We start from the raw sequence: 41,997 nt of genomic DNA, 5'->3' as shown, positions 1-41,997 counted from the left end.
GATCCGAGAACCGATCAACCCCCGACGACTTCAACTGACCCGGCCTTGGCATACCCCACCCAACGACCAGAACCCACCAAAGTCACCGGTATTGGCCCTAGATCATGTCCTCGGCCCGGATGCTCCCCTCCGCGATCGCCATCGCGCCCAGCTGGAAGCGGCTGTGGGCGCCGAAGCGGTCGGTGAGGCGATCGGAGAGCCGGCGGACGGTGCGCAGCGAGACGTCCATCTGGCGGGCGGCGGAGGCGTCGGTGAGGCCCTGGGCCCAGAGCCGAAGGATGTGCTGCTCCTGGAGGGAGAGGTGGCCGCCGGTGCGGGGGCGGGCCTCGGTGAGCGCGATGGCCTCGCGCCAGTGGGTGGCGAACAGGGCGGCGAAGGCGTTGACCATCGACTCGGCGGTGCAGACCAGACCGCCCAGCACGGAGCGGAAGGTGCTGACCGGCACCACCAGGTGCTGCCGGTCGATCAGGATCATCCAGACCGGCAGCGAGGGCAGCGTGCGCACACCACCGAGCGTGTCCGTCTTCCACCGCAGGTAGGGCATCGCGGAGTTGTCGTTGCGGGTGCTCTCCAGCAGGACGGCGCGGGAGCGCACGCCGCGCCGCAGCACGGTCTCGTCCAGCGCCCGGGCGGCCTCCAGGACGGAGTCGGTCAGTCGCTCGGTGGGGCCCAGGGTGAGCACCTCCTGCCGGCAGTCCTCGGCCAGTTCGGCCACCCGCCGCCACAGCGCCGCCTCGCCGGACACCCACTCCACGCCGGGCACCTGGCCCTGGGTGCGGCGGCCATGGGTGGCCAGCAGTTGCGCGACCGCCAATCGGCTGTCCTCGAACTGCTGCTGACGCTGCGCCAGTTCGGCCTGCTGGCGGGCCAGCATGGCGGGCAGCCCGACCTCGGGTTCGACCGGCAGCCAGCCGGTGGCCCCGTCGCCGGGGGCGATCAGGTCGAGCCCGGCGAGCTGGCCCAGCGCCTCTTCCACGGACTCGGGACGCCGGTCCAACCGCTCGGCCAGTTTGTGCACATCGGCGCGCGGCTCGGCCACCATGGCCAGGTAGACCTGCTGTGCCACTGAATCGATCCCCAGTGAGGTCCGCATTTCCTACGCTCCTCGATCGTGACCTGTGCGCCGTCGCCAGTTGACGGGCGACCGGCCTCCATGCACTTCAGTTAACGGGGCGTCGGATCGGCGCGGATGCGTAGCGACTACCCATGTTCGTCGGTCCAGCACGACCGAATGCCGCGACGAATGCCGCACGAGAGCCGGGCGGATCCGGGCGGATCCGGGCGCGGCGGCACGGCCCGGGACCTGCCGCAGTACCGCTGGAGAGCCGGCGCAGTCCGCGAATATGGGGTGCTTTCACCCATGCCAGCGGGCGGCGGAAGCGGCAGGTTGGCAAGCATGCACACCACCGCTTTCGCCGACATGCCCTGGGAGCGGGTCGACCTCTCGGCAGCCGAGCTGGATCTGCCCATCGCGGTCGGCGGCTCCACCGCGCCGCACCGTCTGCTGGAGGCGTACCGCCACGGCGCCTTCCCCTTCGCCCGCCATCAGCCGCACCCATCCTGTCCGTACCCGTCCTGTCCGCAACCGTCCTGTCCGCATCCGTCCTGTCCGCGTCCGTCCTGCCCGCGACCGCACTCCGCCGACGCACAGCGGGAGTTGTACGCCCGTCATGTCGCGGACGGCCGGATCACCGCGTTCCCGGGCGTCGAGGACCCCGACGCCTACGCGCTGACCTGGTGGAGCCCGGCCCGCCGCCCGGTGCTCAGGGTCGGCACCGGACAGCTGTCCCGGCGGCTGCGACGCTGGCCGCAGAGCGGGGGACGCTGGATCGCCACCTGCGACCACGCGTTCGCCGGCGTGGTCGACGGGTGCCGGACCGGGGCGGACGCGGGCTGGATCACCGAGCCGTTCCGGGCCTCGCTGCTCAGCCTGCACGCGGCGGGCTGGGCGCACAGCATCGAGGTCTGGCAGGGCGAGGAGTTGATCGCGGGCCTCTTCGGGATCGGGATCGGCCAGGTGTTCAGCGTGGACTCGGCGTTCGGCCGGCTGCCGCAGGCGACCTTGGTGGCCTTCGCCGATCTGAGCCGGCGGCTGCGCGGTCGGGCGACGTTCATCGACACGCAGGTGCCGCACCAGTACACGGCGGCGCTCGACACCCGCTCGATCAGCCGGGCCGAGTACCTGGACACGCTGCTGGCCGTGGACCTGCCGGTGGAACCGCGGCCGGGGGTGCTGGCGGTCGAGCCGTGGCCGACCGAGGCCGACTGACCGATGCCGCGCCCCACCCGGCGAGGAGCCCACTCCCCTACCCATCCCCCATGGGTGCCCGCTCGAAGATATGGGTGAGTCACACCCATGTGGCCGTTCACCTGCGCTGACAGGCTTCTTCTCGAAGCCGGATACGACAGAGAGCAGGCGATGACGATGAAGAAGTTCCAGCTGAAGTCCGCGATCTCCGCCGCCACCCTGAGCGCCCTGGTGCTCCTCGGCGCACTGGGCGCGACCGCCGCAAGCGCCGGTACCGCCTACGCGGACTCCACCTCCACCTGCGTCGTCACCACGACCACCAACTGCCCGGCCGACGGCGGCACCGCCAACGGCTGACGCAACCTCGCGACCGGAACTGAATGTTCGATATTCAAACGGATTCTCGCTGAAATAACCTCAGGACGTGCATACCCCAAGAGGTTTGGGGTAGGTTGCGCGGGTGCAGGTGTCGTCACCGATAGTGATCGGGCGGGAAGCGGAGCTCAGCCTCCTCGACAGCGCGCTCAGCGGAGCACGAGCCGGCCGCGGCGGGGCGGTCTTCATGGTCGCCGACGCGGGCCTCGGCAAGTCGCGGCTCGTTCAGGAGTGCCTCACGATGGCCGCCGACGGCGGGATGGCCGTACTGCGCGGCCGGGCCACCCAGGCCGGCGCGACGGTCCCCTACCGGCCGCTCACCGAGGCGCTGTTCTCGATCGTCCGCTCGGGCGCCGTACCGGACGATCCCGAGTTGGCCCCCTACCGACCGGCGCTGGGACGCCTGATCCCCGAGTGGCGCGACACCCTCCCGTACGAGAGCGACGATTCGCCGGTGGTGTTGGCAGAATCGGTTCTGCGCCTGCTCAACGTGGTCGGCCGCGGGCGCGGTGCGCTGATCTGCCTGAGCGATCTGCAGGACTGCGACGCCGAGACGATGAGCATCGTCGAGTACCTGGTGGACAACCTGGCCGACCTCCCGGTGCTGCTGCTGGCCACGGTCCGTTCCACCCCCTCGCCCGCGCTGAGCCTGGCCCGGTCGAGCGCCCGCCACCGGGTGGCCCGGCTGCTGGAGCTGGCGGCGCTGACGGATGATCAGGTGGCCGAACTCGCCGCCGCCTGCCTGGGCGTCGAGCCGGCCGAGCTGCCGTCGGGCCTGCTCGGCTGGCTCACCCAGAGTGCCGACGGCAACCCGTTCATCGTGGAGGAACTGCTCCGCGGCGGCATCGACTCGGGCGCCCTGGCCCGCACCCGTGAGGGCTGGCGGATGGTCGAGGGCGTGCCGCGCGACATGCCGTCCACGGTGGCCTCCAGCGTGAACGACCGCGCCCGGCGGCTGGGCACCGAGTGGCACACCGCGCTGCAGGCCGCCGCGATCATCGGACGCCGATTCCCGCTGGACGCGCTGCGCCAGGTCTGCGGCCTCGCCGAGGACGAGTTGCACGCGCTGGTGCGGGCCGGGACCAAGGCGCAGTTGCTCGCGCCCTCGTCCAGCGCGCCCGACTGGTGCGCCTTCCGCCACTCGTGGACCGCCGAGGCGCTGGCCAGCGCGGTGCTGCCGGCCCAGCGCCGGGCGCTGGCCGCCGCGGCGGCGAACGCGGTGGAGTCGCTCGACCCCGATCTGCCGGGCGAGCTGTGCCAGTTGGCCGCTCGGCTGCGGCTGGCCACCGGCGACCGGGCGGCCGCCGGGCTGCTCTACGCCCGGGCCGGGCGCCGGGCGCTCGGCGAGGGCGCGGCGGCCTCGGCGGAGCGGCTGCTGGACCAGGCGCTGGAGCTGGTGCCGGCCGACTCGCACCCCGATCGGCGGGCCGAGGTGCTGGAGTCGCTGCTCTACGCGCTGACCGAGGCGGGCGACGTCGAGCGGGCGCTGCGCCGGGGCGCTGACCTGTACGGCTCGGTGCTGCTCTCGCCGCAGCAGCGGGCCGAGTTGCTGACCCGGCTGGCCTGGGTCTGCGTGGTGGGCGGTCACTGGGAGAAGGCCGCGGAGCAGGTGGCGCTGGCCCGCCGGCTGCTCACCGACTCGGCCGTCCCCGGCCAGCTGGCGGCGCTGGACGTGGTCGAGGCGCATCTGCTCACGCTGGCCGGCAGCCAGGGCGACGACCGGGCGACGCGGGCCGAGGAGCTGGCGCTGCGCGCGGTGCGGACCGCCGAGCAGGTCCCGCTGCCGGCCACCGCCTGCCAGGGCCGCCAGGTGCTGGCGCTGCTGGCCCGGCGGCACAGCTTCGACGAGGCGGACGTGCACCTGCGCCACATGTTCGGCACGGCGGACGCGCACGGGTTGCCGATCTGGCGGCTGCGGGCCCAGATCCGGTTGGCCACCAACGAGTTGATGCGCACCGGGGAGGCTGAGCAGATCCAGCTGGCCCGCCAGGCGGCGCTCACCCTGGGCGCGGTCACCGCCGCGGCGCAGGCCGACGCCACGATCGCGATGCAGCAGGTGCTGTACTGCGAGTTCGACCAGGCCGAGGCACTGGCCGATCGGCTGCTGGAGTCGACGGTCCGCATGCACCAGGACGGCGAGTCGCAGTTCTGCCTGGTGATCAAGATCGCGGCGCAGGCGCACCAGGGCCGCCGCGAGGGGATGCGGGCGACGCTGGCCGAGTTCCGCAGGCGCGGCGGCGAGCAGTCCTTCCACGCGCCGGTGGTCTTCGGGCACCGGGCGATCTGCGCGTTGCTGGGCGAGGACCGGCCGGGTGCGGAGGCGGAGATGGCGCGGGTGCGCGAGTGGGAGCGCACGCACCCGACGATCTACTACCAGTCAGGCCGCTACGGGCTGGGCGTGCTGCTCGAGGTGCTGGCCGACCGGGCCGGCGAGGAGCTGCTGGCCGAGACTTCGGCCGCCCACGCCGCACAGCTGAGATGGAACCTGCAGTTCGTGCTGGCAGCTGAGGCCGTCCTGCTGGGCCGCACCGGACAGGCGGCCGCGGCCGCGGCGAAGCTGGCCGAGGCGCGCACCGCTGCCGCACCCTTCCCGATGGCCCGTCATCTGGTGCTGCGGCTGGTCGCCGAGGCGGCGCTGGCCGACGGCTGGGGCGCGCCGGTGGACTGGCTGCGGGCCGCCGAGGAGTACTTCCACGGCAGCGACGTGGCCGCGCTGGCCGGTGCCTGCCGCGCCCTGCTGCGCAAGGCGGGGGTGCGGGTGATGCAGCGCCGCACCGGCAACGAGGCCGTGCCGCCGCAGCTGGCGGGCAAGGGCGTCACCGCCCGTGAGTTCGAGGTGCTGATGCTGCTCGGCGAGCGGCGGGCGAACCCGGAGATCGCCAAGCTGCTCTTCATCTCGCCGCGCACGGTGGAGAAGCATGTGGCCAGCCTGATGGTCAAGTTGGACAGCGCGGACCGCCGGGCGCTGTCCGTCCTGGTGACCGGTCTCGAACTGTCCTGACCCGACTGCCGTTCGAGGTCAGTCGGCCACCGAGCGGACCAGCAGCAGCGCCACGTCGTCGGTGCGGTGCTCGGCCTGCCCCGACTGGTCGATCAGCGTGTCGGCCAGCTGGTCCAGGGGTTCGCCGCCGTGCCGGGCCAGCGTGCTGGTGAGCCTGGCCAGCGCCTGGTCCAGGTCGCCGCCCGGGGTCTCGACCAGGCCGTCGGTGTAGAGCAGCAGGGTGGTGCCGACCGGCAGCCGGATCAGCGTCTGCGGGTACTCGGCGGCCGGGTCGACGTTCAGCACCACGCCGCTGCGCGGGGCGAGCAGCCGGGCCCGGCCGTCGGGGCTGCGCAGCACCGGCACCGGGTGCCCGGCGTCGGCCAGCCAGGCCTGCCGGCGCGGCAGGTCCACCCGCAGGTAGGCGCAGCTGGCGAGCAGGTTGGTGCCCAGGTCGAGGACCAGCCGGTTGGTGCGGGCCATGACGGTGCTGGGGTCGGAGTCGGCGGTGGCGAAGGCGCGCACGGCGGTGCGGATCTGGCCCATCAGCGCGGCCGCGTTGACGTTGTGGCCCTGGACGTCCCCGATCACCACCGCCACCGCGTCGCGGTCGACCCGGATCAGGTCGTAGAAGTCGCCGCCGATGTCCATCCCCTCGGTGGCCGGCAGGTAGCGGGCGGCGGTCCGCAGGCCCGGGATGGTGGGCAGCACGCTCGGCAGCAGGCGGTCCTGCAGGCCGCGGGCCAGCCCCGATTTGGTGTCGTAGAGCCGGGCCCGGTCCAGCGCCTGGGCGATCAGGCCGCCGAGCGCGGTCAACACGGCCCGCTCCTCCAGGGCGAAGCGGTGCGGCTCGGCGAAGGCCAGCACGCAGGTCCCGATCAGCCGCCCGGAGGTGACCAGCGGCAGGTAGGCCCAGGCCGCCATGCCGTCCTGCGTCTCGGGGCGTCCCGCGTAGAGCCGCTCCAGCTCGCCCCGGGTCTCGAAGAAGGCCGGTGCGGGGACGGTCGCGGCCTGCACCCCGGGGGTGGACTCGGTCAGCGGGGTGCCGTCGAACTGATCGACCAGCCCGGGCGGGTAGCCGCGGTGGCCGACCAGCCGCAGCTTGCCGCTCTCGGCCAGCAGCACCGCGACGGCCTGGCCGCCGAAGCCCGGCACGATCTGGTCGGAGACCATGCTCACCACGTCCTGCACGCTGGCCGCCTCGGTCAGCGCGGTGGCCAGGTGCAGGATGTGGTAGAGCGCGCCCGGGCGGGTGTGCGGCATCGGGTCGGCCAGCGGGTCGGACATCGGCGGAGCGTCCGGCAGCGCGCGGTCGGTGACCGCGGCGGCCGCGACCCGCACGGTGACCCCGTATGGGTCGGGGAAGAGCCGGAAGGAGAGCCAGTGGTCCGGCGGGCGCAGCGCGACGAAGGAGGAGGGCTCGCCGCTGATCATGGCGGCCCGGTAGTGGTACTCGTAGATCGGGTCGCGCAGCCACGGCAGCGCCGTCCACGGTTTGACCCCCAGCAGCTGCTCGACCGGCCGCCCGAGCAGGCGCGCGGCCTGCGTGGTGACCAGGGCCAGCCGCCCGTCCAGCCCCAGCGAGCAGACGCCGTCCGGCAGCCGCGCCACCGTCGCGAGGAGCGGGTCGGCGGCGCCGCCGGGCGGGCTGACCGGCACCGGGCGCGGGGCGGGCCGGATCGGCGGATCGGCGCGGGCCAGCAGCTCGGTCAGCCGCCGGGCGATCTCGGCCAGTCCGTGCCGCTCGCGCTGCGACAGCTCGGCGGGGTGCGCGGCCGGCCAGATGAAGAACACCGCCCCGTAGGCGCGCTCGGCCGCGACCAGCGGCGCGGCCGCCAGGCAGAACGCGTACGGCATGCCGACCGCCACTCGCGGGTACCGCCGCGCCATCTCCTCCCCGCCGCCCACCCAGATCCGCGCCCCGGTGCGCACCGCGTCCGTCACCGGGATCGCCGAGGCCAGCGCCACGTGCTGCCAGCCCCGGGTGAACTGGCGGATCGCCCCGAAGCTCAGCGTCAGCTCCAGCACGTCCTCGTCCGGGGAGAGCAGGTAGACCCCGCCCTGGTAGGCGCCGATCAGCTCGGGCGCCGACCGCAGCGGCTCGGCCAGCGCGGCGAGCCGGGCATCGGTCGACGGCTCGACGGCCCCTGCTTCGAGCCGGGCACCGGTCGACGGCTCGACGGCCCCTGCACCGAGCCGGGCATCGGTCGACGGCTCGACGGCCCCTGCACCGAGCCGGGCACCGGTCGACGGCTCGACGGCCCCTGCTTCGAGCCGCGAGGACGTCGGCTGTGACCCGCTCACCGCAACCACCTCGCTCGCGCCGCCGGGCTGCACCCGCGCGACTCCTACCATCTTGGCCCGTCCGGGTGGCAGATGTCCCGGCGCGGCCGCCACGGATCACGCGGACTCGCCGATCGGCCCGGCGAGCGACCCGCTGACCTGCGGGTCGCCGAGCGCGGCACGCAGGCCGGCGGGCCCGCCGCAGACCGGGCGCTGCATGCTCATCGCACAGTCATACCAGCTGACAACAGGTCCGCCGGGCGAGGGAATTCTGGCCTGCGGCGTGTCACCCACCGCCGCCAGGGGCCGCCCGGCGCGAAGGTGGTGTCCCGCAGCCCGTTCGCCCCTGGAGGCCCAGTGCCCAGCATTCCGGCCCGGCGGCTGGCCGCGCCGCTCGCCGCCGTCCTCGTCGCGCTGCTGCTGACCGGCTCCGCACGGAGCGAGGTGCCCGCCACCGCGCCCGGCTCGCTCCGCGCGGACCTGGACCAGCTGCTCACCGACGCCCGGCTCACCGGGGCCGAGACCTCCGTCCTGGTCACCGACGCCGCCACCGGCGAGGTGCTCTACCAGCACGAGCCCGGCGCGCTGATGATGCCCGCCTCCACGCTGAAGACCGTCACCGCGGCCGCCGCGCTCGACCTGCTCGGCCAGGAGCACCGCTTCACCACCCAGGTCCTGGCGGCCGGCCAGCGCACGGCGGGGCAGCTCGGCGGCGACCTGGTGCTGCGCGGCGGCGGTGACCCCAGCCTGTTGCCCGCCGACCTGGACGCGCTGGCCGGCCGGGTGGCCGCCGCCGGGGTCACCGAGGTGACCGGCTCGGTGCTGGCCGACGCCTCCCGCTACGACGACGTCCCGCTCGGCGCCGCCTGGGCCTGGGACGACCAGGCCGCCTACTACAGCCCGCAGATCTCCGCCCTCACGCTGACCACCGACGGCGACGACGACGTGGACAGCGTGCGCCTGACCCTCACCCCCGACGCCTCACCCGGGCACCCGGCGGCGGTGCGGATCACCCCGCCCGAAGCACCGGTGCGGCTCAGCGGGCAGGCCGCCACCGGGCCGGCCGGCAGCGCGGACACCGTCGCGGTGGACCGCCACCCCGGCGGCAACGACCTGGTGCTCTCCGGCAGCCTGCCGGCCGACGCCGGCCCCACCGAGGAGTGGGTGGCGGTGGACGACCCGGCGCGCCTGGCAGCCACCGTCTTCACGGCGGCGCTGGCCCGGCACGGCGTGACGGTGCGCGGCGGGGTGCACACCGGCCAGGCACCGGCGGCTGCCACCGTGCTGGCCGCGCACGACTCGGCGCCGCTCGGCGCGCTGCTGGTGCCCTTCCTCAAGCTCAGCAACAACGGCATCGCCGAGCACCTGGTGAAGGAGATCGGCGTGGTCAGGTCCGGCGACGGCAGTTGGGCGGCCGGGCTGGACCAGGTGCGCGGCTTCCTGCGGCGCAACGGCCTGGAGACCACGGCGGCCCGCCAGGTGGACGGCTCGGGGCTGTCGCGGCAGAACCTGACGACCGGTCAGCGGCTGGTGTCGCTGCTGCGCTTCGCCCGCAGCCAGCCGTGGTTCACCGCCTGGTACGACGCGCTGCCGGTGGCCGGGGACCCGCGCCGGATGGTCGGCGGCACCCTCACCAACCGGCTGCGCGGCACCGCCGCCGAGGGCCGGGTGCACGCGAAGACCGGATCGATGACCGGCGTGGACGCGCTGGCTGGCTACCTGGACCGGGCCGACGGGCGCACGCTCGCCTTCAGCGTGCTGATCAACAACTTCGCCGCCGACAGCCCGCGCCCGGTGATCGACGCGCTGCTGGTGCGGCTCGCCTCCGACGCGGCGGCGGCGCCGCAGCGGGCGGTCCCCGCCGCCCCGCACGACTGGGAGTCCGCCTGCGCGGCGGCCGCCCGGTGCTGACCGGACGCAGGCCCGAGCGACGGTCCGAACGTGGCCCCGGGCGGCGGCTGCTGCCCCGCGCGCTGCTGGCCTTCGCACTGGTGGCCTTCGCGGGCGCCGGCTGCGCGCGCACCGCCGCCGAGGACGACCGGCCCGTCCCGGCCGTCCCCGGCGGCACGTACTCGGTCGCGCTCACCGAGCCCGACCACCTCACCCCCGGCCGCACCACCAGCAGCTACGCCTTGCAGGTGTTGCAGGGCGTCTTCGACACCCCGCTCGCCCTGGACCCGCAGGACGGCCACCCCGTCCCGCTCGCCGCCAGCTCGCTGACCAGCACCGACCAGCAGGTCTGGACCATGACGCTCCGTCAGGGCGCCGTCTTCCAGAACGGCGAGCCGGTCACCGCCGCCGGCTTCGCCGCCGCCTGGGACGCCGCCGCCTACGGACCGAGCGGCTGGGACGCCAACTCCTACTTCACCCAGATCGCCGGCTACGACGACCTCAACCCGCCCGACGGCCGGCTGCCGACCACCCGCCATCTGAGCGGCCTCCAGGTGCTGGACGACCACACGCTTAGGGTCACCCTGAAGGCCCCGTTCAGCCAGTTCCCGATGCTGCTCAGCTTCCCCGCCTTCGCCCCGCTCCCGCAGGCCGCCTTCACCGACCCGGACGGATTCGACCTGCACCCGGTGGGCAACGGCCCGTTCCAACTGGACGGCCCCTGGCGGCACAACCAGCGGATCGACCTCAAGCGGGCCGCCTCCTACACCGGCCCGCGCCCCCCGATGGCCGATGCCGTGCACTTCAGGATCTTCACCAGCAAGGACACCGCCTTCACCGAACTGCGGGCCGGCCACGTCGACTTCGTCACCAGCGTGCCCGCCGCCCGGGCCTACGAGGCCAAGCGCACCTTCGGCCGGCACTACGCGGTGCGGCCCAGCGGCACGATGGACTACCTCGGGCTGCCGATCTGGGATCCGCGCTACGCGAACCCGCAGCTGCGCCGGGCGATCTCCATGGCGATCGACCGCCCGGGCATCACCCGGGCCATCTACAACGAGGTCTTCACCCCGGCCGACTCGCTGGTGGGCGCCACCATCCCCGGCCACCGCGCGGGCGCCTGCGGCGAGACCTGCGAGTACCGCCCCACCGAGGCCAGGCAGCTGTTCCAGCAAGCCGGCGGGTTCACCGGCACCTTGGCGCTGTACTTCGCCAACTCCGATCCCACGTACCTGCAGTGGATGACGGCCGTGGCCAACGAGCTACGGCAGAACCTGGGCATCCGGGACGTCGCGCTGCGCACCATGGCCGCCGCCGACCTCGGCCCGATCCTCAACCACCATCAGGCCACCGGGCCCTACCGGCAGAACTGGGTCGCCGACTACCCCAGCGAGCAGAACTACCTGGCCGGGCTGCTCGGCCCCGGCACCCGCTCGGGCTGGTCCGACCCCGCCTTCAACGCCCTGCTCGCCCAGGGCGACGCCGCCGCCACAGCCGAGCAGAGCATCGCCCACTACCACCAGGCCGAGGACCTCGCGCTCCAGCAACTGCCGCTGATCCCGCTGTGGAACTGGCAGGACCAGACCGCCTGGAGCGGCCGGGTGGGCAACGTCCAGCTCGACCCGTACGCGGCCGGGTTGCGCCTGGAGCAGATCACGGTCCGTCATTGACCGTCGTCAGAAAGAGATCAGAAAGAGAACTGATGGGTCGCTATCTGCTACGCCGACTGCTGTACACCGTCCCCGTGCTGTTGGCCACCACCTTCCTGATCTACACCCTGGTCTTCGTGCTGCCCGGCGACCCGATCCAGGGCCTGGCCGGCGACCGGCCGGTGCCGGCCTCGGTGCTCGCCGAGCTGCGCCACCGCTACCACCTGGACCAGCCGCTCTTCGTGCAGTACGCCGCGTACCTGCGCGGGCTGCTGCGCGGCGATCTGGGCCGCACCTTCACCGGCGAGCCGGTGGCCCAGGCGCTGGCCGGGCGCTGGCAGGTGACGCTGCGCCTGGGCCTGACCGCCTGGTTGCTGGAGGCCGGCCTCGGCACCGTGCTCGGGGTCTGGGCCGGGCTGCACCGGGGCCGCTGGGCGGACCGCCTGGTGCTGGGCGGCACCACCCTGGTGATCGCCGTGCCCGTCTACATCCTCGGCTACCTGGCCCAACTGGTGCTCGGCGTGCGGCTCGGCTGGTTCCCGGTCTCCGGCACCGACGCCGGCTGGCCGACCGCCTACCTGCTGCCCGGCCTGGTGCTGGCCTCCTTCGGGGCCGGCTACGTCGCCCGGCTCACCCGCACCTCGCTGCTGGAGCACCTGCGCGCCGACTACGTGCGCACCGCGACCGCCAAGGGGCTGCCCCGGCGGCGGGTGGTGGTGCGGCACGCGCTGCGCAACTCGCTGCTCCCGGTGGTCACCTTCCTCGGCGTGGAGCTGGGCTCGCTGCTGGCGGGGGCGGTGGTCACCGAGTACATCTTCAACCTGCCGGGGATCGGCCAGCAGGTCTTCCAGGCGATCCAACTGCGCGAGGGGCCGACGGTGGTGGGCGTCACCACGGTGCTGGTCCTGGTCTTCTGCCTGGCCAACCTGACGGTCGACGTGCTGTACGGGCTGCTCGACCCGCGGATCCGGCATGACTAGTCCGGCCGAGGTGCCCGCCGCGCCCGGCTCACCCGAACTCGGCTCACCCGAACTCGGCGCGCCACCGCCGCCCGACCTGCTGCTGCCACCGGCCCGGCCCACCCTGCGCCGGCCACGCCGGCTGACCGCCCGGCCCGGCCTGCTGGCCTGCGCCGCCTTCCTGCTGCTGGTCGCGCTGATGGCGCTCTTCCCGGACCCGTTCATCGCCCTGCTCACCCATGACAGCGGGCGCTGCGAGCTGATCGACGCCCGGGTCGGGCCGAGCCCGGACCACCCGTTCGGCTTCGACACCCAGGGCTGCGACTACCTGGCGCAGATCGTCCGGGGCAGCCGCCCGCCGCTGCTGATCGGCCTCGCGGTGACCGCCGGGGCACTGGCCCTGTCGGTGCTGCTCGGCCTGCTGGCCGGGTTCTACGGCGGCTGGGTGGACGGCCTGCTCTCGCGGACCACCGACGTCTTCTTCGGCCTGCCGTTCCTGCTCGGCGCCACGGTGATCCTGGTCGCCTTCCCCGGTCACGGGCTCGGCGCCATGACGCTGGTACTGGTGGTGCTCGGCTGGACCACCATGACCAGAGTGATGCGGGCCCAGGTGCTCGAGGTGAAGGACGCCGAGTACGTCCGGGCCGCGCGCGCCACCGGGGCGGGCCCGTTGCGACTGATGCTCCGTCACATCCTGCCGAACGCCGTGACACCGGTGGTGGTGGTCGCCATGCTGAACGTCGGGAACGTCATCTCGGGCGAGGCCACCCTGGACTTCCTGGGCGTCGGGCTGCAGTATCCGGCCCTCTCCTGGGGGCTCCAGCTGAACGCCGCGCAGGCCTACCTGCTCGACTTTCCGCATCTGCTGCTGTTCCCGGCGCTGTTCCTGTCGGGCACCGTGCTGAGCCTGCTGCTGCTCGGCGACGCCGTCCGGGACGCCTACGACCCGACCCTGCGGTGACCGTCGACCGCCGGCGGCGCAGCATTGCCCTGTGGTGCCACCGTCAGGGAGAGTGGTGACATGGCGACGGACCCGCGGACGATGCTCTCGGTGGCACTGGCGGAAGCCCGGCTCGGCCTGGCCGAGGGCGGCATCCCGATCGGCGCGGCGCTCTTCGGCGCCGACGGCGAGTTGCTCGGGCGCGGCCACAACCGCCGCGTGCAGGACGGCGATCCGTCCATGCACGCCGAGACGGCGGCCTTCCGCGCGGCCGGCCGACTGCGCGGCTACCGGCGCACCACGATGGTCACCACGCTGTCGCCCTGCTGGTACTGCAGCGGACTGGTGCGGCAGTTCGGCATCGGGCGGCTGGTGGTGGGCGAGGCCGAGACCTTCCACGGCGGGCACGACTGGCTGGCCGAGCACGGGGTGCGGGTGACCGTCCTCGACGACGCCGAATGCGTCACGCTGATGCGGGAGTTCATCGCCGCCCGACCCGAACTCTGGTCCGAGGACATCGGAAGGTGACAGGTGCCCGCTGAACTCCCCCACTACGACGCGGTGATCGTCGGCGGCGGCCACAACGGACTGGTCGCCGCCGCCTACTTGGCCGGGGCCGGGCGCAACGTGCTGCTGCTGGAGCGGCTGGCGCACACCGGCGGGGCTGCCGTGTCCAGCCAGGCCTTCGCCGGCCTGCCCGCCCGGCTCTCCCGGTACTCCTACCTGGTCAGCCTGCTGCCACGCAAGATCGTCGACGAGCTGGGCCTGCGCTTCGCGGTGCGGCGGCGGCGCATCTCCTCGTACACGCCGGCCGTGCGCGAGGGCCAGGCCACCGGCCTGCTGGTGGACCACGCGGACCAGGCCCGCACGGCCGCCTCGTTTCACGAACTGACTGGCTCGGAGCGCGAGTTCAAGGCCTGGCAGGAGTTCTACGGGATGACCGGGCAGGTGGCCGAGCGAGTCTTCCCCTCGCTCACCGAGCCGCTGCCGACCCGCGCGGAGCTGCGCCGGCGGGTGGGCGACGAGGCGGCCTGGACGACGCTCTTCGAGCGGCCGCTCGGCGAGAGCGTGGAGCGGCATTTCGCCGACGACCTGGTCCGGGGCGTGGTCCTCACCGACGCGCTGATCGGCACCCAGACCTGGGCGCACGACCCGTCGCTGCGACAGAACCGCTGCTTCCTCTACCACGTGATCGGCGGCGGCACCGGCGACTGGGCGGTGCCGGTCGGCGGCATGGGCGCGCTCACCGACGCGCTGGCCGACGCGGCCCGGGCGGCCGGCGCCGAGCTGCGCACCGGCTGCGAGGTGACCGCGGTGGCCGCCGACGGCGCCGCCGCCGAGGTCACCTACCGTGACGAGGCGGGCGACCACCGGGTCGACGCCCGCTGGGTGCTCTGCAACGCCGCGCCGCACACCCTGGCCCGGCTGCTCGGCGAGCCGCCGGCCGAGCCGGTCCCTGAGGGCGCGCAGCTCAAGGTCAACATGCTGCTGCGGCGGCTGCCCCGGCTGCGGGACCGCTCGGTGGACCCGCGCGACGCGTTCGCCGGCACGCTGCACCTCGCCGAGTCCTACCGCGAGCTGGCCGCCGCCCACCGGCAGGCCGAGGCCGGACGGCTACCCGATCCGGCCCCCTCCGAGCTGTACTGCCACTCGCTCACCGACCCCTCGATCCTCGGCCCCGAGCTCGCCGCCCAGGGCTACCAGACCCTCACCCTCTTCGGCCTGCACCAGCCGGCCCGGCTCTTCACCGCGGGGACGACGGCCGAAGCCGCCCTCCAGGCCGTGCTGGCGCCGCTGGACGCCGTCCTCGACGAACCGCTCGCCGACTGCCTGGCCCTGGACGAGCACGGGCGCCCCTGCCTCGAGGTGAAGACCCCGCTGGACCTGGAACGCGAACTCGGCCTGCCCGGCGGCAACATCTTCCACCGCGACCTGGCGTTCCCGTACAGCGACGGTGACGGCGCCGCCGACCGCTGGGGCGTGGCCACCGCGCACCCGAACGTACTGCTCTGCGGCGCGGGCGCGGTGCGCGGCGGCGGCGTCAGCGGCATCCCGGGGCACAACGCGGCGATGGCGGTGCTGGAGCGCTGACGCGCTTCAGGGTGCCGGGTCTCGTGCCTCGGAAGGCTGCTCGATGCGGTAGTGCCGTGAGACCAGCGGGCCGGTCGCGGACCTCCCCGCTGCCGACCCGGCCCACCGGGCCAGCAAGCCGCGCAGCTCGTCCACTCCACCGGGGTGGGCCTCCAGCCGGTGCTGGATGCGAATGCTCCACTCGGCAATGGCCACCTCAGCACGCGCGCCGACCCGTGGGCGGGCTGCGAGAGTCTGCATACGCAGCAGGTCAAGCTCCTCCGCTGCCGACGCCTGGAGGCGACCGGCCCCGCGCCAGAGCTGAAGCAGCCCGTCCCGACATTCCGGCCACTCGTCCGAATCCGCCAGGCGGACGAGCGAGACCGCTGCGGCGCGGGCGAGAGCGGCCGCTTCCGCCGTAATCCCACGGCCTGAGCGGCGGACCAGGTCTGCGACGCTCCAGCGTGGTCGCGCCGTGAGCAGCTCACCGGCGGTGCGAACCCGGTGCGGCAGGAGACCGCAGTCGGTGACCACCTGGAAGGCTGCCTCCGGCTCCGCCGCCACCCGCTGCGGTCCGACGATCGCCGAGAAGAGCGCCAGCGCCTCCCGAGGCGTCAGCACCGGGACTTCCACCAATCGCGCTTCATGGATGCCAGTGAGACTCGAAGGGCTGGTGGCCAGCACGATGCTGCCGACGCCCCTGGGGAGGAGCGGCATGAGCTGGTCCCGATCCTTCGCGTCGTTCAGCAGGATGAGCATCTGCCGGTCGGCGAGCAGTGAGCGGTAGAGCGTGACGCGCTGGTCAAGCCGGCCGGGAGGAGTCGCCACGCCCAAGGCCTCGAGGAACCCGCCGAGGACGGCCGCCGGGTCGGCCGGCCCAGCACCGCTGCCACCGAGATCGGCATACAGCTGTCCGTCAGGAAACGACGATCGCAGGCGGTGCGCCAGGCGGACGGCAATGGCCTTCTTGCCCACCCCTTCGACTCCGACCAGCAAGGTCACCGCTGGAACTGCCCCGGATCGGCCGGTGAGGTCATCCTCAAGGCGACCCAGCAGTTCCGCCCGCCCGGTGAAATCGGCCATGTCGGGCGGAAGTTGGGCAGGCTTGGAGCGGCTTCGCGGTTCGCCGACGGGTGGCGGCGCACTCGGGGCCACGGCCATGAGATCAGGGTCTCCGGCCAGGATCCGCCTGTGCAAGGCTGCCAGGGCCGGGACCGGCTCGACTCCCAACTCCGCGACCAGCAACCTGCGGGTCTCCGCATAGACGGCGAGCGAGTCCGCCTGCCGCCCGCACCGGTAGAGTGCGAGCATCAGCAGCTCGCGCAGCCGCTCGTGCAGCGGATGCTCGCTGGAGAGCGCGACGAGTTCGACCGTGATCTCGTCGTGCAGGCCGAGTTCCAACGCCACCGCGAACCTCTTCTCAGCTGCGGTGATATGACGCTCCGTCAGAATCCTGCGCTGCCTGTCGACGTACGGACCCGGGATGCCCGCGAGCGGGCTGCCCTGCCACAGCGACAGGGCAGAGACCAACAACTCGTATGCGGTCCCCAGATCTTGGGCCTCCAGTGCCGCAGCAGCCTCGTCCATTCCTCGGTCGAAAGCGGACAGGTCGAATGCCGTGGGCGGAATCCGCAGCATGTACCCGTCCCGACTCGACAGCAGGACTTTCGCCGGCTCGCGAGGCGCCCGATCGGGTTCGAGGACCGAACGCAAACGCGACATATACCCCCGCAGCACCCCGACGGCCTGCGGCGGCGGCTGGTAGTCCCATAGGCCTTCAACCAGGGCCTCGGTCGTCACGGGCTTGCCGTGGTTGAGCAGGAGCGCGGCGAGCACCGCCTGCTGCCGCAGTGGGCCGAGGGCCAGCACCTGGTCTCCACGCCTGACCTCCAGCGGGCCGAGCACCGAGAAGCTCAGGCCTTGATCGTCGGACACGTCAGCCCCCGCCCAGGCTGCCGACAGGCCGGAGGGCAGCAGCAGGCCCGGGTCGCGGGCCAACATGCGGGCGTGCAGCCTGGCGAGCTCCGGTCCCGCCTCGGGGCCGAGTTGCTGGTTCAGGGCATACCGAGCCAGCGCTTCCTCCCGTCGGCCACTGCGGTAGAGCGCCAGCATCAGGAGGCCGACCAGCCGCTGCCGCCGCGGGTAGTCAGCAGCGAGCACCTCCAGCTCGACAACGGTCTCGACTGCCCGGCCGAGCAGCAACTCACACTCCATCCGGTCCTCTTGCGCGTCCAGCCAGCGCTCGACCAGGCGCCGCCGCTCGGCCTCCGCGTACGGTCCGGGCACACCCTCCAGCGGCGTCCCGCCCCAGAGCTCGAGCGCGTCGAGGAGGTGCTGTCGGGTGGCACCGACGTCACCCGCCGAGCGGGCCGCGTCAGCTGCAGCCAACTGCCGCTCGAAGAGCAGCGCGTCGACATGGTCCGGGTCGATCCGCAGGAGGCAGCCCCCGTCCGATACGACCAGCAGCCCACCCACCGCCTCCGGGAGTTCACCGCGCAGAGCAGCCCGCAGGGTCAGCACATGGTGCAGCGTCTCAGCATGCGTCCAGCTCTCCCCCAGCAGGCCGGCGAGGTCCTCGAAGGACACCTGACGGCCTGCGCTCATCAACAACGGGACGAGCAAGGCCACCTGGTCCGAGTCAAGGACGAGGAGGCGTCGCCCGCTCCAAACGCGGACCGGTCCGAGCAGCTTGAAGCTCGGCGTGCGCTCCGGGGCGTCGCCGGGTGCACGGAGGACGTCCCGCGCGGCAAGGCGGCGGCCCACCTCAGCCGCGTCAGCCGGCCGCAGGCGCGGGTTCTGCTGCAACAGGTCGAGGATGAGCAGCTCCAGGGTGTGGGACACCTCGGGCCGGAACTGGGCAACGGGCCTGAGGCGGCCCGGGACATGAGGGTCGCTGTACGGCCGCACGCCGGTGACCATCTCGTAGAGGACGCAGCCGAGTGAGTACAGGTCGCTGCGATGGTCGGGTCGTGCACCGCGCACGTGTTCTGGCGCCAGGTAGCCGGTCTCGCCCGCCGCCGATCGGCCGATCCAGTCGATTCCGAAGTCGCGGAGAACGGCTTCGCCGCTCGCGCGGAACAGGATGTTGGCGGGTGTGAGGTGACCGTGAACCACGTGCTGGGAATGGAGGTATTCCAGCGCGGCGGCCACCTGCTGCCCGATCGCCACCGCCTGCGCCAGCGCGATCGGCCCGCCGGCATCATGCAGCACAGTCCGTAGGTCAGGCCCCTCGACTGCCTCCAGCGCGAGGAAGTACAAGTCGCCGTGGACTCCGGCGGCGTACGTTTCCACGACCCCTGGGTGGTGCAGCCCCCCGAGCGCCTCGGCCAGTCGGAGGAACGTGGCGGGCGACGGCACCGACCGGTCCGCAGCGCGTTCGGCCGACAGGCGGAAGAGCTTGACGGCGACCGGCTGCCCGTCCGCCTCGTCCACGGCCTGCCAGAGCTCGCCCGTGCCGCCTCGGCTGATCCGCTCGACCAGCCGGTACTGACCGTCCACCAGGTCGGTTCGCCCCTCCCGCTCCGGTGCCGACCCCGCCGCCCCCCGCAGCAGCTCCACCGTCTCCGCGCTGACCAGCGCGAACGGCGCCCCGTGCGGCACGCCCTCGCCCGCTCCCCCGCCCCCGTCGCGCGCCGCGACCAGCGCCCGGAACTCCCCGGGGACCGCCCCCGCCCGCTCCTCGATCGCGCCGCTGACCCGCTCCAGTAGGTCGGCCGTGTGCGCGACCGCCGACCGCGGCAACGTCCGCAGCAGCACCGAGCGCACCCCGGGCCGGAACTCGTACCACCCTTCACTGCCCTGACCGGTTTTCAGCATCCCGCTGAGGATCACCTCCGCGAGTTGCTGCGGCTGCGGCTGCCGCTCGACCTCGGCCTGCACCAGCCGCATCAGCGGAAGGTACGCCTCCCCCACCGCGAGGTGGCCGGCGAGCCGGAACGCCTCCGGGGAGGCCAGGGCCCGGAACCGCAGCACCAGGTCCTCGGGGGCCAGGCTCGCGAAGTCCGCATCGTCCACCGCCTCTTCGCCGCCCACCGTCGACGGTGGCGTCGGGCCCAGCCAGGCCGCCGCACCCGGCACCTGCGTGCCGCCGTGCCCGGCCACCAGCGCGGCCCAGTGCGAGAGCCAGCCGGCAGTCGGCTCCAGCACCGGCAGCAGAACAGCACGGTCGACGCGGCCCGTCCCACGGTAGGGGGTGAACCGGAGCGTGGAGTTGGGCGCCGCCGGGCCTCGGGCGGCCAGCAGGCCGGCGACGGCGGGCAGCGCGGTGCGCCGCCACAGGCGCTCCGGCAGCGGCTGCACGACGGCGACCGGCAAGCCGGCCGTCCAGCGCTGCAGGGTGCGGTACCAGCGGTCACCGGCCGCGCCTGCCCGCCACTGCGGTCCCATGCAGTCGCTCAGCACGATCGCCACCGTCCGGCCCCGGGCAGCGCCGCCGCGCTGGTCGCCGCGCAGCGCCCCGTCCGCCGTGACGCGGGCCGAGCGGATGGTGCGGAAGGCGCCGGTCTGGGCGATGGTGCGGTGCAGATCACGCACCAGAGGGCGCCACATGTGCATGGTCGGGCCGTCGTCGAAGACGAGCAACAGGTCCAGCCAGCGCTCGCTGCTGGGGCGCAGGACCGGCAGCCAGGAGCCCGGCCCCGCCCCTTGCGCGGCGATCCGGTGGGCGGTGCGGTCCTCGTCGAGGTCCCAGCCGGCCGGTGCGGGGACCAACCGCTTGAGCGGGCGCAGGGCCCGCTGCAGCGGCAGGGGGTGGGCCAGCATCGGCGCAACGGGCGTGAGCAGCGGCTGGTGCGGGCCGGCGGGATCGGCTGCGGTGCGGCCGGCGGCCGACCGTTTGCCGACGTGCAGCGGCATCCGGGGCGCACCCGGCCCGGCACTCTCCCCCACCGGCGCGGGGGCCGGCGGCAGCCCCTCCTCGCCCCTCCCGTCCACCGTGCCGGCTCCGGTGCCCGGTTCACTCCCGGCCGGCGCACCGGCCGGTGTGCCTCGCCGCTGTCCGGCCAGCCAGATGAGCTCGGCCAGCTCGGTGCCGGTGGGCCGCCGCCCACCGGCCCGGGCGAGCAGATCGGCGAGCCGGGCCAGCGCCGGGAGTTCAGAGGCCATCGGAGTCCGCTTCGGAGCTCAGATAGGCCATCAGGCTCTCCGCCAGGCCTTCGCGCGACTCGGCCTCCAACCCGGCGGCACCGGTCAGATAGATCGCGTTGAGCAGTTGGTCCGTCGCCAACTCGCCGTCGCTGCTGCGCTCCAGGAACTTCTCGATCATCCAGTGGGTGTTCTCGTCCAACTCGCCCAGGTGCGCGCGGACGATCTCCTCCAGGTGCGCCGGTCCGGGGCGGCGCAGCCGCAACGTGACGCAGCGGCGCAGGAACGCGGGCGGGAACTCGCGCTCCCCGTTGCTGGTCAGCACGACGAACGGGAAGGCCCGGCAGCGCACCTGACCGCGCCGCAGCGGGACCCGCCGGTCGCTGCCGAAGGCCATCACCTGAGCCGCGGGGGCCTGGCGCGCGAGCCGGACGAGTTCCGGGATCTCGTACTCGCCCTCCTCCAGGATGTTCAGCAGGTCGTTCGGCAGGTCCAGATCGCTCTTGTCGATCTCGTCGATGAGCAGCACCCGGGGGCGCTCGTAGGGAAGCAGCGCGGTGCCGAGCGGGCCGAGCCGCAGATGGTCCTCGATGGCCTCGCCGTCGCCTCCGCTCGGCCCCTCACCGGGCGGGACAGCACCGGCCGCGCGGCTGGCGGCATACAGCCGGGAGAGCGGATCGTACTGGTAGAGCCCGTCGCCGAGCGTGCTGCGGCTGGTGATGTTCCAGCGGAGCACCGGTCCCAGGCCCAGTTCACGCGCCACCGCGTAGGGCAGGCTGGACTTGCCGCTGCCCGGCGGGCCGGTGATCAGCAGCGGGCGCCGCAGGTAGAGAGCGGCGTTGACCAGTTGCACGCTCTTCTCGGTCGGCTTGTAGGTGCGCGCCCGGTGCACCTGGTCCGGCGAGGCCTCGGTGTCCCCCTCCGCTGCGGGCGGCGGCAGCGCGGGCCCGCCGTTGAAGGCCCGCCAGGGCGGCGGCGGGGGCAACTGCGCGATGCCGTCGTGCGGTTCCGACGCACCGGTGAAGATCGGCCACAAGGACATGCTCTGCTCCAACACTCGCTCCAGGCATAGGACTTCGGGCTCAGCCGCACCGCGCCGGTCAGCTCACCGGGGACCGCCGGTAGTCGCCCGGCTCGGGGAACCAGCGCGGGTCCTCCCAGAGGAGCACCAGGTCCTGTGCCCAGTGCGGATGCTCGCCCTCCTCGACGAAGGCCCGCTCCCTGAGCTGCCGGACATGGCCGGGGAGGTCGGCCGGGCGGATGTCGACCAGCTGCTGTGACAGCTCGTCAAGAAAGGCCCGCCCCTGGCAGTCCCCCTCGCCCTCACCCGAATGACCTCCCGCGCAGCCGAGGCGCGGCCACACCATGATCGGCACGGCGGCGTTCAGCCCCGCCTCGAGCAGCCGCTTGGCGCCGGAGCCCGCAGGCGGCGCTGCGAACCCCACCAGCTCGTGCTTCGATCGGAGTTGGACCGTGAGCTTCCCCGGATCCGGCCTGCTGCCGCATTCGATCCGGTGCACCACGGACGCGGATTCCCGGTCCAGCAGCTCCCACTTCTGCTGGATCTTGTACTGGAGTGCCCCGCTGCGCCGCCGGTCCAGGTCCATCAGGACAAGCGGCGAGAAGCACCCCAGCGGAGTCGCGTCGCCCTTGGCGCGGTGCCAGCGGTCGATCGGCTGGTTGAGCCACTCGCGCGGCACGGCGAACGCGATCAGTTCCTCGCTGCCGCGGTCGAGTTCCCGGAACGCCTCGTCGATCTGCTCCAGCACGTATGCGCGGATCTTGCCCTTCGGGAGCGTCCGGGTGCCCACCACCCGGCGGCAGCCGTCCCGGAACGCCGAGACCTCCACCAGGAAGGTGTTGCGGTCCGCCCCGCTGCGGTCGATCTCCACCAGGATCGGCGACCAGCGCGCTCCGGTCCGCGCGGGCCCGCCGGCCTCGGCGGTCGCGCCGGCCGCGGGCCGGGCCACCGGCTCCGGTCGGTGCCGCCGGGCCCACTCCCGCAGCCGGTACCGGATGCCCGGGTCCTCGATCCGGTCCGCCAGGCAGCCGGCGAACTCGGCCACCGGCGAGCGGTCCGGTGCCGCCGCCACCTCGGTCATCACGTACCAGGCGACGTCCCACAGTGAGCGGAACCCCTCGGACAGGTGCGCGGGGCCCAGCGGCCCGACCGCGCTGCTGTACAGGCTCTCCAGCGAGTACTCGGCTGGCAGCCCGCCCGCCTGCTCCAGCAGCTCGCGCAGCTGCTGCTTGCTGCCCGTACCGAACCCCGGGGTCGGTATCGCATCCGCCAGCGGCGGCCAGTACCTGGCCAGGACCTGGACCGGCAGCATGCGCCCGACCCGGACGTCCGGCTCGTTCGAGGCGGCCGAGACCATGCCCGCCACCCGACCGGACTCCGCCAGGACCGCGGCCGCCCCGCTGAACCCCGAGGCGAGCGCGTGACCGTAGCCGGTCCACGCCTCCAGTTGCACCCACTCGTCGGCGCTCAACTGCCGCGTGGTGGCCCGGGATTCGGCCAGCGTTCCCTCGTCGTAGCCGACCGGGAAGCCATAGCTGACCAGTTTGGGCGACGGAAACGCGTACGCCGCCTGCGGGTCGGCGAAGTCGGCCGGCCTGATGTCGACCGGACGCTCGAGCTCCAGCACGGCGACATCGCCCGGATCCGCCGCCCCGCCCGCCCATTCGCCGCGCAGCACCACGGTGGCGCCGATGGTGCCCAGTTCGGCGTGGGCCGCGAAGTACGCATCCGCCCGGTCGTCCCCGGCGACCACGTGGGCGCACGTCATCACGTGCCGGTCGGAGATCAGGAACCCCGCCCCGATCTCGCCGCGGCAGACCACCTGAACGTGCCAGGAGTTGGCGCCCACCTGCTCACCGGCTCCCGGTCGTCGCCTCGCGCTCGCCGGGTGCCCATGAGAGCTTCACGACGAGATGCCCCTCCACCGCGCTCTTGGCGATCACCGCCCCGGCCTCGGCGGTCAGCTTGACCCCGAACTCGATCTCCACCGAGTCGGGCCGGAGTTCGCCCTCACGGAACACCCGCAGTGCGGACTCCGCCGCACTGTGGATGTTCCGCAGCGCCTTGTCGAAGGTCCCGGTGGCCTGCGCGAGGGCGTCGTCGGCTCGCGATACCGGCCGGGAACCCGGCCGCCGGTCGTCCATCTCGACGACCACGTCGGCGCCACTGTCCGTCTTGAACTGAACCAGCGTGTCCACCAGACCCCCCACCATTCCAAGCATCGTGTGCCCGTCATTCTGTCGGACGGTATGGCCTGCCGCCACCAGCTGGCTGACCGGCCGTCAGACGGCGTCGGCCAGGGCCTGGAACTCCTCGTCGGTCAGCGTCAGCAGCGCGGCCGCCGTGTTCTCCTCCAGGTGCGCGACGCGGGAGGTGCCGGGGATCGGCAGCAGCACCGGGGAGCGGCGGAGCAGCCAGGCGAGGGCGAGCTGGGCGGGACTGGCGCCGCGGTCCTTGGCGATGGTGTCGAGCGGGCCGCCGGGGCGGGCGAGGTCACCGGTGGCGACCGGGTACCAGGGGATGAAGGCGATGTTCTCGGCCTCGGCGTAGGCGAGCACCGCCTCGGAGCGGCGGTTGGCCAGGTTGTAGAGGTTCTGCACGGAGACGATCTCCGCGATCGCGCGGGCCTCGACCAGTTCCTCGACGCTGACCTCGGAGAGGCCGATGTGGCGGATCTTGCCCTCCTGCTGCAGCAGCACGAGCTCGCCGAGCTGGTCGGCCAGCGGCACCTGGGGGTCGATGCGGTGCAGCTGGTACAGGTCGATCCGTTCGACACCGAGGTGCCGCAGGCTCAGCTCGGTCTGCTGGCGCAGGTACTCGGGGCGGCCGACCGGACTCCAGGCGTCCGGTCCCGAGCGGGTCAGCCCGCCCTTGGTGGCGATCACCAGGTCGTCGGCGTAGGGGTGCAGCGCCTGGCGGATCAGCTGCTCGCTGACGAACGGCCCGTAGGAGTCGGCGGTGTCGATGAAGGTGATGCCCAGCTCGACCGCGCGGCGCAGCACCCGCACCGCCTCGGCCGGGTCCGCCGGGTCGCCCCAGATGCCGGGGCCGGTGAGCCGCATGGCCCCGAAGCCGAGCCGGTTGACGGGCAGGTCCCCGCCCAGGGCGAAGGTGCCGGACGCATCGGCGGGACGCGTGGTGGTGGCGCTCATCAGGAGACTCCCGAGCTCGGTAGGAGTGAATGGTGACGCGGGCAGCCTAGGCCCTGGTGCCAGTCCCCGCGCCGGAGGGCGACGGGCTGACAGGCCGTCAAGATGGTCACCGAGCTGTCCTGGGGGCTTACAGCTCCCCGGTCCCCCGCCGGTGCCCGCGCCCCGACCAGCCCGGCTCGACCCGCTCCCAGGCCAGCTCCCAGTCGCGCTCGGCCCGGTGGTCCAGCGTGTGCCGTCGCACCCGGTAGCCGACCAGCGACACGGCGCCGAACCCGCTCAGCGCGCCGATCCCGTACAGCGCGGCGGCGGTCGCCAGCTCGCTGTCGGGCTGCGGCGGCGCGGCCGGAGCGCCGTCGTCGTCGACGAAGAGCGGCACCTGGCCGCCCCGCGGGGTGCCGATCGGCACCCCGATCACGCCGGTGTGCGGCACCGACTGCGGGTAGGTCCAGGCGGCATCGGCCTGCGCCGCCCACGGGGAGCGCGCGGGGCTGTCGGTGGCGGCGCTCAGCGTGGCGGCGGTGACCTGGTGGCGGTGCAGCGTGAGCTGCCGCGCCTGCGCCCGCATGCCACCGAGCAGGATCAGCGCGACCAGTGTCCCGACCGCGACCGCCAGCACCATCGCCGCCGCCAGCGCGATCAGCAGCCGGCTGCGCGAGCGGTCCACCGGACGGCACAGGGGGCTGTCGTCCCGGCCGAGCGCGCGCCGCACCTGGCGCGCCAGAGGCGTGCCGGCGCCGGCATGCCTGTGCGAGACGGATGCGCTGGACATGGCGCACCTCCTGACTGCCGGGTCGCGACCGGCAGGTTCCTGCTCCCGGACCCGCGGGGCGTTCGCCGCGCGGACCGGCAGCCGTCCCCTGCTCGGTCTCCACCTCTCAGTCTGTGCCCACCGGCCGCCTTCCTCCACGGGCGGCGGTCCCGGCCGTCCAGGAACGCCTGTCAGCGGTGCCGGCCGGGCCGAGCCGCGACGGGCGCCCGGCCGGTCCACCTGCGCTCGCTACCCGCTGTGAGCGGTCAGATCTTGTCCGCAGCGATCATCAAGTAGTGGAAACTGCCCTCGCGATAGGCCGTCAGGAACGCGTCCTCGATGCCGCTCGCCACCTCGGCCTGGGCCCGCAACTCCCAGTAGGGGATGGTGGCGGCGGTCAGGTCGACCACGCTGATCGGGACCAGGTCGTTGGCCGACATCGCCGCGAAGTACTCGCTGCGCGGGTGGATGTCGCAGATGTAGTGCGCGTCGATCTGGCTGACCGCGCGGGACGGCTGCCGGCCGTGCACGTCGTTGTAGCAGCCGGTGATCGTGACGTACCGGCCGCCAGGGCGCAGCACCCGGCTGTGCTCGGCGAAGAGCTTGTGCAGGTCGACGTACATGGTGCTCTCGTTGTTCCAGATCGCCTGGAAGGTGGCGTCGGGGAACTCGTTGTGCAACATGTTGCGGAAGTGGAAGGCCACCTTGTCGGCGACCCCGCGCTCGCCCGCCTGGTTGTTGGCGAACCGCACCTGCTCCTCGGAGATCGAGATGCCGTCCACCTGGCAGCCGAAGCGGAGGTTCGCCAGGAAGCTGGTGCCGCCCCGTCCGGACCCGGCGTCCAGGATCCGGTCCCCGGCGCCGAGCGGGCCGAGCTGGTCGAGCAGGTACTCGGCCTGGGCCGCCTCCAGGCGGTGCAGCTCCGCCACGATCCGCTGCTCGCGGGTGGCCTCGTCGCCCTCCAGCACGGACCGGTCGACCTCGCCGATGCCGTAGTGGTGGTGGAAGGTTCCGCTGACCTCACCGAGCCGCAGGTTGACCGGCGCCTTCTCGTTGTTCCAGTACTCGGCCACGGACTGCTGGTACTTGGTGGCCAGCACCTGGGTGGACCGGGCGTTCGGGGTGGCGCTGTCGAGCAGGGTCATGATGTCCGTCCTCAGGAATGGTCAGGAATGGTCGGGTGTGGTCAGGCATGGCCAGGAATGGCCATGCCTGGTTACGGCTGGTTGTAGCGGGGACTGCTGGCGTGCCACTCCTTGTTGCCGCCGAGCCAGGCCCACAGCGCGCCCAGGTAGCGGGTCAGCAGCGGGTCGCCGCTGGCGCTGAGCGCGGCGGCGGCGGCCTCGAAGGAGTGCACGAGCTCGTTGTGCAGGTCGGCGGCCCGGTGGGTGGCCTCGGCCAGCGAACAGCCCTCCTCCGCCGCGATCACGGTGGGCAGGTTGTACTCCAGGCCCGCCGCACCGCCCTCCTTGCGCATCGAGTAGACGTCGTTGAGCAGCACCGAGGCGAGCGCGGCCTGCACGGTGGCCCGGCGGACCGCGGAGCTGCCGTAGACGGTGGCGGGCAGCTCGTAGCCGCCCATCGTGTCCACCAGCGTCATGCAGGGCAGGAAGCTGTTCATCTGACGGTTCGCCAGGTACTCCCAGACGGCCGGCGGGCGACCGCCGATCCGCCAGCCGGCCTCGGCGTCCATGCCGAGGAAGAGCCCGGCGATCTCCTGGCGCAGGCGGGTGATCTGGGCGCCGCTGGCGTACTCGGCGAGCCGCTCGACGGAGTCGCGCAGCGCGTGCCAGACGGGCTGGGTGGTCATCTCGCGCTGGTAGGCCTCGGCGTGGCGCCCTGGCAGCTGGGCCGGGTCGATCGCCGACTGGGCGAGCATCAGCTGCGGCCCGAGGCGTTCGGGGTGGTCGCCGGTGGCGGCCTCGTCGCAGAAGTAGTCGTCGACGGCGAACTCGGCCGCCATGCAGCGCGCCGCGGCCAGCAGCCGGTCCGGGTCGTCGGTGTCGGGGTGGGTGAGCATGACCAGGCGTCCGTAGCCGGCGTGGCGGAACTTCTCCAACTGGCCGGCGTAGATGCCGACCTGCTCGGCCCAGCGGACCAGCCGGTCGTCGATCTCCTGGCCGAGCGCCGGATCGTCGCGCAGGTGCGGCGGGCAGTACAGCTCGGGCAGCGCGGCGTCGGAGGCAGGTCGGGCACGCTCGGGCCGCGCGGCGGCCGAACCGGCCGCCGCGCCGCGTGGCCGCAGCAACTCGCCGACGCGGGCCGCCGAGGTGCCCAGGCCGGTCGGTCCGGTCGGCAGCCGGCGGGCGACGGGAGGGGCCGGCGGCCGTCCCGGCCGGGCGGGGGGCAGGGCTTCGAAGACGGCCACCGGTCAGGACCTCGGCGCGGCGATGTCGACGTTCTCCAGGACCCCGACGGCGTCCTGGACCAGGATCGCCACCGAGTAGTAGGCGGTCACCAGGTAGCGCATGATCGCCTTGTCGTCGATCCCCATGAAACGGACGTTCAGGCTGGGCTCGAACTCGTCGGGAATGCCGGTCTGGTGCAACCCGATGACCCCCTGGTCCTTCTCGCCGGTGCGCATCGCGAGGATCGAGGAGGTGTGCCCGCCGGTGATCGGGATCTTGCCGCTGGGGAAGATCGGCACGCCGCGCCAGGCCGGCACCTGGTGACCGTCGACCGTGGTGCTGTCCGGGTAGATGCCGCGCTTGGTGCACTCGCGGAAGAACGCCGCGATGGCCTTGGGGTGGGCGAGGAAGAGGTCGGTGCCGCGCCGCATCGAGAGCAGGTCGTCCATGTCGTCCGGAGTGGGCGGCCCGGACCAGGTGTTGATCCGCTGGTCGTAGGCGGCGTTGTGGAGCAGGCCGAACTGACGGTTGTTCAGCAGCTCCCACTCCTGGCGCTCGCGGATCTCCTCGACGGTCAGCCGCAGTTGTTCCTCGAGCTGGTTCATCGGGTCGTTGTAGAGGTCGGCGACCCGGGTGTGCATCCGCAGGATGGTCTGGGTGAGCGAGAGTTCGTACTCGCGCGGCGAGAGCTCGTAGTCCACGAAGGAGCCGGGGATCTCCGCCTCGCCCTCGTGCCCGGCGGCGACGGCGACCTCCACCTCGCCCTTGGAGTTCACCCGCCGCTCGCTGTTGGCGACGAACTTGCCGACCTGCTCGCGCAGTTCGGCGGAGCGGTCGAACAGGTCGAGGAAGGCGTCCCAGCGCAGCACCAGCAGCGTCCCGGCGGTGGCGGCCCTGACCGTGGCACTCCAGCGCGGCGCGGCCCCGCGCGCGCTGCCGGCCCCCAGGTCCAGCAGGGCCTCGTCACCCAGGTGGTCGCCGTCGGCCAGGACGCCGATGGTCTTCTCCTCGTCGCCGTACTTGCCGGCCGCGATCCGCTCCATCCGGCCGTGCGCGATGACGAAGACCTCCTCCACCGGCCGGCCGCGCTCCGCGATCACCTCGCCCGCGCGGAACTCCCGCACCACGAACCGGCCGGCCAGCTCGGTCAGCAGCGCGTCGTCGCCGAACTCGCGCAGCACCGGCAGTTCGCGCAGCGTCTCGGGGATGATCCGGACGTCGTCCGCCCCGGACTGGACGAAGCCGACCCGGCCGCGGCCGACGGCCAGCGAGAGCCGCCGGTTGACCCGGTAGGTGCCGCCGGACACCTGCACCCACGGGAGCCGGCGCAGCAGCCAGCGTGAGGTGATGCCGCGCATCTGGGGCACGGACTTGGTGGTGGTGGTCAGGGTGCGCGCGGCGGCGGTGCTCAGGCTGAACTGGGTGGGGGCGGCGGCGGGGGTGGCGTCCGGTTCTATCGTCATCGAGGCGCTCCAGGGGAGAGAATGAGGGCATGCCCATGTCAATAGCGGCGGCGTACAGCAAGGGCAACCGCTCTCGATCACCCGTGCCAGGTGTGAGAACGATAAGCCCACCGGGAACAGCAGTACGGATCGAACGCGCCAACCTCCAGCCCTCGACCCGACGATCGCGAGTGGGGCATCGCGCCAGGTCAGAGCGGATATCAGGAGCTACACCGAGTACAGACGGAATCGATCATTCCGCTAAATGCCCGGGTGGACGCGATGATCGACAGTGGCTTGATCATGACGAGCCCCGAACACGGTGCGGCCCCGGCCCCCTACAATCCGCCACCACACCGCCGGGCGCGCCCAGCAGGTCGCAACCGGTTTCGCCGCACGCCTCCTGACGATCGCTCAGCGGGTCACCGCCCGTCGGCCCCGATGGTGCGTCACCATGGCAGGCCAGGCACACTGGGCGACAGCTCGCTCCTTGATGCGTTTCGCCCGAGGCGGCGCGATCATGGACGGAGTGCGGTTTTGCCCGCGGGGGCAGAGGTGCGGTTTTGCCCGCGGGGGCAGGAGGGCAGGAGAAAGACGGTGCACGCCGAGACCTCGGGCCAGAACGCCGACTCCGCACACGGCGAGCCGGCCGTCGCGGGCGAGGCCGCCCTGGTGCGCGCCGCGTTCGACAGCGCGCCGGTGGGCCTGGCCATCGTGGATCCGGAGCTGCGCTGGGTGCGGGCCAACCTCGCCTTTCTCGCCCTGACCGGCTGCTCGGCCGCCGAACTGCTCGGCCACCCGGTGGCCGACACCTCGCTGCGCGAGCTCGGGCCGGCGCTCCGACAGGCGCTCGCCGGGGCGCAGTCCGCCGAGCTGAGCCTGGGCCCAGGGGTGACGCTGCGCTGCCGCCGCCTGGAGTCCGACCACGCGGCGGCGGGGGTGCTGGTCACGGTCGCCGCCGACGAGCAGGTCCGGGCCCGGCTGACCCTGCTGAAGACCGCCGCCGACCGGATCGGCAGCACGCTGGACGCGGACACCACCTGCATCGAGCTGGCCCGGTTCGCGGTGGACACCGGCATCGCCGAGTTCGCGGCCGTCGACCTGCTGCCGGGCAGCCACTCCGGTACTGTCACCGGCCGGATCCGGCTGCACCGCGCCGCGCTGGCGGCCACTCCCGCGCTCACGCCACGGCTGGCCGGCCTGGCCCAGCCCGGCGAGAGCGTGCGGTACGGCGACGACTCCGTGGCCGCCCAGTGCCTGACCACCGGCCAACCGGTGCTCGGCGAGGCGCCCGCCGAACTCGCCGCGCCGGGCGGCGCCGAGCAGTCGCTGGCCGTCCCGCTGATCGCGCGCGGACGCACCGTCGGCATCCTCTGGCTGGCCCGACCGGGCGCCGCCGCACCGGAGTTCGGCGGCGAGGGCCTGGTGCTGATCGAGGACCTGTGCGGGCACGCCGCGCTCAGCATCGACAACGCGCTGCGCTACACCAGCTCCCAGGGCGTCGCGCTGGACCTGCAGCGGGCCCTGCTCGCCGACCCGGCCACCCCGCACCCCAACCTGCAACTGGCCACCCGCTACCTGCCGTCCGGCAGCAGCTCGGTGGTCGGCGGCGACTGGTACGAGGCCGTCCGGCTGCCGTTCGGGCGGACCCTGCTGGTGATCGGCGACGTGATGGGCCACGGCGTCGAGGCGGCCGTCGACATGAGCACCTACCGCTCGATGCTCCGCTACACCGCCAGCATGGACCTGCCGCCGCATCGGATCCTGCGTCAGTTGGACGCGCTGATCTCGGAGAACGAGACCGCCCGCCCCGCCACCTGCCTGCTCGCCCTGGCCGACCCCAACCGCCGACGCTGGACCTTCGCCAGCGCCGGCCACCTGCCGCCCGCCCTGATCACCCCCGGCCTGCCCACCGAACTCGTTGAGTTGCCCACCGGTCCACCCCTGGGCAGCGGGCTGGCCGACTACGCACAGGTCACCCGCCCCCTGCTGCCCGCCCAGGTGCTGCTGCTCTACACCGACGGCCTGGTGGAGCGCCGCCACGAGGACATCGACGTCTCACTGGCCCGGCTCGCCGACCTGCCCCTGCAAGCCGGCGCCGACCTGGAGGACCTGCTGGACACCGTCCTGCACCAACTCGCCGCCACCCCGGCCCAGGACGACACGGCCCTGCTCGCGGCCCGCGCCCGGCCACCGCAGGAGCCGGGTCGCGGCTGACGGGGCCCGGCAACCATGACGGCGGCCGGCCGCACCCCCCTGCGGGAGTGCTGCCGGCCGCCATCGGCTTCGCGGTCCGTCGTCGGTCAGCTCACGGTGAGGGTGAGCGGGCCGGCGAGCGCCGTGTAGCCGTCGTTGTAGAGGTACCAGACGTCATAGCTGCCCGGACCGTTGAGCTTGGTGGTGTCGAAGGTCAGGCTGCCGCTGCCGTTCGGCGCGTACTGCCAGGTGATCGAGGACTGCGAACCGGGCGTCGCGCCGGCCGGGTAGATGCCGATCCAGTTGGTCGAGCTGGTGGTCGCGGCCGGCGTCGCGTACTGGAAGGTGACGCTCGAGCCGTTGGCGACGCTCGGCGTGCCGGTGGTCAGCGTGGTGGTCGGCGCCGGGGCGGTGGTGGGCGCGAAGGCGTCGTTCAGCGGGGTCGCGTAGGTGTCGTTGGCGGTGATGCCGGGCAGGCCCAGCGCCGCCTCGATGGTGCGGGCGGTGCTGTAGTGGTCGTAGCGGCTGGCGCTGGTGGTGCCGGCCGGGACGGTGCCCTGCGAGCCGTCGACGACCGCGGCCACCTGGTTGTCGGCGTTGCTGGTGTCCTCGTCCCAGGTGAGGATCAGCAGCGACTTCTGGGTGGTCCAGGCCGGCGACTGCATGATCGGCGCCAGCGTCTGCTTCAGCCAACCGTCCTGGGTCTGCAGGCTGGTGGTGTTGCCGTTGCCGGAGGCCTCGCCGTCGTAGTAGTCGTCGGCGGCGACCCAGGAGAAGGCCGGGGTGGTGGCCGCGCTCTTCAGGTCGGTGGTCAGCTGAGTGGTGTCGAACAGGTGCGCGGCGCAGCGGGACGCGTTGCCGCTGACATCGGTGTAGTTGATGAACGGGGCGTCGTCCGGCTCGTACTTGGCGTCGTACTGGGTGGTGGTGTTGCAGGGGGTGCCCATGCCCTGCTCGTACGCCTTCCAGCTCTTGCCGGCGGCGTCGAGCTTGTCGCCCAGGTTGGTGCCCGGCGCGTTGATGTTCGGCCAGTAGGTGGCACCGGTGGTGTAGGTGTCACCGCCCGCGACGGCCAGGTAGTTCTCGTCGCTCGGGTGGTACACGGCGTGGTAGTTGTTCATCGACGCGCCCTGCGCCATCAGACTGTGGATGTACGGCGTGTCGGTCGGGTCGCCCATCACCGCCGAGTAGTCGGTGTTCTCCATCATGACCATGAAGACGTGGTCGTAGCCCGGCACCTTGGAGACCGGCGGCGCCAGGGTGGCGGCGGTGACCGGGGTGTTCAGGGTCAACGAGAGGTTGTCCAGGTAGCCGGACTCGCCCGAGCTCTGCAGGAACTGGGCCTCGACCTGGATCGAGCGGGTGCCGGCCGGGACGGCGCCGGTGCTGGCGCGGGCCAGGAACTCGGTGGTGTTGGAGCGGTCCGCGGCCGAGACCGTGGGCAGGTTCGCGGTCGAACCGAGCTGCGCGCCCGAGGCGTCCTGGAACTTCAGCGAGACCTGGACGTTGCCCGCGTAGCTGGTCCAACCGCCCAGCCAGCCCGAGAGGTTGTAGCTGATGCCGCCGCCGTCGATGGCGCCGGCGGCGGAGGAGACGTCCACGGTCTGCTCCATCGCGCCGTCACCCTGGTTGCCGGGGGCGAAGAAGGCGTTGCCGGGCGCCGGGCTGGCCGGGTGGCCGAAGCTGCCGACCGAGTAGCAGACCACGTCCGGGCTGCCGGAGAGCACCGTCCAGCCCGGCATGGTGGTGGCAGCGGTCCAGTCCTTGGTGCAGTAGCCCGCCTCGGCACTGCCGTTCACGATCAGGTTGCCGCTGGTGGCAGCCGCGCTCGCGGGCTGCACCGTGATCAGCGCGCCCAGCAGGGCGAGAACCGCGCCCAGTGCTCGCCAAAGTCGTCTCATATGTCCGCCGACCCTTCAGTCGTTCGCCATCGCGCCGAGTTGCGTCGATGGCAACTCTCTTGCCCGTGCCACGTCATAAGTAGCGCTCCGGGCTGTCCTCGCGGCTAACGGTCGGCCAACGCATGCTGGCCGAAATGGCCGGGATCTGAGGTGAGTTGTATAGACAAGATGGCCTCGCCCTGCCGCCTGCCCGGTTTCGGACACGGATGCCGGTCCAGCGGTCGGGCGCTCGCCCACCCAGCCGCTCGCCCACCCAGCCGCACAGGCACCGAGTCGCTCGGCCACCCAGCCGCGCAGCCGGTCGGCCCAGTCGAAACGCCCACCCCCGGGTGACGAGCAGCCCGGGCCGTCGCCCCGCGCTGCTAGAACGGGACGCCCCGAGGGGGTGAGGTTCATGAAGATCCCGGCCATCAGCAACGTGGCCCCGCAGCAGCTGACCACACACCAGCCGGCCACCCATCAGCTCGCCGACGCCGGCCTGCGGCTGAACGCCAGGCCGATCGACTACGCGCTGCTCGCCGTCTACTTCGCCGTCGTGCTCGGCATCGGCGCGCTCGCCCGGCGCTCGGTCTCCTCCAGCCTGGACTTCTTCCTGTCCGGCCGCTCGCTGCCCGCCTGGCTGACGGGTCTGGCGTTCATCTCCGCCAACCTCGGTGCGGTCGAGATCTTCGGCATGACGGCCAACGGCGCCCAGTTCGGCGTGCCGACCTTCCACTACTACTGGATCGGCGCGATCCCGGCCATGGTCTTCCTCGGCCTGGTGATGATGCCCTTCTACTACGGCTCGAAGGTGCGCAGCGTCCCCGAGTTCCTGCTGCGGCGCTTCGGCAGGTTCGCGCACCTGGTCAACGGGCTCAGCTTCGCCGTCGCCCAGGTGCTGATCGCCGGAGTCAACCTCTACGCGCTGGCCACCGTGGTCAACCTGCTGCTGGGCTGGCCGCTCTGGGTGTCGATCGTGGCCGCCGCCGTGATCGTGCTGGCCTACACCACGCTGGGCGGGCTGTCGGCGGCGGTCTACAACGAGGTGATGCAGTTCTTCGTGATCGTGGCGATGCTGGTGCCGCTCACCCTGGTCGGCCTGCACAAGGTCGGCGGCTGGCACGGGTTGACCGATCGGATCAAGGCCACGAACAACGACGCGGCCGCCCAACTGCACTCCTGGCCCGGCAGCAACCTCACCGGCATCGAGAACGCCGCGCTCTCGGTGATCGGCATCGTCTTCGGGCTCGGCTTCGTGCTCTCCTTCGGCTACTGGACCACCAACTTCGCCGAGGTGCAGCGCGCGCTGGCCGCCCGCAACACGTCCGCCGCCCGCCGCACCCCGCTGATCGGCGCGTACCCGAAAGCACTGATCGCCCTGGTGATCGTGATCCCCGGGATGCTGGCTGCCGTGCTCTCCCCGGAGCTGGCGGCGTACAAGGCCAGCGACGGCACGCTGAAGAACGGGGTGACGTACAACAACGCGATCGAACTGCTGATCCGCGACCTGCTGCCGACCGGCATGCTGGGCGTGGCGATCACCGGCCTGCTGGCCGCCTTCATGGCCGGCATGGCCGCCAACGTCAGCTCGTTCAACACGGTCTTCACCTACGACCTGTGGCAGGCGTACGTGGTCAAGGACCGCCCGGACGCGTACTACCTGCGGGTCGGGCGCACGGTCACCGTGCTGGGCTGCGCGATCGCGATCGGCACGGCGTTCATCGCCAGTGGCTACAACAACATCATGGACTACCTCCAGACCCTGTTCTCCTTCTTCAACGCCCCGCTCTTCGCCACCTTCATCCTGGGCATGTTCTGGAAGCGGACCACTCCGATGGCGGGCGGGGTCGGCCTGATCGTCGGTACCGCCGCGGCCGTCACCGTCGACCAGCTGAACCGGCACCACGTGCTGCACATGTCCGGGCAGGGCCCCAGCTTCGTCGCGGCCAGCGCCGCCTTCGTGCTGGACATCACGGTCAGCGTCGTCGTCTCACTGGTCACCGAACCCAAGCCGGACCGCGAACTGGCCGGCCTGGTCTGGTCGCTGACCCCACGTCAGACGCACCGTGAAGCGCTCGCCCCGGAGGACTCCGGCTGGTACCGCAACCCCGTGCTGCTCGGGGTCGGAGCACTGGTGCTGGCGACCGTGCTCAACGTGCTCTTCTGGTGAGAGGGACTCCCCCATGTTCGACCTGCGCTGGATCCTCGCCATGCTCTTCACCCTCTACGGCACCGTCCTCACCGTCCTGGGCGCCGCCTTCACCACCGATCTGGACCTGGCCCGGGCCGGCGGCGTGAACGTGAACCTCTGGGTGGGCATCGGCATGCTCATCGGGGCGGCCCTGTTCGGCACCTGGGCCGGCCTGCGCCCGCTCCGCCTGCCGGAACGGAGCGGGACGGAGCAGGCGGAGCAGGGCCCGACCGAACAGGGTCCGACCCCGAGTTGATCGCACTGACGCTTCTTCAGTACGCTGACGCGCAACCACAGTTCGTGGACCGGTGAGTCCCCGGACGAGATCGCAGCGACCGCGAGAATCAGTCAAACGGCAGCAGTGAAACGTCGAACGGTGGCGAACGGGAAAATTGACGGTCCCGCCGCGAAAGGTTCCGCGGCGCACGGCAGGCGGACGACAGGCGGACGGCATTCGCCTTCCCAGAAACCTTGCAGATTACCGTCATAACCAGTAATAACCCACCCCGAGCAGCGACTTGACCTGCCCCGGAACGGACACCAGCGGTTTCACAAATGCTTCACCGGTCGCTGCTTGCCAGGCCCAGCGCAGCTGTGGGCAGAATCGAATTGTTTCTGGCCGTACAGCGACAGCTCCGGGGGGAGGATGAGCTGGACAGGAGAGCTCCACCGTGAAGTTCCGCGCCAAGCGCGCTGCCGGCGAGGTCCGCAAGCCCTCGATTCCGGAGAGCGGCTGGCAGCCACCGCTTCCGCAGCCTGCCGTGGTGCCGCCGCAGCGGCCCGTTCCGGCCGGCGGGGCCGTACTCCCGAGCAATTCGGCCCAGTCGGCGAATGCGCCGACGGCCGGGCCGTTCGCCCCGCAGCCTGCCCCGGTGGATCAGGCCGCGAACGACAGTGCGCTGATCCGGGCCAGTCTCTCCGTGGTCGAACCGCATGCCGCGAACCTGCCGGGCTTCTTCTACGCGACCTTGTTCGGGCGCTATCCGCAGGTCCGCGAACTGTTCCCGCCCGACATGGACGTCCAGCACGACCGCTTGCTGCGGGCCCTGCTGATGATCGTCGATCTGGTGGACGATCCCGCCAATCTGGCGAGGTTCTGCGAACACCTGGGCCGCGACCATCGCAAGTTCGGCACCGAAAGCGCACATTACGCGGCGGTCGGCGAGTGCCTGCTGGCCACCCTGGCGCACTACGCGGGCCCCGCCTGGAACGCCGGGACCGCCGCCGCCTGGTCCCGGGCGTACACCACGGTCGCCGAGGTGATGGACCAGGCCGCCAGGGCCGACGCGGCGATCCGCCCCGCCGTCTGGGGCGCCCAGATCGTCGCGCACCACCGACACGGCGACGAGATCGCCGAGTTGACCGTGCGGACCGACCAGCCGTACCCCTTCGTCGGCGGGCAGTACGTCAGCGTGGCGACCCCGTGGTGGCCGAAGCTGTGGCGCTACCTCTCCCCCGCCAACGCCCCGCGGCCCGACGGCACCATCACCTTCCACGTCCAGCAGGTACCCGGCGGCCGGGTCAGCGGCGCGCTGGTGCAGCGTGCCGCGGTCGGCGACGTGCTGCAACTGGGCGCGCCGCAGGGCGACATGGTGCTCGATCCGGCCTCGGCCAGGGACATCGTCTGCATCGCGGGCGGCACCGGACTCGCCCCGATCCGCGCACTGGTCGAGCAGGCCGCACTGAACGGCCTGCGCCGACGGGTGGACGTCTTCCTCGGTGCCCGCACCGCCGCCGGCCTGTACGGGCTGGACGACCTGCTGCGGATGTCCCAGCGCCACCGCTGGCTCACCGTGCGCGCCGCCGTCGCCGACCAGGAGGCCCGCGACGGCGCCGCCTTCCTGCCCAAGGTGCTCGCCGATTCCGGTCCCTGGAAGCAGCACGACGCCTACCTCAGCGGACCCGCCCCGATGATCGTCACCGCCGCCCGGGTGCTGGCCCGGGGTGGGGTACCCCTGCACCGGATCCACCACGACCCGTTCGTGGCGCTGGACGACCTCGCCTGACGCGTCAATGTCCGTGCGTCGGCCACAAAGTCGGCCACAAGGACGGCCGGTGCACGGACGTTGACGAGCAGTCGGCTTGAGAACCGGCGGCTCAGGGCTTGAGCGCCACCCCCGCATACACCGAGGACTCCTCGTCGCTCACCATCGCGCCCTCGGGGCTGTCCGGGCGCCAGCGCTGGGTGGGCACGATGCCGGGCGCCACCAGCTCCCAGTCGCCGAAGAAGCGGGCGAACTCCGCCTTGCTGCGGGCCTGCAGCGGTGTGCCGGCGGACTGGTAGATCTGCACCAGCCGGGCGATCTCGGTGGGCGCGAAGTCCTCCGTCACGTGGGTCATCGCGACGGCGCTCCCGGAGACCAGCGCGCCCTTGAAGTGCTCCACGATCCCGTGGGTCCCGCGGTCGTCGGGGATGAAGTGCAGCAGGGCGTTGAGGCTCAGCGCGATCGGGCGGTCGAAGTCGAGGGTGTCGCGCAGCTCCGCCGAGGCGAGCAGCGCGGCCGGGTCCGTGACGTCGGCCTGGACGTAGGCGGTGCGGCCCTCGGGGGCGCCGATCAGCAGTGCCTTGGCGTGTGCCAGGACGATCGGGTCGTTGTCGGCGTAGACCACCCGGGCCGCGCGGTTGACGCTCTGGGCGATCTCATGGAGGTTCGGCGAGGTGGGGATGCCGGTGCCGATGTCGAGGAACTGGTCGATGCCGGCCTCGGCCAGCGCCCGGGCGGAGCGGTGCATGAAGGCGCGGTTGACCCGGGCGGTGGTCTGCACGAACGGCATCACGGCCTTCACCTGGCCCGCCGCCTCGCGGTCGGCGGCGAAGTTGGTGACGCCGCCGAGGAAGTAGTCGTACATCCGGGCCGAGTGCGCCCGGTGCAGCTCCAGGTTGACACCGTCGTAGTCGGTCATCGAATCCCCCTCCGTGATCCCGGTGGCCGCACGACCGCCGGTGGTGCTCCGCGGCGGCCCCGCAGCCGACCGCACAACTGGACGAGCACCATGATTCCCCACTCGGCAACGCATCATCCGGGCAACCCTGAAGTAGCTATGCCATGCGCATATGACACCATGTCAGTTAGTGGGATCATCTGAGCATCACAAACAGCTCTTCTCCTACACCGGGACGAGCCCACTCTGGTTCCATGGTCGTCGAGGGTGGGCACGACTCCTCCTGCGGCGGCCCGGCCGCGCCGCGGCTCGAACACCGAGCACGCAGAGAACGCTGAGAACGCCGAGAACCTTGACGAAGGCAGGACCGATGACGATGGACAAGGGCGGCCGCACAACCGGGCGCCCGGGAGGGCCTGCGGTGGACAGCACCGGTGAGGGCGCGGCCAATGCCCGGCTGTGGCTCTCCTACCAGGTGTTCTGCGAGGTCCACGGCCGGGCCTGGCTGGCCTTCGCGCGCACCACGATCGGCAACCGCGCCGACGCCGAGCTGGTGGTGGCGGCGATGACGGCCGAACTGGCCCGGCAGTGGCCGCACGCGCTGCGCCACCAGGTGCCCGCCGCGTACGCCTGGCGGTTACTCAAGTCCCATCTCAACGACTGGGCTTGGAACCAGGACCAGGTGGCGGTCGAGGCCACCACCTTCGCCGTGGTGATCGACCGGTTCAAGGAGCTGGCCGGCGACAGCCTGCGCAGCGAGGCGGACCAGGTCGGCCTGTACGGCGCCATCCTGGCACTGCCGGACCGGCAACGTGACGTGGTGATCCTGCGTTACGTGCTCGACCTCGACGACCCGGAGATCGCCGCCTACCTGGACCGCCCGGTGGAGACCGTCCGCAGCAACCTGCGGCACGCCCGCGAGCGGCTGGCCCGGCGGCTGGGGATCGGCGAGCTGCCGGATCGGCGGGCCGAGCGGTGACCCGGCGGCCCAGGTCGGCGGCGCTGCCCGAGTGGCTCGGCTGCGAGCCCGACGGCACCGACCAGGCGGGCGCGCGGCTGGAGCCCGCGCTCTCGGTTCCCGCTCCCGTCCGCCCCTACGAGGAGCTGATCGCGGCCGCCCGCCAGGCCCGGCTCACCGCTGCCCCGGCCAACCTGCCCTCGGAGCACGAGCAGGCGAAGTTCGAACTCGGCCTGGTCGTCGCGCTGATCCTGGACGCGCCGGAGGCGGCCCGCGGCCTGGACCTGCTGGTCAACAGCCGGCAGATCCATCCCGAGGGCGCCGAGGTGTTCGCCGCGCTGCTCTACGCCAGCGAGCGGGTCGACGGCGCCGAGTTCTGGTGGCGCTTCGCGGCCGGCTCCGGCAGCCGGATCTCCGCCTACTGCCTGCACCTGCACCACCTGCGGCTGGGCGAGTCGGGCGACGCGGACTACTGGCTGGCCTGGTCCCGCGACCTCGCCGAACGGGCCCGCCCGACCCCGCCGCGGCCGCTGCGCTCCAGCCAGCCGCTGCTGCCCGACGCCGTCCGCCGCGACATCCTGGCCCGCTGCCACCGCGGCCTGGCGCCCCGGCTCCCGGCGGCCCTGGAGGCGGTGATCAACCAACTCCCGGTCAGGGCCGACGATCCCGACTTCGGGCACGTGCCGCGGCCGGACGCGTTCGCCCTCGACGGCCTGGAGCCCCGGACCGGGCCCGCCCGCACCGCACCCGCAGCCCCAGCACCCGACGCACCCGCACCCGACGCCGCAGAGCTCGAGGCCGGAGAGCTCGACGCCGCAGAGCTCGAGGCCGGAGACTTCGAGGCCGCCCCCAGCTGCCGCACCCGCCCGCCCCGCCCCGCCTAGACTGGCCCCATGGCCCGTCTCAACGACGAGGTCGCGGCACTGCTGCAGGAGTACGCCGACCTCATCCTGCTGACCGGCGGCGACGCCTACCGCGCGCGCTCCTACGAGAAGGCCGCCCGGGCGGTGGGCGGGTACCACCAGGACCTCGCCCAGCTCGACGCGGCGGGGCTGCTGGAGATCCCCGGCGTCGGGAAGTCGACCGCGCAGAAGATCACCGAGTACCTGACCCACGGGCGCATCGCCACCCTGGAACAGCTGCGCGCGAAGGTCCCGCCCTGCCTGCGGAAGATCATGGCGATCCCCACCGTGGGCCCCAAGAAGGCCGCGATCATCTACCGGGAACTGGGCATCGCCACGGTCGACGAGCTGCTGGCGGCGACCCGGGACGAGCGGTTGAACGACCTGCCCCGGCTGGGGCCGCGCACGGCGGAGAACATCCGGCACGGCATCGAGCAGCTGCGCCAGGGCGGCGGGCGCACCCTGCTGAACGCCGCGACCGAGCTGGCGGAGGAGCTGGTGGCCCAGCTGGCCGAGGTGCCGGGCTGCGTCCGGTGCGGGTGCGCGGGCTCGCTGCGCCGGCTGCGGGAGACCGTCGGCGACCTCGACATCCTCGCCGCCGCCAAGGACTCCGCCCCGCTGATGGCGGCCCTGAAGGCGCTGCCCGGCACCGCGGAGGTCCTGGTCAGCGGCCCCACCAAGACCTCGATCCGGACCACCGACGGCCTCCAGGTGGACCTGCGGGTGGTCCCGCCCGAGGACTGGGGCGCCGCGCTGGTCTACTTCACCGGCTCCAAGGCGCACAACATCAAGCTGCGCGCCCGAGCCGTCAAGGCCGGCCTCAAGCTCTCCGAGTACGGCCTGTTCGAGGTGGCGGGCGGCCGGAAGCTGGCCTCCCGGACGGAGCTCGAGATCTACCAGGCACTCGGCCTGCCCTGGATCCCGCCCACCCTTCGCGAGGACCGCGGCGAGATCGAGGCGGGCCTGGGCGGCGAGCTGCCGGACCTGGTCACCGAGCGCGAGGTGCGCGGCGATCTGCACACCCACACCGACCTGACCGACGGCCTGGCCACGCTGGCGGACATGCTCGCGGCAGCGGCCGAGCGCGGCTACGCGTACTACGCCGTCACCGACCACGCGCCGGACCTCTCGATGCAGCGGATGACGGACGAGAAGATGCTCGCCCAACGCGAGCGGCTACGCGAACTCGACGGCCACTTCGGGAAGATGCGCCTGCTGCACGGCACCGAACTCAACATCGGCCCGGACGGCGACGTCGACTGGCCGCCCGAGTTCCTGGCCGGCTTCGACCTCTGCGTGGCCTCGATCCACTCCCACTTCCGGGCCGACCGCGCCGAGCAGACCCGCCGCCTGGTGCGGGCCTGCGAGAACCCGTACGTCCACATCATCGGCCACCCCACCACCCGCCTGCTCGGTCGGCGCCCACCCATCGACGTCGACCTCGACGCGCTCTACGCCGCCTGCGCCCGCACCGGTACCGCCCTGGAGGTCAACTCCTCGCCCGAACGCCTCGATCTGAACGACGAACAGCTCCTGGCGGCCCGCCGCCACGGCGTCCGCTTCGCGGTGAACACCGACGCGCACTCGATCCCGCACCTGGCCAACCTGCGCTACGGCATCGGCACCGCCCAACGCGGCTGGCTCACCAGCGACGAGATCATCAACACCTGGCCCCTCACCCGCCTGCGCCGATTCCTGCGCCACGCCTAGTAGGGCTTGGTCAGGTGTACTCGCTGTGGCGTGTCTTTGTCCCGGTTGGCGCGTTGATGGTGTGTGACACCTGGGGAGATGGCCGAGGTC

Annotated in this window: 29 protein-coding genes; 16 read left to right on the top strand and 13 right to left on the bottom strand. The window is 72.6% G+C overall.

Annotation, left to right across the window (positions count from 1 at the left end; genetic code table 11):
- Positions 1 to 97: 97 nt before the first annotated feature.
- On the bottom strand, positions 98 to 1,093 hold the full coding sequence (locus ABH937_RS35625) for a helix-turn-helix domain-containing protein (protein WP_280694684.1): 996 nt from the start codon (positions 1,091 to 1,093) through the stop codon (positions 98 to 100).
- A gap of 303 nt (positions 1,094 to 1,396) precedes the next feature.
- Between ABH937_RS35625 and ABH937_RS35620 the strand changes: the two genes are divergently transcribed.
- The 3 genes from ABH937_RS35620 to ABH937_RS35610 all read left to right on the top strand — a co-directional run bounded on the left by ABH937_RS35620 (position 1,397) and on the right by ABH937_RS35610 (position 5,624).
- Positions 1,397 to 2,269: a hypothetical protein gene (locus tag ABH937_RS35620; RefSeq protein ID WP_280694683.1), complete on the top strand. Its 873-nt coding sequence runs from the start codon at positions 1,397 to 1,399 to the stop codon at positions 2,267 to 2,269.
- 150 nt (positions 2,270 to 2,419) lie between these two features.
- Entirely contained in the window at positions 2,420 to 2,605 is a 186-nt protein-coding gene (locus ABH937_RS35615; protein WP_280694682.1) for a hypothetical protein, read from the top strand.
- Positions 2,606 to 2,714: 109 nt separating this feature from the next.
- A complete protein-coding gene (locus ABH937_RS35610; RefSeq protein WP_370220645.1) occupies positions 2,715 to 5,624 on the top strand; it encodes a helix-turn-helix transcriptional regulator in 2,910 nt (969 codons plus the stop codon).
- Positions 5,625 to 5,642: 18 nt separating this feature from the next.
- Here ABH937_RS35610 and ABH937_RS35605 read toward each other — a convergent pair whose 3' ends face one another.
- Positions 5,643 to 7,907: a SpoIIE family protein phosphatase gene (locus ABH937_RS35605; protein ID WP_370220644.1), complete on the bottom strand. Its 2,265-nt coding sequence runs from the start codon at positions 7,905 to 7,907 to the stop codon at positions 5,643 to 5,645.
- 336 nt (positions 7,908 to 8,243) lie between these two features.
- On the opposite strand from ABH937_RS35605, the gene dacB reads away from it, so the two are divergent.
- The 6 genes from dacB to ABH937_RS35575 are packed head-to-tail and all read left to right on the top strand — an operon-like array spanning position 8,244 to position 15,415.
- Complete coding sequence (gene dacB, locus ABH937_RS35600; RefSeq protein WP_280694678.1) at positions 8,244 to 9,797, top strand: D-alanyl-D-alanine carboxypeptidase/D-alanyl-D-alanine-endopeptidase; 1,554 nt, start codon at positions 8,244 to 8,246, stop codon at positions 9,795 to 9,797.
- On the top strand, positions 9,791 to 11,446 hold the full coding sequence (locus tag ABH937_RS35595) for an ABC transporter substrate-binding protein (RefSeq protein ID WP_370220643.1): 1,656 nt from the start codon (positions 9,791 to 9,793) through the stop codon (positions 11,444 to 11,446). The genes dacB and ABH937_RS35595 overlap by 7 nt, the downstream gene beginning before the upstream one ends.
- A gap of 32 nt (positions 11,447 to 11,478) precedes the next feature.
- Complete coding sequence (locus ABH937_RS35590) at positions 11,479 to 12,405, top strand: ABC transporter permease (RefSeq protein ID WP_280694676.1); 927 nt, start codon at positions 11,479 to 11,481, stop codon at positions 12,403 to 12,405.
- Positions 12,398 to 13,345, top strand: a complete 948-nt coding sequence (locus ABH937_RS35585; protein WP_370220642.1) for an ABC transporter permease — start codon at positions 12,398 to 12,400, stop codon at positions 13,343 to 13,345. Before ABH937_RS35590 ends, ABH937_RS35585 begins: the two co-directional genes overlap by 8 nt.
- Before the next feature lie 60 nt (positions 13,346 to 13,405).
- Positions 13,406 to 13,852 (top strand): nucleoside deaminase, encoded by a 447-nt coding sequence (locus tag ABH937_RS35580; RefSeq protein WP_280694674.1) that lies wholly within the window; start codon positions 13,406 to 13,408, stop codon positions 13,850 to 13,852.
- 3 nt (positions 13,853 to 13,855) lie between these two features.
- Positions 13,856 to 15,415: a phytoene desaturase family protein gene (locus ABH937_RS35575; RefSeq protein ID WP_370220641.1), complete on the top strand. Its 1,560-nt coding sequence runs from the start codon at positions 13,856 to 13,858 to the stop codon at positions 15,413 to 15,415.
- A 6-nt stretch (positions 15,416 to 15,421) separates the two neighbouring features.
- Here the strand turns inward: ABH937_RS35575 and ABH937_RS35570 are convergent, their stop codons facing one another.
- The 9 genes from ABH937_RS35570 to ABH937_RS35530 all read right to left on the bottom strand — a co-directional run bounded on the left by ABH937_RS35570 (position 15,422) and on the right by ABH937_RS35530 (position 29,208).
- Positions 15,422 to 20,497: an SAV_2336 N-terminal domain-related protein gene (locus ABH937_RS35570; RefSeq protein ID WP_370220640.1), complete on the bottom strand. Its 5,076-nt coding sequence runs from the start codon at positions 20,495 to 20,497 to the stop codon at positions 15,422 to 15,424.
- Positions 20,487 to 21,518 (bottom strand): MoxR family ATPase, encoded by a 1,032-nt coding sequence (locus ABH937_RS35565; RefSeq protein WP_280694671.1) that lies wholly within the window; start codon positions 21,516 to 21,518, stop codon positions 20,487 to 20,489. The genes ABH937_RS35570 and ABH937_RS35565 overlap by 11 nt, the downstream gene beginning before the upstream one ends.
- 58 nt (positions 21,519 to 21,576) lie before the next feature.
- The gene (locus ABH937_RS35560; protein ID WP_370220639.1) at positions 21,577 to 23,346 is read right to left on the bottom strand and encodes a trypsin-like peptidase domain-containing protein; all 1,770 of its coding nucleotides are present in this window, start codon (positions 23,344 to 23,346) and stop codon (positions 21,577 to 21,579) included.
- Between the two features lie 4 nt (positions 23,347 to 23,350).
- The gene (locus ABH937_RS35555) at positions 23,351 to 23,695 is read right to left on the bottom strand and encodes a CU044_2847 family protein (protein WP_280694669.1); all 345 of its coding nucleotides are present in this window, start codon (positions 23,693 to 23,695) and stop codon (positions 23,351 to 23,353) included.
- An 84-nt stretch (positions 23,696 to 23,779) separates the two neighbouring features.
- The gene (locus ABH937_RS35550; protein WP_280694668.1) at positions 23,780 to 24,649 is read right to left on the bottom strand and encodes an aldo/keto reductase; all 870 of its coding nucleotides are present in this window, start codon (positions 24,647 to 24,649) and stop codon (positions 23,780 to 23,782) included.
- A 127-nt stretch (positions 24,650 to 24,776) separates the two neighbouring features.
- Positions 24,777 to 25,418 (bottom strand): hypothetical protein, encoded by a 642-nt coding sequence (locus ABH937_RS35545; protein ID WP_370220638.1) that lies wholly within the window; start codon positions 25,416 to 25,418, stop codon positions 24,777 to 24,779.
- 245 nt (positions 25,419 to 25,663) lie between these two features.
- Complete coding sequence (locus ABH937_RS35540; protein ID WP_280694666.1) at positions 25,664 to 26,542, bottom strand: geranyl diphosphate 2-C-methyltransferase; 879 nt, start codon at positions 26,540 to 26,542, stop codon at positions 25,664 to 25,666.
- A gap of 71 nt (positions 26,543 to 26,613) precedes the next feature.
- The gene (locus ABH937_RS35535) at positions 26,614 to 27,765 is read right to left on the bottom strand and encodes a family 2 encapsulin nanocompartment cargo protein terpene cyclase (protein WP_280694665.1); all 1,152 of its coding nucleotides are present in this window, start codon (positions 27,763 to 27,765) and stop codon (positions 26,614 to 26,616) included.
- 3 nt (positions 27,766 to 27,768) lie between these two features.
- Entirely contained in the window at positions 27,769 to 29,208 is a 1,440-nt protein-coding gene (locus tag ABH937_RS35530; RefSeq protein WP_280694663.1) for a family 2B encapsulin nanocompartment shell protein, read from the bottom strand.
- A 576-nt stretch (positions 29,209 to 29,784) separates the two neighbouring features.
- Here ABH937_RS35530 and ABH937_RS35525 point away from each other — a divergent pair.
- Positions 29,785 to 31,404, top strand: a complete 1,620-nt coding sequence (locus tag ABH937_RS35525; protein WP_280694662.1) for a SpoIIE family protein phosphatase — start codon at positions 29,785 to 29,787, stop codon at positions 31,402 to 31,404.
- Between the two features lie 86 nt (positions 31,405 to 31,490).
- On the opposite strand, the gene ABH937_RS35520 is transcribed toward ABH937_RS35525, so the two are convergent.
- Complete coding sequence (locus ABH937_RS35520) at positions 31,491 to 33,284, bottom strand: alkaline phosphatase family protein (protein ID WP_280694661.1); 1,794 nt, start codon at positions 33,282 to 33,284, stop codon at positions 31,491 to 31,493.
- Between the two features lie 394 nt (positions 33,285 to 33,678).
- Between ABH937_RS35520 and ABH937_RS35515 the strand changes: the two genes are divergently transcribed.
- From ABH937_RS35515 to ABH937_RS35505, 3 genes are all read left to right on the top strand, one after another.
- Positions 33,679 to 35,433, top strand: a complete 1,755-nt coding sequence (locus tag ABH937_RS35515; protein WP_280694660.1) for a sodium:solute symporter family protein — start codon at positions 33,679 to 33,681, stop codon at positions 35,431 to 35,433.
- Between the two features lie 13 nt (positions 35,434 to 35,446).
- Positions 35,447 to 35,710: a hypothetical protein gene (locus ABH937_RS35510; RefSeq protein WP_280694659.1), complete on the top strand. Its 264-nt coding sequence runs from the start codon at positions 35,447 to 35,449 to the stop codon at positions 35,708 to 35,710.
- Positions 35,711 to 36,125: 415 nt separating this feature from the next.
- Positions 36,126 to 37,460 (top strand): globin domain-containing protein, encoded by a 1,335-nt coding sequence (locus ABH937_RS35505; protein WP_280694658.1) that lies wholly within the window; start codon positions 36,126 to 36,128, stop codon positions 37,458 to 37,460.
- A 91-nt stretch (positions 37,461 to 37,551) separates the two neighbouring features.
- Here ABH937_RS35505 and ABH937_RS35500 read toward each other — a convergent pair whose 3' ends face one another.
- On the bottom strand, positions 37,552 to 38,358 hold the full coding sequence (locus ABH937_RS35500) for an SAM-dependent methyltransferase (RefSeq protein ID WP_280694657.1): 807 nt from the start codon (positions 38,356 to 38,358) through the stop codon (positions 37,552 to 37,554).
- A 400-nt stretch (positions 38,359 to 38,758) separates the two neighbouring features.
- Between ABH937_RS35500 and ABH937_RS35495 the strand changes: the two genes are divergently transcribed.
- From ABH937_RS35495 to polX, 3 genes are read left to right on the top strand one after another with little or no spacing between them, the layout of a single operon-like run.
- A complete protein-coding gene (locus tag ABH937_RS35495; RefSeq protein ID WP_280694656.1) occupies positions 38,759 to 39,316 on the top strand; it encodes a sigma-70 family RNA polymerase sigma factor in 558 nt (185 codons plus the stop codon).
- Positions 39,313 to 40,179 (top strand): glycoprotein, encoded by an 867-nt coding sequence (locus tag ABH937_RS35490; protein WP_370220637.1) that lies wholly within the window; start codon positions 39,313 to 39,315, stop codon positions 40,177 to 40,179. The genes ABH937_RS35495 and ABH937_RS35490 overlap by 4 nt, the downstream gene beginning before the upstream one ends.
- Positions 40,180 to 40,188: 9 nt before the next feature.
- Positions 40,189 to 41,907 (top strand): DNA polymerase/3'-5' exonuclease PolX, encoded by a 1,719-nt coding sequence (gene polX / locus ABH937_RS35485; RefSeq protein ID WP_370220636.1) that lies wholly within the window; start codon positions 40,189 to 40,191, stop codon positions 41,905 to 41,907.
- Positions 41,908 to 41,997: the final 90 nt, after the last annotated feature.

The sequence above is a fragment of the Kitasatospora sp. GAS1066B genome, assembly GCF_041262605.1.
Taxonomy (GTDB): domain Bacteria; phylum Actinomycetota; class Actinomycetes; order Streptomycetales; family Streptomycetaceae; genus Kitasatospora.
The sequence above is the reverse complement of the archived record's forward strand: the minus strand, read 5'-3'. Positions and strand labels throughout refer to the sequence as shown.

Bases quoted from the DNA above. Each gene is read 5' to 3' on its own strand.
- ABH937_RS35620 (WP_280694683.1), top strand. From the start codon at position 1,397: ATGCACACCACCGCTTTCGCCGACATGCCCTGGGAGCGGGTCGACCTC.
- ABH937_RS35585 (WP_370220642.1), top strand. From the start codon at position 12,398: ATGACTAGTCCGGCCGAGGTGCCCGCCGCGCCCGGCTCACCCGAACTC.
- ABH937_RS35550 (WP_280694668.1), bottom strand. From the start codon at position 24,649: ATGAGCGCCACCACCACGCGTCCCGCCGATGCGTCCGGCACCTTCGCC.
- ABH937_RS35515 (WP_280694660.1), top strand. From the start codon at position 33,679: ATGAAGATCCCGGCCATCAGCAACGTGGCCCCGCAGCAGCTGACCACA.
- polX (WP_370220636.1), top strand. From the start codon at position 40,189: ATGGCCCGTCTCAACGACGAGGTCGCGGCACTGCTGCAGGAGTACGCC.
- ABH937_RS35590 (WP_280694676.1), top strand. From the start codon at position 11,479: ATGGGTCGCTATCTGCTACGCCGACTGCTGTACACCGTCCCCGTGCTG.
- ABH937_RS35500 (WP_280694657.1), bottom strand. From the start codon at position 38,358: ATGACCGACTACGACGGTGTCAACCTGGAGCTGCACCGGGCGCACTCG.
- ABH937_RS35615 (WP_280694682.1), top strand. From the start codon at position 2,420: ATGACGATGAAGAAGTTCCAGCTGAAGTCCGCGATCTCCGCCGCCACC.
- ABH937_RS35530 (WP_280694663.1), bottom strand. From the start codon at position 29,208: ATGACGATAGAACCGGACGCCACCCCCGCCGCCGCCCCCACCCAGTTC.
- ABH937_RS35540 (WP_280694666.1), bottom strand. From the start codon at position 26,542: ATGACCCTGCTCGACAGCGCCACCCCGAACGCCCGGTCCACCCAGGTG.
- ABH937_RS35520 (WP_280694661.1), bottom strand. From the start codon at position 33,284: ATGAGACGACTTTGGCGAGCACTGGGCGCGGTTCTCGCCCTGCTGGGC.
- ABH937_RS35510 (WP_280694659.1), top strand. From the start codon at position 35,447: ATGTTCGACCTGCGCTGGATCCTCGCCATGCTCTTCACCCTCTACGGC.
- ABH937_RS35625 (WP_280694684.1), bottom strand. From the start codon at position 1,093: ATGCGGACCTCACTGGGGATCGATTCAGTGGCACAGCAGGTCTACCTG.
- ABH937_RS35545 (WP_370220638.1), bottom strand. From the start codon at position 25,418: ATGTCCAGCGCATCCGTCTCGCACAGGCATGCCGGCGCCGGCACGCCT.
- ABH937_RS35570 (WP_370220640.1), bottom strand. From the start codon at position 20,497: ATGGCCTCTGAACTCCCGGCGCTGGCCCGGCTCGCCGATCTGCTCGCC.
- ABH937_RS35565 (WP_280694671.1), bottom strand. From the start codon at position 21,518: ATGTCCTTGTGGCCGATCTTCACCGGTGCGTCGGAACCGCACGACGGC.
- ABH937_RS35580 (WP_280694674.1), top strand. From the start codon at position 13,406: ATGGCGACGGACCCGCGGACGATGCTCTCGGTGGCACTGGCGGAAGCC.